The organism is Blastococcus sp. URHD0036 (assembly GCF_000701365.1).
Lineage (GTDB): Bacteria > Actinomycetota > Actinomycetes > Mycobacteriales > Geodermatophilaceae > Trujillonella.
The window spans coordinates 1-56,216 of record NZ_JNIK01000003.1; the positions used below are offsets into that span (position 1 = coordinate 1).

57 protein-coding genes (1 of these 57 running past the window's edge) are annotated in these 56,216 nt (G+C 73.6%); 25 read left to right on the forward strand and 32 right to left on the reverse strand.

The genetic code is table 11. The annotated features are described in order from the left end of the window. The 4 genes from N555_RS25520 to N555_RS0102535 all read right to left on the reverse strand — a co-directional run. The coding region (locus tag N555_RS25520; RefSeq protein ID WP_034508519.1) for an SDR family NAD(P)-dependent oxidoreductase at positions 1-326 on the reverse strand (326 nt) is incomplete at its 3' end. 83 nt (positions 327-409) lie between these two features. Then, complete coding sequence (locus N555_RS0102525; RefSeq protein ID WP_029429925.1) at positions 410-1,252, reverse strand: acyl-CoA thioesterase; 843 nt, start codon at positions 1,250-1,252, stop codon at positions 410-412. A 157-nt stretch (positions 1,253-1,409) separates the two neighbouring features. Beyond that, the gene (locus N555_RS0102530) at positions 1,410-3,023 is read right to left on the reverse strand and encodes a class I adenylate-forming enzyme family protein (protein WP_029429926.1); all 1,614 of its coding nucleotides are present in this window, start codon (positions 3,021-3,023) and stop codon (positions 1,410-1,412) included. 214 nt (positions 3,024-3,237) lie between these two features. Further along, the gene (locus N555_RS0102535) at positions 3,238-4,392 is read right to left on the reverse strand and encodes an amidohydrolase family protein (protein WP_029429927.1); all 1,155 of its coding nucleotides are present in this window, start codon (positions 4,390-4,392) and stop codon (positions 3,238-3,240) included. A gap of 392 nt (positions 4,393-4,784) precedes the next feature. Between N555_RS0102535 and N555_RS0102540 the strand changes: the two genes are divergently transcribed. Next, the gene (locus N555_RS0102540; RefSeq protein ID WP_081865934.1) at positions 4,785-5,540 is read left to right on the forward strand and encodes a FadR/GntR family transcriptional regulator; all 756 of its coding nucleotides are present in this window, start codon (positions 4,785-4,787) and stop codon (positions 5,538-5,540) included. 29 nt (positions 5,541-5,569) lie between these two features. On the opposite strand, the gene N555_RS0102545 is transcribed toward N555_RS0102540, so the two are convergent. The 8 genes from N555_RS0102545 to N555_RS0102580 form a co-directional block, all read right to left on the reverse strand. Then, entirely contained in the window at positions 5,570-6,814 is a 1,245-nt protein-coding gene (locus N555_RS0102545) for an acyl-CoA dehydrogenase family protein (RefSeq protein WP_029429929.1), read from the reverse strand. Continuing rightward, a complete protein-coding gene (locus tag N555_RS0102550; RefSeq protein ID WP_029429930.1) occupies positions 6,811-7,950 on the reverse strand; it encodes an acyl-CoA dehydrogenase family protein in 1,140 nt (379 codons plus the stop codon). The genes N555_RS0102545 and N555_RS0102550 overlap by 4 nt, the downstream gene beginning before the upstream one ends. Positions 7,951-7,971: 21 nt before the next feature. Beyond that, positions 7,972-8,787: an enoyl-CoA hydratase/isomerase family protein gene (locus tag N555_RS0102555; RefSeq protein ID WP_051683643.1), complete on the reverse strand. Its 816-nt coding sequence runs from the start codon at positions 8,785-8,787 to the stop codon at positions 7,972-7,974. Continuing rightward, a complete protein-coding gene (locus N555_RS0102560) occupies positions 8,784-9,791 on the reverse strand; it encodes an alpha-ketoacid dehydrogenase subunit beta (RefSeq protein ID WP_029429932.1) in 1,008 nt (335 codons plus the stop codon). Before N555_RS0102560 ends, N555_RS0102555 begins: the two co-directional genes overlap by 4 nt. Further along, a complete protein-coding gene (locus N555_RS25525; RefSeq protein WP_081865937.1) occupies positions 9,779-10,804 on the reverse strand; it encodes a thiamine pyrophosphate-dependent dehydrogenase E1 component subunit alpha in 1,026 nt (341 codons plus the stop codon). The genes N555_RS0102560 and N555_RS25525 overlap by 13 nt, the downstream gene beginning before the upstream one ends. Before the next feature lie 166 nt (positions 10,805-10,970). Continuing rightward, complete coding sequence (locus tag N555_RS0102570; RefSeq protein ID WP_197028885.1) at positions 10,971-12,236, reverse strand: amidohydrolase family protein; 1,266 nt, start codon at positions 12,234-12,236, stop codon at positions 10,971-10,973. A gap of 155 nt (positions 12,237-12,391) precedes the next feature. Then, a complete protein-coding gene (locus N555_RS0102575) occupies positions 12,392-13,138 on the reverse strand; it encodes a cyclase family protein (protein WP_029429935.1) in 747 nt (248 codons plus the stop codon). Further along, on the reverse strand, positions 13,135-14,049 hold the full coding sequence (locus N555_RS0102580; protein ID WP_034508622.1) for an enoyl-CoA hydratase: 915 nt from the start codon (positions 14,047-14,049) through the stop codon (positions 13,135-13,137). Before N555_RS0102580 ends, N555_RS0102575 begins: the two co-directional genes overlap by 4 nt. A gap of 275 nt (positions 14,050-14,324) precedes the next feature. Between N555_RS0102580 and N555_RS0102585 the strand changes: the two genes are divergently transcribed. From N555_RS0102585 to N555_RS0102600, 4 genes are all read left to right on the forward strand, one after another. After that, entirely contained in the window at positions 14,325-15,812 is a 1,488-nt protein-coding gene (locus N555_RS0102585; protein WP_029429937.1) for an NAD-dependent succinate-semialdehyde dehydrogenase, read from the forward strand. A gap of 391 nt (positions 15,813-16,203) precedes the next feature. Next, on the forward strand, positions 16,204-17,400 hold the full coding sequence (locus N555_RS0102590) for an ABC transporter substrate-binding protein (RefSeq protein ID WP_197028886.1): 1,197 nt from the start codon (positions 16,204-16,206) through the stop codon (positions 17,398-17,400). An 89-nt stretch (positions 17,401-17,489) separates the two neighbouring features. Next, positions 17,490-17,807, forward strand: coding sequence for an ArsR/SmtB family transcription factor (locus tag N555_RS29220; protein WP_034508529.1), 318 nt, complete (start codon positions 17,490-17,492; stop codon positions 17,805-17,807). Positions 17,808-17,927: 120 nt separating this feature from the next. Next, positions 17,928-18,575 (forward strand): dihydrofolate reductase family protein, encoded by a 648-nt coding sequence (locus N555_RS0102600; RefSeq protein ID WP_034508532.1) that lies wholly within the window; start codon positions 17,928-17,930, stop codon positions 18,573-18,575. Here the strand turns inward: N555_RS0102600 and N555_RS0102605 are convergent. Both N555_RS0102605 and N555_RS0102610 read right to left on the reverse strand, forming a co-directional pair. Further along, entirely contained in the window at positions 18,548-19,204 is a 657-nt protein-coding gene (locus tag N555_RS0102605; RefSeq protein ID WP_029429941.1) for a response regulator, read from the reverse strand. The two genes, N555_RS0102600 and N555_RS0102605, sit on opposite strands and share 28 nt — an antisense overlap. Beyond that, entirely contained in the window at positions 19,201-20,328 is a 1,128-nt protein-coding gene (locus tag N555_RS0102610; protein ID WP_029429942.1) for a sensor histidine kinase, read from the reverse strand. The genes N555_RS0102605 and N555_RS0102610 overlap by 4 nt, the downstream gene beginning before the upstream one ends. 187 nt (positions 20,329-20,515) lie before the next feature. Between N555_RS0102610 and N555_RS0102615 the strand changes: the two genes are divergently transcribed. Then, a complete protein-coding gene (locus tag N555_RS0102615; protein WP_029429943.1) occupies positions 20,516-20,995 on the forward strand; it encodes a DUF6326 family protein in 480 nt (159 codons plus the stop codon). Between the two features lie 481 nt (positions 20,996-21,476). On the opposite strand, the gene N555_RS0102620 is transcribed toward N555_RS0102615, so the two are convergent. Next, positions 21,477-21,968, reverse strand: coding sequence for a hypothetical protein (locus tag N555_RS0102620; RefSeq protein ID WP_156036114.1), 492 nt, complete (start codon positions 21,966-21,968; stop codon positions 21,477-21,479). A 258-nt stretch (positions 21,969-22,226) separates the two neighbouring features. On the opposite strand from N555_RS0102620, the gene N555_RS0102625 reads away from it, so the two are divergent. The 4 genes from N555_RS0102625 (at position 22,227) to N555_RS0102645 (ending at position 27,329) form a co-directional block, all read left to right on the forward strand. Next, on the forward strand, positions 22,227-23,093 hold the full coding sequence (locus N555_RS0102625) for an acyl-CoA thioesterase (protein WP_051683648.1): 867 nt from the start codon (positions 22,227-22,229) through the stop codon (positions 23,091-23,093). A gap of 104 nt (positions 23,094-23,197) precedes the next feature. Then, a complete protein-coding gene (locus N555_RS0102630; protein WP_197028887.1) occupies positions 23,198-24,040 on the forward strand; it encodes an SCO6745 family protein in 843 nt (280 codons plus the stop codon). A gap of 252 nt (positions 24,041-24,292) precedes the next feature. Next, positions 24,293-25,219 carry an SDR family NAD(P)-dependent oxidoreductase gene (locus tag N555_RS0102635; RefSeq protein WP_034508534.1) on the forward strand — a complete coding sequence of 309 codons (927 nt, stop codon included), beginning with the start codon at positions 24,293-24,295 and terminating at the stop codon, positions 25,217-25,219. Between the two features lie 271 nt (positions 25,220-25,490). Continuing rightward, positions 25,491-27,329, forward strand: a complete 1,839-nt coding sequence (locus tag N555_RS0102645; RefSeq protein ID WP_051683649.1) for a SpoIIE family protein phosphatase — start codon at positions 25,491-25,493, stop codon at positions 27,327-27,329. 10 nt (positions 27,330-27,339) lie between these two features. Here N555_RS0102645 and N555_RS0102650 read toward each other — a convergent pair whose 3' ends face one another. Both N555_RS0102650 and N555_RS0102655 read right to left on the reverse strand, forming a co-directional pair. After that, positions 27,340-27,690, reverse strand: coding sequence for a hypothetical protein (locus N555_RS0102650; protein ID WP_029429949.1), 351 nt, complete (start codon positions 27,688-27,690; stop codon positions 27,340-27,342). Between the two features lie 12 nt (positions 27,691-27,702). Beyond that, the gene (locus N555_RS0102655; protein WP_029429950.1) at positions 27,703-29,244 is read right to left on the reverse strand and encodes an alpha/beta hydrolase domain-containing protein; all 1,542 of its coding nucleotides are present in this window, start codon (positions 29,242-29,244) and stop codon (positions 27,703-27,705) included. A gap of 156 nt (positions 29,245-29,400) precedes the next feature. On the opposite strand from N555_RS0102655, the gene N555_RS0102660 reads away from it, so the two are divergent. After that, entirely contained in the window at positions 29,401-30,048 is a 648-nt protein-coding gene (locus tag N555_RS0102660; protein ID WP_029429951.1) for a trimeric intracellular cation channel family protein, read from the forward strand. Here the strand turns inward: N555_RS0102660 and N555_RS0102665 are convergent, their stop codons facing one another. From N555_RS0102665 to N555_RS0102680, 4 genes are all read right to left on the reverse strand, one after another. Next, on the reverse strand, positions 30,049-30,960 hold the full coding sequence (locus N555_RS0102665) for a hypothetical protein (protein ID WP_029429952.1): 912 nt from the start codon (positions 30,958-30,960) through the stop codon (positions 30,049-30,051). Positions 30,961-30,986: 26 nt separating this feature from the next. Further along, on the reverse strand, positions 30,987-31,958 hold the full coding sequence (locus N555_RS0102670) for an NADPH:quinone oxidoreductase family protein (protein ID WP_029429953.1): 972 nt from the start codon (positions 31,956-31,958) through the stop codon (positions 30,987-30,989). Positions 31,959-32,071: 113 nt separating this feature from the next. Next, the gene (locus N555_RS0102675; protein ID WP_029429954.1) at positions 32,072-33,139 is read right to left on the reverse strand and encodes an NADH:flavin oxidoreductase; all 1,068 of its coding nucleotides are present in this window, start codon (positions 33,137-33,139) and stop codon (positions 32,072-32,074) included. Positions 33,140-33,196: 57 nt separating this feature from the next. Further along, entirely contained in the window at positions 33,197-33,463 is a 267-nt protein-coding gene (locus N555_RS0102680) for a hypothetical protein (RefSeq protein ID WP_029429955.1), read from the reverse strand. A gap of 217 nt (positions 33,464-33,680) precedes the next feature. Between N555_RS0102680 and N555_RS0102685 the strand changes: the two genes are divergently transcribed. After that, on the forward strand, positions 33,681-33,884 hold the full coding sequence (locus tag N555_RS0102685; protein WP_014377016.1) for a cold-shock protein: 204 nt from the start codon (positions 33,681-33,683) through the stop codon (positions 33,882-33,884). Positions 33,885-33,974: 90 nt separating this feature from the next. On the opposite strand, the gene N555_RS0102690 is transcribed toward N555_RS0102685, so the two are convergent. Then, entirely contained in the window at positions 33,975-34,439 is a 465-nt protein-coding gene (locus N555_RS0102690; RefSeq protein ID WP_029429956.1) for a hypothetical protein, read from the reverse strand. Positions 34,440-34,465: 26 nt separating this feature from the next. Continuing rightward, positions 34,466-35,110, reverse strand: a complete 645-nt coding sequence (locus N555_RS0102695) for a hypothetical protein (RefSeq protein WP_029429957.1) — start codon at positions 35,108-35,110, stop codon at positions 34,466-34,468. A gap of 176 nt (positions 35,111-35,286) precedes the next feature. On the opposite strand from N555_RS0102695, the gene N555_RS0102700 reads away from it, so the two are divergent. The 4 genes from N555_RS0102700 to msrB (N555_RS0102715) are packed head-to-tail and all read left to right on the forward strand — an operon-like array spanning position 35,287 to position 39,001. After that, positions 35,287-37,407 carry a histidine kinase gene (locus tag N555_RS0102700; RefSeq protein WP_051683650.1) on the forward strand — a complete coding sequence of 707 codons (2,121 nt, stop codon included), beginning with the start codon at positions 35,287-35,289 and terminating at the stop codon, positions 37,405-37,407. Beyond that, positions 37,404-38,060: a response regulator gene (locus N555_RS0102705; RefSeq protein WP_029429959.1), complete on the forward strand. Its 657-nt coding sequence runs from the start codon at positions 37,404-37,406 to the stop codon at positions 38,058-38,060. The genes N555_RS0102700 and N555_RS0102705 overlap by 4 nt, the downstream gene beginning before the upstream one ends. Positions 38,061-38,103: 43 nt before the next feature. Next, positions 38,104-38,526 carry a peptide-methionine (R)-S-oxide reductase MsrB gene (gene msrB / locus N555_RS0102710; RefSeq protein ID WP_029429960.1) on the forward strand — a complete coding sequence of 141 codons (423 nt, stop codon included), beginning with the start codon at positions 38,104-38,106 and terminating at the stop codon, positions 38,524-38,526. Between the two features lie 58 nt (positions 38,527-38,584). Beyond that, positions 38,585-39,001, forward strand: a complete 417-nt coding sequence (msrB, locus tag N555_RS0102715) for a peptide-methionine (R)-S-oxide reductase MsrB (protein WP_029429961.1) — start codon at positions 38,585-38,587, stop codon at positions 38,999-39,001. A gap of 43 nt (positions 39,002-39,044) precedes the next feature. Here msrB (N555_RS0102715) and hemQ read toward each other — a convergent pair whose 3' ends face one another. The 4 genes from hemQ to N555_RS28165 all read right to left on the reverse strand — a co-directional run bounded on the left by hemQ (position 39,045) and on the right by N555_RS28165 (position 42,095). Then, positions 39,045-39,761, reverse strand: a complete 717-nt coding sequence (gene hemQ, locus N555_RS0102720) for a hydrogen peroxide-dependent heme synthase (protein ID WP_029429962.1) — start codon at positions 39,759-39,761, stop codon at positions 39,045-39,047. Positions 39,762-40,012: 251 nt separating this feature from the next. Then, a complete protein-coding gene (locus tag N555_RS0102725) occupies positions 40,013-40,984 on the reverse strand; it encodes a hypothetical protein (RefSeq protein ID WP_029429963.1) in 972 nt (323 codons plus the stop codon). A 41-nt stretch (positions 40,985-41,025) separates the two neighbouring features. Further along, positions 41,026-41,556 (reverse strand): YceI family protein, encoded by a 531-nt coding sequence (locus N555_RS28160; RefSeq protein ID WP_029429964.1) that lies wholly within the window; start codon positions 41,554-41,556, stop codon positions 41,026-41,028. Continuing rightward, positions 41,553-42,095 carry a hypothetical protein gene (locus N555_RS28165; protein WP_051683651.1) on the reverse strand — a complete coding sequence of 181 codons (543 nt, stop codon included), beginning with the start codon at positions 42,093-42,095 and terminating at the stop codon, positions 41,553-41,555. The genes N555_RS28160 and N555_RS28165 overlap by 4 nt, the downstream gene beginning before the upstream one ends. A 172-nt stretch (positions 42,096-42,267) precedes the next feature. Between N555_RS28165 and N555_RS0102740 the strand changes: the two genes are divergently transcribed. Together N555_RS0102740 and N555_RS0102745 are read left to right on the forward strand one after the other, a co-directional pair. Beyond that, positions 42,268-45,126, forward strand: coding sequence for an ATP-binding protein (locus N555_RS0102740; protein ID WP_081865940.1), 2,859 nt, complete (start codon positions 42,268-42,270; stop codon positions 45,124-45,126). A 129-nt stretch (positions 45,127-45,255) separates the two neighbouring features. Then, entirely contained in the window at positions 45,256-46,473 is a 1,218-nt protein-coding gene (locus N555_RS0102745) for an HNH endonuclease signature motif containing protein (RefSeq protein WP_029429967.1), read from the forward strand. Between the two features lie 169 nt (positions 46,474-46,642). Here N555_RS0102745 and N555_RS0102750 read toward each other — a convergent pair whose 3' ends face one another. Both N555_RS0102750 and N555_RS0102755 read right to left on the reverse strand, forming a co-directional pair. Next, complete coding sequence (locus N555_RS0102750; RefSeq protein WP_156036120.1) at positions 46,643-46,996, reverse strand: hypothetical protein; 354 nt, start codon at positions 46,994-46,996, stop codon at positions 46,643-46,645. Between the two features lie 135 nt (positions 46,997-47,131). Further along, positions 47,132-47,425 (reverse strand): hypothetical protein, encoded by a 294-nt coding sequence (locus N555_RS0102755; RefSeq protein WP_029429969.1) that lies wholly within the window; start codon positions 47,423-47,425, stop codon positions 47,132-47,134. Positions 47,426-47,768: 343 nt separating this feature from the next. On the opposite strand from N555_RS0102755, the gene N555_RS0102760 reads away from it, so the two are divergent. The 3 genes from N555_RS0102760 to N555_RS0102770 all read left to right on the forward strand — a co-directional run bounded on the left by N555_RS0102760 (position 47,769) and on the right by N555_RS0102770 (position 49,796). Continuing rightward, complete coding sequence (locus N555_RS0102760; protein WP_156036122.1) at positions 47,769-48,206, forward strand: hypothetical protein; 438 nt, start codon at positions 47,769-47,771, stop codon at positions 48,204-48,206. Positions 48,207-48,332: 126 nt separating this feature from the next. Continuing rightward, positions 48,333-48,764, forward strand: a complete 432-nt coding sequence (locus tag N555_RS0102765; protein ID WP_156036125.1) for a hypothetical protein — start codon at positions 48,333-48,335, stop codon at positions 48,762-48,764. Between the two features lie 324 nt (positions 48,765-49,088). Continuing rightward, positions 49,089-49,796, forward strand: coding sequence for a hypothetical protein (locus N555_RS0102770; protein WP_156036127.1), 708 nt, complete (start codon positions 49,089-49,091; stop codon positions 49,794-49,796). Between the two features lie 17 nt (positions 49,797-49,813). Here N555_RS0102770 and hemG read toward each other — a convergent pair whose 3' ends face one another. Together hemG and hemE are read right to left on the reverse strand one after the other, a co-directional pair. After that, positions 49,814-51,193 carry a protoporphyrinogen oxidase gene (gene hemG / locus N555_RS0102775; RefSeq protein ID WP_029429973.1) on the reverse strand — a complete coding sequence of 460 codons (1,380 nt, stop codon included), beginning with the start codon at positions 51,191-51,193 and terminating at the stop codon, positions 49,814-49,816. Then, complete coding sequence (gene hemE / locus N555_RS0102780; RefSeq protein WP_029429974.1) at positions 51,190-52,260, reverse strand: uroporphyrinogen decarboxylase; 1,071 nt, start codon at positions 52,258-52,260, stop codon at positions 51,190-51,192. Before hemE ends, hemG begins: the two co-directional genes overlap by 4 nt. Positions 52,261-52,332: 72 nt before the next feature. On the opposite strand from hemE, the gene N555_RS0102785 reads away from it, so the two are divergent. Both N555_RS0102785 and N555_RS0102790 read left to right on the forward strand, forming a co-directional pair. After that, a complete protein-coding gene (locus tag N555_RS0102785; RefSeq protein WP_029429975.1) occupies positions 52,333-52,971 on the forward strand; it encodes a DUF3000 domain-containing protein in 639 nt (212 codons plus the stop codon). 48 nt (positions 52,972-53,019) lie between these two features. Continuing rightward, positions 53,020-54,303, forward strand: coding sequence for a ribonuclease D (locus N555_RS0102790; protein ID WP_029429976.1), 1,284 nt, complete (start codon positions 53,020-53,022; stop codon positions 54,301-54,303). Here N555_RS0102790 and N555_RS0102795 read toward each other — a convergent pair. Then, positions 54,300-54,671 (reverse strand): cupin domain-containing protein, encoded by a 372-nt coding sequence (locus N555_RS0102795; RefSeq protein ID WP_029429977.1) that lies wholly within the window; start codon positions 54,669-54,671, stop codon positions 54,300-54,302. The two genes, N555_RS0102790 and N555_RS0102795, sit on opposite strands and share 4 nt — an antisense overlap. Before the next feature lie 72 nt (positions 54,672-54,743). On the opposite strand from N555_RS0102795, the gene N555_RS0102800 reads away from it, so the two are divergent. Together N555_RS0102800 and N555_RS0102805 are read left to right on the forward strand one after the other, a co-directional pair. Continuing rightward, positions 54,744-55,187, forward strand: a complete 444-nt coding sequence (locus N555_RS0102800) for a MarR family winged helix-turn-helix transcriptional regulator (RefSeq protein ID WP_029429978.1) — start codon at positions 54,744-54,746, stop codon at positions 55,185-55,187. Between the two features lie 98 nt (positions 55,188-55,285). Continuing rightward, a protein-coding gene (locus N555_RS0102805; protein ID WP_029429979.1) for a thiolase family protein crosses the window boundary here: on the forward strand, positions 55,286-56,216 show its 5' portion. The gene runs 272 nt beyond the window's last position; the window shows 931 of its 1,203 coding nt (coding positions 1-931); it begins with the start codon at positions 55,286-55,288; the stop codon falls past the right edge of the window.

Consider the following 56,216-nt stretch of genomic DNA (forward strand, 5'->3'; position numbering starts at 1 on the left):
CCCAGCGGCATGATGCCGGCGTTGGCGACGACGACGTCGACCTTGCCGAGCTCGGCGATGCCCTGCTCCAGCGCCGCGGCCAGCTGGCTGCGCTCACGGACGTCGGCCTCGACGGTGACGATCCGGCGGTCGTGCGCCTCGACGAGCCGGGCGGTCTCCTTCAGGTCGTCCGGCGAGGACAGCGCGTACTCGTTGGTCGCGATGTCCTTGCAGATGTCGACGGCGATGATGTCGGCACCCTCCTCGGCCAGCCGCACCGCATGGCTGCGGCCCTGGCCGCGAGCGGCACCGGTGACGAAAGCGACCTTGCCCTCAACACGTCCCACGGGATGTCCTCTCCGTTCCGTTGATCGTCATCATGTTCTCGGCACGCGCGCACGGCGCTGCCCGGACCCGCCCGTCGGCGGCATCAGAAGGCCGTCGCCTCCCGTCCGACCGGGCTCTGCCCCTCGGGCCAGCCGCGGATCAGGGCGTCCTGCGAGAACGAGGCCACCAGCCGTCCGTCCTCGGTGAAGACGTCGGCGCGACCGAACGCGCGACCGTTGCCCGCGTGCACCGCCTCGTGGTCGATCAGCAACCACTCGTCGGCCCGGAACGCGTCCTCGAAGCTCAGCGAGTGGCTGACCACCCCGGTCGAGATCTCGACGTGCGCCATCGCCTGACCGAAGCCGGCGTGCGGGCGCAGTGCGGTGGCGATCAACCAGCCGTCGGTCGCGTAGGCCAGGAGCGCCCGCGAGATCCCCGGCTCGTCCGGGGCGCCGGGGAAGCGGACCCACATCTGCAGGCTCGGCGGCCCCGTCAACGTCGGGTCGGTGATGTCGACGCCCCCGACCAGGATCGTCTCGGGGGCCGCGAGTGAGTTCGAGTGGGCGCGGGTCGGGTCGGGCCCCGGCACCACCGGCATCGGTCGCGCGTGGCGGATGAGATCGGGCTCCTCGACGTCCATGAGGACGAGGGCGCGGGCACACAGCCGGTCGTCCTGCACGAAGCTCACGGTCAGGCTCCCGAGGTTCCGGCCGCCGTGCATCGACTCGACGCGGATGTCGGCCGGCCGGTCGGTGCGCACACCCCGGGCGAACACCGAGTGGATGGTCCGCACGCGCTTGTCCGGCTGGGTGCGCTGAGCCGCCACGATCGCCTGGCCCAGCATCTCTCCCCCGAAGACCACGCCCCGGCCCGCCTCGACGTGCTGGGCGCGATAGACGTCCGGCCCGACCGACTCGATCTCGAGCGCGTCCAACGTCTGCTGCATCTGGTCCAACGTGGGTCCTCCGGCGACTTCGACGGTGTGCGTTGCGCTGAATAGCATCAGATTCAAACGGGGTCCGCAAGGACCCGGGAACCCGTCCGTCGGACCGATCGGGTGGGCTGGCACCCCGCACCGACGACGGTCGTGCCCGACGGGCCACTCAGCGCGGCGCGGACGCCGTCCGGGCGCTGATCATGTCGGTGAGCTCGGGCCGGCGGACCTTGAACGTCGGCGTCCAGGGGATCTCCTGCGAGGAGAAGATCCCGATGGCGCCCGGGATCTTGAACGGGGACAGGTTCCCGCGCAGCGCCGCCTGCAGGTCGTGGGCGTCGAGGTCGCTGTCCGCGTCCAGGACGACGGCCGCCGCCACCACCTCTCCCCGCAGCGGGTCCTCCAGGGGGACGACGTAGGCCTCGGCCACCCCGTCGACGGCGAGCAACGCCTCGACGACCTCGGCGGGTGCGACGTTGGCACCGGACGTCTTGATCATCTCGACCATGCGACCGAGGAAGTGGATCGCGGCGCCGTCCCGCCGGCCCCGGTCGCCGGTGTGGAACCACCCGTCGGCGTCGAACCCGGAGTCGCGTGGCCGACGGTGGTAGCCGGGCGTCACGCAGCGCCCGCGGAGGCAGATCTCGCCGGTCCCGCCGTCGGCGACGGGCTCGAGATCGGGATCGACCACCCGCACCTCGAGGCCGGGCTGGACCGACTCGATCGGCGCGATCGGCCCCGATCCTCCCGAGCCCCACGAGTACGGCCCGAAGGTCTCGGTCATGCCCAGCGCCATCCGGTCGCCGTCCGGCGTCAGCAGCGCCGAGGACGCACCGTCGGGAGCCAGCCGCGGATCGGCGATCCGCAGGGACGTCCGGTCCGTCGAGGCGAATTCGGGGTGGGCCAGCAGCTGCTCCACCTGGTGCGGGTAGATGGCCAGCCTGCTGATGCGCTCGCGCTCGATCAACCGGAGCACCTCCCCCGCGTCGAACCGCTCGTGCCAGATCGACGTGCCCCCGGCGGCGAGACTGGTCACGAAGCTCATGGTGAGCCCGCCGATCCAGAACAGGACCTGGCTGGTGTAGGTGCGGTCCCCGGCCGCGAACTGCATCCGCTCCGCGAGATCACGGGCCCGGAAGGTCACGGTGTCGTGCAGGTGGGGAACGCCCTTCGGGTCGGCCGTGGTCCCCGACGTGTGGATCATCAGGCACACGTCGTAGGGCGTGACCTCGGCCTCGACGGCTGCGAGGAGTTCCTCGTCGACCAGGCCGAGGACGCCGTGGTCGCCCGGTGAGGACACCCAGGCCGTCGCCACGTCGCCGGTCGTGAACTCGATCCACCGCAGCATCGGCGCGGCCGGCAGGGCCAGCTGCGGCCGCTCGCTCCCGGCGAGTCCCGGGACGGCCTGCTCCAGGCGGCGGACCTGGTCCACGCCGACGACGTGGGAGGCGGTCAGGACTCCGGCCATGTCCCCGTGCCGGATGAGCCGGTGGAGCTCACGGCCGGGAGCGAAGGTCGAGATCGGGACCGCGATCGCCCCGATCCGGCACACGGCGGTCAGGGCGACGATGAAGTCCGGCCCGTTCCCGAACGACACGCCGATGCGGTCGCCCTTCCCGACCCCCCGTCCGAGCAGGTGGCGCGCCGTCACCCGGGACCGCTCGTCGAGCGCATCGAAGGTCAGTCGCGTGCCGTTTCCGACGACGGCCTCGGCGCTCCCGAACCTGGCTGCCGCCTCGCGCAGCAACTGCCCCATCGTGCCCGCTTCGATCGCGCCGGCCATGGGCCCGCCTCCCTGCTCTGGCCGTCCGGACGACTCCTCGGGGGCGAGGCCGTCCGGACCGGTGGACTGGTGTGCTGGACGTGCACGCGTCGGGTCACCGTCCGGACCCCCTGGACCCCTCTCGCAGCCGCACCATCTCGCCGCGGAGGGCCGTCGCCCGTCACCGGAGCCCGATCGACCAGATGCGCCGGCCCCTCGAGGCGGCCGCGCGAGGTCAGAACGGCTGGTCGATGACCGCCGGGTCGAACTTGAAGATCTCGAGCGCGTTCTCGCGGAAGATCCGGCGGGCCTCGTCCGCCGAGACGAACGCCGCCTGCTCGTCGACGAGGCGGCGCGAGTGGGGGAACGTGCCCTCCTCGTGCGGGTAGTCGTGCCCCCACATGAGCGACCGGTGGCCGGAGAGCGGGACACTGCGCATGCCCTGGAAGTCCACCTGGAACGTGGAGTGGATCTGGTTCCGGACGTACCAGCTCGGCGCGTGCTCGAGGTCCGGGTACACCGTGGGCTTGGACCGCTGCGCCTTGTGGATGTCGTCGTACTCGCGGAAGACCTTGTCGTAGTAGTCCATCAGCTCCATCACCCAGGCCAGCCACCCGGTGTTGAACTCGACGAAGACGACGTGCAGGTCCGGGTGCTTGGCCAGGACCCCGGACGTGGAGAGCAGCGCGGCCGTACGCGGGCCGATCGTCTCCGTGGAGACCAGGTTGGCGACCGTCGCGCCGGGACCGCGGTACCAGATGGTGTCGAACCCGGTCCCCTGGTGCATCACGACCGGCAGCCCGGCAGCGTCGATGGCATCCCACATCGGGTCCCAGGCCCGGTGGTTCCACGACGGCCCGTGGGCCAGGTGCGACGGGAGCATGACCGACCGCAGCCCCATCTCGGCGATCCGCTCCACCTCACGCGTCGCCTGCTCCGGTTCCCACGTCGGGATGAGACCGGCGCAGGAGAACCGCTGCGACTTGCTCTGCAGGGTGTCGTAGACCCAGTCGTTGTAGACCCGGCAGCTCGCCTCGCCGCCCTTGGCGTCCTCGAGCATCCAGACGTACAGGCCGATGGTCGGGAAGATGGCCTCGGCCACGATGCCCTCGGACTGCATCACCGCGAAGCGCTTCTCCGGGTCCAGGACGGAGAGCCGCTCGGCCTCGGACGCCATGTCCCGCTTGTAGACGTGCTGGCCCTCGAACACGACCTTCCAGCTGCCGTCCTCGCCGGACTGGATGCCCTCCATGGCCTGCGACCGCAGCGACGGCGGCAGGTTGCTCGCCCAGAGGTCGCGTGGCTCGTTGACGTGGGAGTCGGCCGAGATCAGACCGATGTCCGAGACCTTGCCAACCTGGGCGGCCTCGACCGATTCGACACTCGTCACTGCTCGTCCCCTCTCGGGTGGAGCCCCCGCCGCGCGCGGGTCCACCCGTGACCGTGACCGGACGGCCATCCGGTCGTCTTGAACCTTATCATGTTGCTTCTCCGTTGACGGCGCCGATCAATACCGGGCTGGGCCGTTCCGAACGATCCGCACCCGTGACCGAGCGTGATGGCCGCCGGCGACCGCACGGCGCCCGCAACCGACGCCGCCGTCGTCAACATGGTCATGTTGACGACGGCGGCCCGCTCTCCCAGGGGCTCCGGCACCGGGCCGGTCAGTGCTCCGGGCCCCGGACGGAGGGCACGCTCCACCTGCCCCGATGGGGGGAACCGTGCGCGCCGGCGCCGCTCAGCGGAGCCGGGAACCCGCGTCCGCGCATGTAGGGTTCCGCCGTGAGGACGTCGCGCAACGGTTACGCGCCGCGATTGGCAGAGCGCGTGGCCCGGGACATCGAACTCGACATCATCGCGAAGAACCTCGTCGCCGGGGACTCCCTCGGGCACGAGGCGGAGCTGATGGAGCGGTACGGCGTCAGTCGCGGCGTCATCCGTGAAGCGGTCACGCTGGTGGAACACCACATGCAGGCCGAGACCCGGCGGGGCGCCGGAGGCGGCCTCATCGTGGTCGAGCCGAGCGTCGGGGCCATCAGCGAGATGGCGTCGCTCTACCTCGCGCGCAAGCGGGTGTCCGTGGCGGACGTCTTCCAGACCCGGCTCCTGCTGGAAGCCGAGGCGATCGAGGAGATCGTCGCCTCGATGGACGAGTCGAAGGCAGCCGCTCTCCGCGAGGAGGCACGCCGGCCGCGCCCCGCTCCCGAGGACCTGGCGATGGAGTCGGAGCAGTTCCACCTGCTCCTGGCCACGCTGAGCGGGAACGGCGTGCTCGAGATGCTCGTGCCCATCCTCTCCGGTCTCGTGAACGACGTCTGGAGCGCCCGCCACCGGCGCCCCTCCGCACGCGAGCACACGGCGGCCTGGAACCGGGCGACCACGGAGCACGGCGCCATCGCGGAAGCGATCATCGCCGGCGACGCGGAGGCCGCCCGGCGCCACCTCGCCGAGCACCTGGAGCAGATCAGCGAGGCCCTGGCCGCCGACGAGCGGATCATCACCGCGCGCAGCATGACCGCCGACGGCGCGCGGCTGTAGGGACGCACGCCGGCCCGACCGCTGCGAGCTCACCCGCGGCGGCGGGCGTTCCGCAGGACCTCCTCGAACGGCACGTCGCGGTCGAACGAGGGTTCCCTCGGGAGCCCCAGCAGCCGCTCGCTGATGATGTTCCGCTGGATCTCGCTCGTGCCACCGCCGATGGTGGCGATCCGCGCGGTCAGCCACGCCGTGCCGGCGTTGTCGGGCTGCACGTCGTCGCCGTCCCAGGTGACGCCGTCCGCGCCGAGCACCGCGAGCCGGGTGCGGGCGACCCGGTGCCCGTCCTCCGACCCCCGCAGCTTGCCGAGCGAGCCCCACGGGCCCTGGTGCGTCCCGAGGGCCAGTCCCCGGATGATGCGGTCCCCGGTGAGCCGGGTGACCACGGAGTCGATGTAGGCGTCGGCCACGGCCTGGTTGTGCAGGTCCAGGGCCGCGCGCTCGCGGGCGACCGCCGCCAACTGCGTCGCCTCGGCGGTGCGGTCGACCACCATCGTGGTGCTGCGTCCGCCGGCCCCGAGCCGGCCGTAACCGATGTCGGCGGTCTGGTTCCGTTCGTGGACCATGAGCGACTGCACGACGGCCCATCCGTCGTCCTCGTCGCCGATGAGGTTCTCCCGTGGCAGGACCACGTCGTCGAAGAACTCCTCGCAGACGTCGCCCAGCTCGCCGTCGGCCATCCGCGTCCGGTGGACGCTGACGCCTGGGTCGTCCTTCAGCGGGACGATGACCAGCGAGAGACCCCGGTGCTTGGGCACGCTCCAGTTGGAGCGCGCCAGGCAGATGCCGTAGTCGGCGATGTAGGCATTGGTGCTCCACATCTTGGAACCGCTCAGCACGTAGTGGTCGCCGGTCCGGGTCAGCCGGGTCGTCGCCCCGGCGAGGTCCGATCCGCCGCGGGGCTCGGACAGCAACTGGATCATGATGATGTCGCCGCGGAGCAGCTGCGGCAGGAACTCGCGCTTCTGGGCCTCGGAGCCCCGCTCGAGCAGCAGCGGCGCCACCATGCCGATCGACACCCAGTACTGCCGCGGCACCTGCCGGCCGAGTTCGTCCGTGCAGTCGTAGAAGGCCCGCTGGTGGGCGAGCGTGAGCCCGGCGCCCCCGTGGTCGACCGGGAACGCGATGCCGCCGAACCCGGCGTCGTAGATGCGGTTCTGCAGCGTGCGGTCGTCGACGGGCTCGTCGTCCCACGTCGGCAGGTTGTCCTCGATCCACGTGCGCGCCCGAGCAGCGAAGTGCCCGACCGACTCCGTGGTGCCGGCCGTCGACGTCACAGCCGTCCTCCGTCCGCGAGCAGGTCCAGGAGCCGGCGGCGGTGGAGTTCCGGGGTCCCCCACATGGCGCGGTCGACCGCGGCCCGCCGGTTGTACAGGTGCAGGTCGTGCTCCCAGGTCACGCCCATCCCCCCGGTGATCTGCACGCAGTCGTCCACGATCTCCAGGCAGTGCCGGCCGACGTAGGCCTTGGCGATGCTGGCGAGCCGGGACGTCTCGGCGCTCTTCCCGTCGATGCTCGCGGCGAGCTCCTCGGTGACGGCCTTCATGCCCTCGAGATGGACCGCCATGTCGGCGAGCCGGTGCTTGAGCACCTGGAAGGAGACGATCGGGCGCCCGAAGGCGATCCGGTCCCGCCCGTACTCCACCGTCGTCTCCATCGCCCGCTCGGCGAGGCCGACCATCTCCGCGCACTGGAGGGCCAGCGCGAGCGCCAGCTGCCGCTCGACGACGTCGGCTGCCCGGCCCGGCTGCCCGACGACCGCCTCCACCGGCAGGCGGACCCCGGTGAGACGCACCCGGCCGTACCGCCGGGTCATGTCGACGCTGCGCCCCCGGAGGACGGTGACACCAGGCGCGTCCGCGGGCACGAGGACCTGGGTGAGACCACCGTCCCCACGGGCGGTCACCAGGAGGTGATCGGCGACGCCGGCGGCCTCGACGTAGGCCTTCTCCCCCTCGACGGTCACGCCGCCGTCGTCGATGACGGCGACCGTCTCGAGGGCGTCGGGGGTCCACCGGTCGCCCGGCTCGGCGAAGGCCCAGCCGGCGATCGCCTCACCGGCGGCGAGCGCGGGCAGCAGTGCTGTCCCCCGGTCCCCACCACCGGACCACGCGAGGGCCGCCGCGACGACGTTCACCGGCAGGACGGGTCCCGGTGAGACGAGCCGGCCGATCTCCTCGGCGAGGACGACCGCGTCGGTCACCGCGCGCCCCGACAGCGTGCCGCCGCCGTGGGTCTCCGGGACGAACAACGACGTCCATCCCAGCCGAGCCGCCTCGCGCCACCATCCGCGATCGAAGCCGTCGGGCTCGTCGTAGAGGTCCCGGACGGTGGTCAGGGGGGTCCGTGACTCGATGAACCTCCGAGCCGTGTCCCGGAAGGACCGCTGCTCGTCGGTCAGCTCCAGGTGCATGTCGATCCCTCCGCCGCTGCCCTAGCCGGCCGCGTGGGTCTGGTGGAACAGGGCGTGGAACTCGGCTCCGCGGGAGACGGCGTCCGCGACGCCGGCGACGTCGGCCCACCGGTCCACGGCCTGCTTGACGACGGCGAGGCGGTCCGCGGGCGTCTCCGCGATCCGGGCGGCGGACCCGGCGACCTGCTCCCGGAGGGCCTCGTCGCTCTGTACGACGACGTCGGCCAACCCGATCCGCGCGGCCTCCCGTCCCTCGACGAGGCGTCCCGTGAAGAGCAGCTCCTTGGTGCGGGCGACGCCGATGCGCAGCGGCCAGAAGCCGAGCGTCGGCGGGAGGCCGATCCCCTGCCGGACCTCCGGCATGCCGAAGCGCGCCGACTCCGAGCAGTACACGAGGTCGCAGCAGCCGACGATCTCGTTGGCGACCCCGAGGCAGTAGCCGTGCACCTGGGCGATCAGGGGCTTCGGCGAGTTCCGGAGGAGGAGCCAGTCGTGCGCCCGTTCGCGGTTGTTCACGAAGTCGCCGGCCGCCTCGGTGAGCGCCGCACTGCCCCCGAGCCCGGAGCCGATGGGCCTCTCCGCCGCCTCGTCCGGCGCGGCGGCCAGCGCCGTGACGTCGAAGCCGGCCGAGAACGCCCGTCCCTCCCCCGCCAGGACGACGACCCGGGTGCCGGGGTCGAGCATCGCCGCACGGACGGCTGCGCGGAACCGGGCCATCATCGGACCGTCGAAGGCGTTCAGCTTCTCGGGCCGGTTCAGCGTGATGGTGGTGACGGAGCCCTCGGTGGTCACGACCACCCGCTCGGTGCCCGCCTCGTCCCGCCGCGGCCCGGTCACGCCGGGACCGGCTGGAGGACGCGCCGGATGGACTCGGCCAGGTCTCGAGGTCCGGGCAGGACCCGGAGGGCATCGTCTCCGGCGGGGATGGGCACGTCGAGCGCAGCGCACCGCACCACGGGCGCCCGCAGCGAGGAGAAGGCCTTCTCGGCCAGGACCGCCGCGATCTCCGCGCCGAAGCCACCGGTCCGGTGTGCCTCGTGGGTGATCACGGCCCGGCCGGTCTTCCGCACGGAGGTGAGGAGCGTGGGTTCGTCCAGGGGCACCAGGGTCCGGGGATCGACCACCTCCACCGAGATGCCCTCGGCGGCCAGCTGCTCGGCGACGGTCACCGCGACGGGCACCATGGCCCCGAGCGCCACGACGGTCACGTCGTCCCCCCGCCGGACCACCGAGGCCTCGCCGATCGGGACCAGGTGGTCCCCGTCCGGGACCTCACCCGACACCGTCGAGTACATGCCCTTCTGCTCCATGAAGACGACCGGGTCGTCGCACCGCACCGCCGCCTTGAGCAGTCCCAGCGCGTCGGCCGGCGACGACGGCATCACCACGACGAGCCCGGGCGAGTGGCAGAACCAGGCCTCGTGGCTCTGCGAGTGCGCCGGTCCCGCTCCACCCATGTAGCCCTCGCCGCTGAGGTTGGTGCCGAACGGCAGGCGGACCACGATCGGCAGGCGGTTGCCTCCGCCGGTGACCGCGTACTCCTTGGACATCGTCGTCATGACCTGGTCGAGGGCGACCGTCACGAAGTCGGCCATCTGCATCTCGATGATCGGCCGGAATCCCTCGATGGCCATCCCGATCCCGGTACCGGTGTAGCCGGTCTCCGAGATGGGGAACTCGATGACCCGTTCCGGACCGAAGCGCTCGTGCAGGCCGCGCGTGGTGCCGAAGAGGCCACCCAGGGGACCCACGTCGATGCCCAGCAGGACGACCGACTCGTCGCGCGCCATCTCCTGGGCGTGCGCTTCGCCGATCGCCTCGCCGTACGTCATGGTGACCATGGCCCTCGACCTCTCATCCAGGCGGGGACGTCGGAGGCGTGGCCCAGGGCCCACGCCTCCGCGTCGCTGTACCGAGCTGTGTGTCCCGGGCGCCGGGCGCGGTCGGCACGCAGGGCCCGCGCCTCGGTCACCGCCCGGTCCACGATCGCGCTGAGTTCGCGCTCGATGCGCGCCTCCGCCTCCAGGGTGAGCTCTCCGGCGGAGATCAGCCGGTCGCGCTCGAAGGCGACGCAGTCGGCCGCGCGGGCTGCCGCGAGCTCCTCGGGCGTGCGCACGTCGTCGAGCGAGGAGACGTGCGGGCCCGGCCGCGAGACCTTGACCTCGAGGATGGTGGGCAGCCGATCGGCACGAGCCCGCTCGACCGCGGCGGCGGCCGCGGAGCGGACCGCGGTGACGTCCCGGCCGTCCACGATCCGCGCGTCGATCCCGTATCCCGCGCCGCGCAGCGCCAGGTCCGTCGCCTTCGTCGACTCGGCGAAACGGGTGCTCAGGCCCAGGCCGTTGTTCTCGATGACGAACACGACGGGCAGGTCCTTGACGCCCGCGATGTTCATCGACTCGTGCACGGCCCCTTCGTTGGTGGCCCCGTCGCCGATGCAGGCCACGACGACGTTCGGCTGCCGGCGCAGCCTGAAGGCCATCGCGAGCCCGACCGCCATGGGCAGCTGGCTGCCGACCAGCCCCGTGCTCCGGATCGTCCGGCCCTGACCGGGGTGCTGCGCCCGCGGGCCCGGGATGAGGCCGAAGCCCTGGAGGACGAGTTCCCGGACGGTCAGCCCCCGCGCGTGCTGGACGGCGGCCCCGGACCGGTAGTGGGTCTGCACCGCGTCGTCGACACGCACGACCGAGCCGACGCCGACGCCGATCGCCTCGTGGTTGAGGGCGGAGTGGTGGCTCTGCAACTCGCCGGTGAGCGCGATCGCGGTGAGGCGGCTCTCGGCGAGGCGACAGCCGAGCATCGCCCGGTAGAGCGTCACCGCCGAGGTCTCCGGCAGTGCTGGCGCAACGGTCATGTGTTGTCTCCACGGGCTCGGACAGCCGATGCCGCCTAGCGGTCGACGGCTGATCTCATGGGGTCGGACGACGCGAACCGCACGTCGCGCAGCGCCTGCGACCGACACGCGAGCGGGGTGCCGGCCACGGGGACCGGCACCCCACCTCGTGCGGTGGACGCGCAGGTCAGGCGGCGACGAGCTTCTCCGTCGGGTCGCACTTCATGAGCTTCGCGAGGGTGCTGCCCATGATCTGGGCCTTGTCCGCCTCCGGCAGCGGCTCGATCTCGTCGACGAACGACAGCGGGTCGCCGAGTCCCTCGGGATGCGGGTAGTCCGATCCGAACACGACCCGGTCCGCGCCGATGAGGTCGACGATCGTGAGCACGTCCTCCTCGAAGAAGGGGTGGACGACGAACGACCGCCGGAAGGCCACCACCGGGTCCTCGTCGAAGGAGCCCGGGTCCCGCTCGTACACCTTCTGGAACTGCTTGAGCGCGGTGTGCACCCACTGGCTGCCGTTCTCGATCGGCATGAAGCGGATGCCGGGGAACCGCGTGGCCAGTCCGTGTCCGACGATCGAGTAGATGCAGTCCCGGATCGACCGGTACTCGCTGCCGACGAGCGCGGCGAACGGGCTGGCCTTCGCGAAGGGCTGGAACTCGTCGGTGATGCCGTCCCACTCGTTGACGTAGCGGCGCGAGCCGTCGTCCGACGAGTGCATGCCGACGAGCACGCCGGCCTCCTGCACCCGGGACCAGAAGGGGTCGAACTCCGGCAACGCCATGGATCGGCGGCGCACACCGAAGTCCGGCACGGGTGCCGGCCGGACCAGGATCGCCCGGGCACCGCGCTCGACGACGTAGTCCAGCTCGCGGAGGGCCTCGTCGGGGATCGACAGGTTGATCACCGGCGTGGGGAAGATGCGGTTCTCGAAGTCGAACGTCCAGTGCTCGTGCATCCACTCGTTGAGCGCGTGCACCACGACCGCCGTCGCCTTGAGGTCGTCGGCCATGCGCTCCTCGAGCAGGCTGGCCAGCGTCGGCCACATCATCGCGCGGTCGATCCCCTGCTCGTCCAGCAGCTGGAGCCGGTCGGCGGGGTTGAAGAACGCCGGAGGCGACTCGATGTAGCGGGGCATCGCATCGGCCGGCCGCACCTCGTCCTTGGTGCTCCCGATGCCCACGATGTTCGTGCCGACGGTGTGCTTGGACGACGGGTTCTTGCGGCGGAACTCCGCCTCCTGGAAGCCGGGCGGGGCCACCTTGTTGAACGTCGGGTTCGGGATGTACTCGCTGATCTTGTTCTTGAGTGCGATCTTCGTCCGACCGTTGACCTGGACGTACTTGACCAGCCCGGCGTACTCCGGCGGGAGGTACTTCGTGAAGGCGTCGGTCGTCTCGTACATGTGGTTGTCCGCGTCGAACACCGGATAGCTCAGCGACTTCGGCAAGGGGATGGCCTCCTGTGGCTCGGGCCCGCAGCTCGGGGTCGGGACCGCGTCGCGCGGACCACGACTGGCTGGGCTCGTCGAATCTTACAAGGTTCGCGCTGTTTGGGAAGTCTCGACCGTCCCGTGGTCGGCGGAGGTCCCGGGCGGACGTCGCGTCACTGCGTGAGCGCGACGGCCCGGATCGGGCTGCCGCTGCCGCCCTCGAACGGGAGGGGCATCCCGACGAAGGTGAACCTCGGCGAGGGGATCCGGTCGATGTGCACGAGGTTCTCGATGATCGCGATGAAGTCCCCGGCGTGGAGACCGAGCGACCGGGGCCGGAGGAAGTTCATGTGCACCGGCGCCTGCAGGTCCCCGGCCACCGTCTCGACCGTCGCGTTGTCGATGCCGACCGTCGTCACGCCCCGGCCGCGCAGCCACTCCCCCGCTGCGCGGGTCAGCCCCATGTGCCGGGTCAGGTAGGCGTCCGGATCGCTGTCGACGTTCTCCGACCAGCCCGTGTGGACGAGGACGATGTCGCCGGGCTCGACGACCGTCCCCGCACGATGTTCGGCCTCCTCCAGGACGTCCGGCGTGACCTCCGCGCCGGGCCCCTTCACCGCCGAGCAGTCGAGCCAGATCGCCGGCCCGTACCCGCGCTCCACCGGCATGCGGTCGGCCGTGAACTCCGACGTCGGGTCGGCGTGCCACACGGAGTCCATGTGGGTCCCCGTGTTGCCGTTGAGCACCCACTGCTCGTTGGCGAACGACAGCCGCTCACCGTCGTAGGGGTTCCGCCGGTCCATGTGCCGGTACATCGCGTGGTCCAGCGTCCCGGCGAGTCGGACCGGCGTCCGGCCGTGCGCCGGATGCCCGATCATGCCCTCGCGCAGCACCAGCGTGAGATCGGTGAAGACGGTCACTGTCCGGCCGGCTCCCGCACGGCGAGGTGCTTGACGGCGGGGCGGACCGGCGGGGCCTCGTTCCACGCCGTGACGCCGTCCTCCGGCCTGGCCGCGGCCCAGCCGTCGTCATGGAGCTCGGCCCAGTGCGAGTGGTTGAGCTGGTGGATGGTGAAGCAGGCCTGCAGCGCGTTGTGGAAGCCCATGTTGTCGACGCTCTGGTTCACCGACTCCTTGATGAGCAGGGCCGACATCGTCGGGATCGCGGCGAGCCGTCGGGCGAAGTCCAGCGTGCGCGCGCCGAGGTCCTCCTCCGGGAAGACCTTGGACACCATGCCGAGCGCGTGGGCCTCGTCGGCGCCGATCGAGTCGCCCGTCATGAGCAGCTCCTTGGCCTTCCGTGGGCCGAACTCCCACGGGTGGCCGAAGTACTCGAGGCCGCACATGCCGAGCCGGGTACCGACCACGTCGGCGAAGGTCGCGTCCTCCGCCGCGGTGATGAAGTCACAGGCCCAGGACAGCATCAGACCGGCGGCGAAGACCTGGCCGTGGACCTGCGCGACGGTGACCTTGCGGAGGTTCCGCCACCGGAGCGTGTTCTGGAAGAAGTAGTGCCACTCCTGCAGCATCCGGTTCTCGGCTCCCACCCGGGTACCGCCGTTGATGCCGTAGCTGGGGTGGAGGCCGGGGCCCGGCGTCTGCTCCGCGATCGCCTCCCTCGACCCCAGGTCGTGTCCCGAGGAGAACATCGGGCCGGCGCCGCAGAGGATGACGACCCGGACACCGTCATCGGCCTCGGCGCGCTCGAAGGCCTCGCCGAGCTCGACGAGGAGACCCCGGCTCTGCGCGTTGCGCGTCCGGACCCGGTCGAGGGTGATGCGCACGATCGCGCCGTCGTCGAGGGGCTCGTACTGGATGTGCTTCCACGTCATCGTCGACTCCTCCATTGCCAGGGACGCAGCTCCTCGGCGGGTCGCCCGGGCTCGGGCCGACACGGCTGACAGGTCGAGGGACCAGGGCGAGAGCGCCGCCACTCATCCCGTCCCTGGTCCACGAGGAGTCGGATAGAATCTAATCAGGTTCTCAGTGATTCGCCATCCCCGGTCGTCGATCTCCCCGTCACCGACTGCGGCCGCGAGCGCGGTCCGCACCGACGCGGTGCCCGACCGGACACCCATCGGCCACCCCCGGAGACGAGGTCCCCTCCATGTCGATCGACGCCACGCTGTCGACCGCACTGACCGACCCCACCCTGCTGCGCTCCGGTGCCGCCCTCGCGGGCGACACCGGGCGATCGAGCGGAGCTGCCGGGGCCCTGTCGGTCGACGACCCCGGCACCGGCGAGCGGTTGGCCGTGCTCCCCTCGCTCGACCGAGCACAGGTGGCCGATGCCGTCGAGTCCGCACATCGGGCGCTCGGCGCCTGGCGGGGACGGTCGGGACACGAGCGGGCCGGCATCCTGCGCCGCTGGTCCGGCCTCGTGGTCGACAACGCGGGGGACCTCGCGACGATCATCGTCCGCGAGGAGGGCAAGCCGCTGCCCGAGGCCCGCGCCGAGGTCGCCTACGCGGCCTCGTTCATCGACTGGTTCGCCGAGGAGGCGAAGCGGATCCGAGGCGATGTGTTCGACGGTCCGGAACCGTCGCGCAGGATCGTCGTCCTCAAGGAGCCCGTGGGCGTCGTCGCCGCCATCACGCCCTGGAACTTCCCCGCGGCCATGATCACGCGGAAGGTGGCCCCGGCCCTGGCCGCCGGGTGCACGGTCGTGCTCAAGCCCGCCGAGCAGACGCCGTTGACCGCGCTCGCCCTGGCCGAGCTGGCCCGCCGCGCGGGCGTTCCCGACGGCGTGCTCACCGTGGTCCTGGGCGATCCGAGGGAGATCGGCCCCGAACTGACCGGCAACCCGCTGGTGCGGAAGGTGACCTTCACCGGTTCCACGGAGGTGGGGCGGCTGCTGCTGGTCCAGTCGGCTGCGTCGGTCAAGCGGACCTCGATGGAGCTGGGCGGAAACGCCCCGGTCCTCGTCTTCGACGACGCCGACCTGGACGTGGCCGTCGACGGGATCCTGGCGGCCAAGTACCGGAACACCGGCCAGTCCTGCATCGGTGCCAACCGCGTCTACGTCCAGTCGGGCGTGTACGCGGAGGTGGTCGCAGAGCTCGCCCGGCGGGTGTCCCGGTTGACCGTCGGCAGCGGCTTCGAGCCGGAGGTGCAGATCGGACCGCTCATCGACGAGTCCGCGGTCGAGAAGGTCGAGCAGCACGTCGCCGAGGCCGCCGGCCGGGGAGCGCGGATCGTCTGTGGCGGCTCCCGGCACGAACGCGGTGGGCGGTTCTTCCAGCCCACCGTGCTGGCCGACGTCTCCCCCGGCATGCTCATCACCCGCGAGGAGACCTTCGGCCCCGTTCTCGCGCTCATCCCGTTCGGCGACGAGTCCGAGGCCGTGCGGCTGGCGAACGACTCGGACTCCGGTCTCGCCAGCTACCTGTTCACCCGGGACGCCGAGCGGTCGTGGCGGGTGGCCGCGGCCCTCGAGGCGGGCATGGTCGGGATCAACACCGGATCCATCTCGAACGAGGTCGGCCCGTTCGGAGGCGTCAAGCAGTCCGGGCTCGGACGCGAGGGCTCGGTGTACGGCATCGACGAGTACCTGGAGCTCAAGTACCTGTCCTGGGCGGGCGCCGGCGCGCGCTGATCCGGCCGCTCGCCCGTTGCCGCAGGCCCTGCACGCCGATGAATCTCACCATGTTCTGTCGGCCGCGGTGCGGGGCGCCCCCGCGGTGCGACGAAAAGCCACATCGAGGCGTCCCCATCCCCACCAGCAAGCCGCTCACCAGCTCTTTCTCGGTTGGAGCAGCGGTCCTGGCACGTGCCGACGGCGATCTCGCGGCAGGGTCCGCCACATCGCAACCCGGTAACGATGTCGGCGAATCTCCACCGATTCGCGCGCAAGCTAGTGACAGCGACCACAGCGGCGGTGCAGGGTCCGCGGAGCGGTCGCCCGATCGCGACGCGATCCCGGATCTGATGGGAGCACCCCGAACATGCGCAAACGAGGTCTGGCAGCGATGGGCGCCCTGTGCGCGATGAGTCTCGTGCTCGCCGCCTGCGGCAGTGACGACGAGTCCGACGGCGGCGGTGGGGGCGGTGGCGGGGGCGGCGGAGGCGGCACGCTCGACATCGGGTTCCTGACCTCGTCGAGCGGACCCAACGCAACCGCCGCCCAGGCGTCGGTCCGCGGGGCGCAGGCCCGCTTGGATGCCTACGAGGAGGCCGGCGAGGGGTGCGCCGGCGACGTCGACTTCACCCTCGTCCAGGGGGACGACGCCTCCAGTGCCCAGGGGGCGCTGGCCGGCGCGCAGAAGCTGATCCAGCAGGACGAGGTGTTCGCCCTCATCGAGGTCTCCCCGTTCTTCCCGGGCGCCGCTCCGTACCTGACGTCGCAGGGCAGCAGCACCCCGGTGTTCGGCGGCGCGTTCGACGGTGCCGAGGAGTGGAGCAACACCGACGACAACATGTTCGCCAACGGCTACGTCCCCAACTACGAGGCGGTGTACAGCACCGCCGGCGACTTCCTGAAGTCCCAGGGCGCCACCAAGGTCGCCGGGATCGCGTACGTGAGCCCGAGTTCGCAGGCCGCCCTGACCGGCGGCTTCGCCTCCATCGAGGCAGCCGGCCTGCAGACCGGCTACTCCAACAACAGCGTCCAGTTCGGCAGCACGGACGTCGGGCCCCTGGTCCTGGGCATCCTCGACTCCGGTGACGACGCGGTGTACACCACGATCAACTTCGACACGTCGCTGGCGCTGGTCGCCGGCCTGCGCCAGGCCGGCTGGGACGGCACGTTCATCTCGCCGACCGGCTACGGCGCCGACCTGCTCGGCTCCGAGCCGGCGGTGCAGGTGGCCCAGGGCGTGATCTTCTCCAACTCCTGGACCCCGGTCGAGGAGAGCACCGAGGGCGGCGACGCCATGAAGGCCGCCCTGCAGGCGGCCGGCAACGAGTCGGGCATCCCGGGCTACTACGAGAGCCAGGGCTACTTCGGCGCCGACATGATGCTGTACGCGCTCGAGAAGGCCGGCTGCGACGCCTCGCAGGCGGACGTCATCTCGACGATGCAGCAGGACGAGGGATGGGACGCCGACGGCCTGTTCCCGACGCCCGTCTCGCAGACCACCACGGAGTACGACGAGAACTGCCTGTTCTTCGTGGAGTTGCAGGGCAACGAGTTCGTCCCGGTCGAGGGCGGCGACCCGGTCTGCGGGACGCGGATCGACGGCTGATCCGCACCTCACGGGCGCCGGTGCCCGCTCCGTCCGGAGCGGGCACCGGTGCGATCCACGGCGACCCAGCGCAGACGAAGGGACTCGATGTGGGCAGCGCGCCTCACCCGGACGTCTTCCGGGCTCTGGCCGACCCCGTCCGCTGGGCGCTCCTGGAGCGCCTGTCCCGCGAGCCCGAAGTGGCGCGGAAGGACCTGTACGAAGCGCTGGCCCTGCCCCAGACCGCCCTCTCCTACCACCTCCACGTCCTCCTGGACGCCGGGCTCGTCGAGATCCGCAAGGACGGTCGCAAGCTGTACTGCAGGCTCTCCCATCGGACCCTGTCTGCACTGCAGGACGCACTCGGGGGTCTGACGCCGTGTGACGAGGCAGCGCGGGGTGACTCACTCGATGCTGCTCGCCCTTGATGGCCGAACGCCGTCGCGTGGGGGACAGGCGCCGACAGCTGTGGTTCCGAAGGGCCGATGACCCCGTGACGGGAGCGGAGTCTGAGGGATGACCGACACGTCGAGCCCAGGAGACCTCCGATGTCCGCGACCGTCTCGTACATGTCCATGTCCCTGGACGGCTTCATCGCCGGACCGGACGCGGGCCCGGGCAACGGGCTCGGCGACGGCGGGGAGCGCCTGCACGAGTGGGTGCTGACCGGCGCCGCGAACGATGACGGGACCGGGACTCCCGCCCTCGTGCAGGGCGGGGTCAACGGCCGGATCGTCGACGAGTTCATGTCCACCGGAGCAGTCGTCGCGGGTCGGGGGACGTTCGAGCCGGCCGGCGGCTGGGGCGGGGACCACCACGACGGCGTCCCGATCTTCATCCTGAGTCGCCGGGACCCCGGCATCGACATCACGGCGTGGCCGCTGGTGACCTACCTGGACGACGTCGGCACCGCCATGGCGCAGGCCAAGGAGGCCGCCGGTGACAGGAACGTCCTCGTGCACGGGGCGGCGGTCACCCAGCTGGCGCTGGCGGCAGGTGTCCTCGACGAGCTGGAGATCCACCTCGTCCCGGTCCTGCTGGGCGGGGGGCGTCGGCTGTTCGGCGACCAGGGCCCCCACGATGTCGAACTCGACCGGACGCGGGTGCTGCACGGAGAGGACGGCGTCACGCACCTGCACTTCCGCGTGAGACACGGCGTGGAAGCCGATCAGAGTTCGACGCGGCGCGTCTCGTAGGCCCACATGACGATCTCGACCCGGTTGCGGGCGTGCAGCTTGCGCATCAGGGCAGCGATGTGTGTCTTGACGGTGCTGAGGCTGATGGCCAGCTCGTCGCCGATCTCGCTGTTGGTCCTCCCGCGCGCGGCAGCGAGCAGCACCTGTTCCTCCCGAGCCGTCAGCGGCTCGACGGGCTCGGGTGGCACCGGGCGTGCGCGGCTGGTGGCGAAGGAGGACAGGAGCCGCGCGGTGATGTTCGGGGCGATCAGCGCGTCGCCACGGGCGGCGGCGTGCACGGCCTGGGCGAGCAGGTCGGCGCCGGCGTCCTTGAGCAGGAACCCGCGGGCGCCTGCCTTCAGCGCGCCGTAGACGTACTCGTCGAGGTCGAAGGTGGTGATCACGACGACGGCCATCGGGTCCACGACATCGGGTCCGGCGAGCTGCCGGGTGGCCTCGATCCCGTCGACGTCCGGCATGCGGATGTCCAGCAGGCACACATCGGGTCGCAGCGCACGCGCCAGGGCGATCGCCTGTCGGCCGTCAGCGGCCTCGCCGACGACGGTGATGCCCGGCTGGGCGTCCAGGATCATGCACAGCCCCGCCCGGACGATGTCCTGGTCGTCCGCGACGAGCACGCGGACGGTCATGACGCACGCACCGTGGACGGCAGCGCGGCGTCGACGCTCCAGCCGCCGGCCGGGTCGGGTCCCGCCCGGAGGCTGCCTCCGATCAGGCTCGCGCGTTCCGCCATGCCGCGCAGCCCGAAGCCAGCAGTTGCGGCCGCGGGTTGCGCGCCGTCGTCGTGCACGCGCAGGCGCACCCGGCCGTGGGACGCGGTGACGTCGACGGTGACCTCGGTGGCCCCGGATGCGTGCCGCGTCGCGTTGGTGACCGCCTCGGCGGCGATCAGGTAGAGGGCGGTGCTGACCGCCGGGTCCACGGCGTCGACGTTCCCGGAGACCTGCACGCGGACGCCCAGCACCTCACCGCCCGGCCGGGCGAGCCGCTCGATGTCCGCCACGCCCCGGCGGGGGGCGAGATCGGCGTCGGTCCCGTCGCGCAGCACGCCCACGAGCGCCCGCATCTCATGGAGGGTCCTGGACGCCTCCTCCTCGATGGTGACCAGCGTGGCCAGCGCGCGTGCGGGATCTGCGGCCGACAGCGCGCGACCTGCCTGCGCCTGGACCGCGATCGCCGAGACGCGGTGCCCGACGGTGTCGTGCAGCTCGCGGGCCAGCTCGTTGCGCTGACGCAACCGCACCTGCTCGATCTCGCGGACGCGGCTCGTGGTGCGGTAGCGCACTGCCGCGCCGAGGGCGGCCGAGAACAGGAAGAAGGCGTAGCCGGCGACCTTCTCCGCGGGTGAGGTCGGGTCCACCACCAGGGTGACGGGCAGCCAGACGAGGACGATGCCGAGTCCGAGGGCAGCCTCGCGGCCCGCCCCCCAGCGCAGGAGGGCGTAGGGCAGCACGAGCACCCCGGCGATGCTCTGCAGGCCGGTGACGTCGACGGTCACGATCCTCGCGACGTCGAAGGCGAGGAGGGTCCCGAACGCGACGGCGACCGCGGCCAGCGGGTGCGTGCGCCGCCACATCAGGCACGCCGCGACGACCAGGCTCACGCCGAGGACCAGGGGCGCCCACGCCTTGTCCTCGCGCAGCAGCACCTCGGCGAACGAGCCCGTGACGAGGACCGCCACGAGCGCCCAGTCCCGCCAGACCCGCACAGGCGGGCGATCCGGTCGCGGCTCGGCCCACAACGCAGCCAGCATGTTCCCCCCTCGCCGCCAACCTAGAGGGGTCGCCGCGGGGGCGGATCAGCCGAAAGTACGGCGGATGTCCCGTCCCGACGGCCAGGGCAGCTGGAGCCCGCAGGCGGATGTGTCGCCGGTCGACGCCGGCCACGGTGAGGACGTCGACCGAGCCGCCCTGGCCGGCCGCCAGCATCGAGGAGAACCGATGACCAGAAGCAGCACGACCGCCGGCGCGTTCGAGCAGGCGCGGCTCCCGGTACAGGCCAGGCTCGCCGCGGCCTGGACCAGCTTCATGTTCCTCTACATCTACGTCGACTACCTCCACCTGTACAAGCCCGGGAGCATCGACGAGATCCGGAGCGGCGTCGTCCACGAGTTCGACACCGGCCCGACCTTCGTCGGCCTCGCGCTCACGCTCGTGGCCGTCCCGATCCTCATGATCGTGCTCTCCACGACGCTGCCCGCCCGGGTCAACCGCGGCACCAACCTCGTCGTGGCAGCGCTCTACATCCCGGTCTCGATGTACAACGTGGCCGGCGAGGAGTCGTGGGACTACGCCTACTTCTACGGCTTCTCCATCGGACTCGAGGTGCTGCTCCTGGCCTACGTCCTGCGCGCCGCGTGGACCTGGCCCCGGACCACCGGAGCCACCGCCGACCGCGACCTCGCCCAGGCCCGGGGGTGACGATCGAGGCAGGCCCGGTCGCAGGACGAGTGGTCCTCCTCAGCTGGAGATCCCGTTCCCACCTAACCTTCGTGGAACTGCACTCACACGGGGGTCGGCATGGGAAAGCGCTTCAATCCACCGCCCAACTGGCCGGCTCCACCGGAGGGCTGGTCGCCGCCCGAGGGCTGGCAGCCGGACCCGGCGTGGGGCCCGCCACCGCCGGGATGGCAGCTGTGGGTGGCGGACGAGCCGCGCGGACTGTTCGCGCGACTCGTCGGCCGCAGCCCCTCGTCGCGGCCGCCCCGCGCCATCGATCCGTCAGCACCCGCGGCCCCCGCGGCACTGGCCGTGGAGCCGCCGACCACGTTCGCCCGCAACCTCCCGCCGGTCCCCCCGTCGCCTCGTCCAGCGCCGACACCGCCGGACCGCGGGACGGCCCCGTCACAGGACGCCCAGAGTTGAGTTCGAGCGCTCCGCCGGTCTCGAGGGACGTGCGGTGCTACGGGCCGGCCTGCGTGACCGGGCGGCCGGCGAGGGCCGTCATGACCTCGACGGCGGCGTCCCAGTACCGCTCGTAGTGGTACGGGTCGGCGTTGCGCTGGGTGCGGTGCGCGGCGATGGTGGGCGGGAGGGCCTGCCAGTCCGGCACCTGCCGCAGCGCCCGGAAGAAGTTGGTCGCGCTGGTGGTGGGGTCCATCCGATCCGCGTACGTCCCCCAGGCCCCGTTGGCCCGTTGCTGGAACAACCCGCGCGAGTCGGGACCGACGGCGTCCCCGCGGTCCAGGACCCGGAGCGAGGACTCCCCCATCGCGGTCATGACGCCGATCGTCTGCGCGCAGGTGTCCAGGCCCAGCGCCTGACCCGCGTTCACGATCGCGGCCGCATGGGCCAGTTGCTCGGCGCCGTAGCCGGCGACCGGACCCTCCGGCACCGCTGCGACGTCCACCCGGATCCCGGCCTCGGCCACGGCGCACTGCGGTGACGAGGGCATCTCCCCTCCCGTCCGGCGAGGAACCACCACGAGCAGCGCGACCGCCAGTAGGCCCGCGACCAGGACGACGACGAGCGGTCCCTGCGGCCACCACGGAGGTCGCCCGACCCGACGGGACTCGGACGGCATCCTGCTCCCTCGTTCGCCTGCTGGGACACCTCCCCAACGAACGAGCCGACGCCGGGGTCCCCGACGGAGCTGACGCCGGACTTGCGAGGATCCCGCGGTGCACAGCGCTGAGCGGGCCGGCTCCACGGCATGACCGGGTTCGAGGAGCTGCTGGAGCTGGAGCGGACCGGCGAGGCGACGTTCCGGGCGGCCGGGCACGGGCGGACCGGCACGAACCTCGCCTTCGGCGGCGCCGCGGTCGCGCAGTCCCTCATGGCGGCGGCCCGGACGGCGGACCCGGGCCGGGGAGTCCACTCCCTGCACGCCTACTTCCTGCGGTCGGCCGAAGCGACGGCGCCGACGACGTTCCGGGTCGAGCCGATCCGGGACGGCGGCAGCTACACGACGCGCACCGTCACCGCCGAGCAGGACCACGGCGTCGTCCTCCGGTTGACCGCGTCGTTCTCCGTGCCCGAGGAGGGGATGGAGCACCAGGTGCCCGTGCTGGACGCCCCGGGCCCGGAGGACTCACCAGGCACGGCGGAGGCGGGCGCGGCAGCCACCGGGACGGTCCGCGAGTGGTTCGAGACCGTCTCCCGGCGCCACCCGTTCGAGCTGCGCTTCGCGACCGAGTTGCCACGGCTGGCCGCCGGCCGCGGGGAGAGCGCGCCGCCACGGCAGCGCCTGTGGCTGCGTGCGCGCGACCCGCTGCCCGACGACGACCTCCTGCACGCCTGCGCGCTGGCGTACGCGTCGGACATCCTGCTGCTGTCGACCACCCTGGCCCCGCACGCGACGATGATCGGCGCCCCCGGGATCTCCGCCGCGAGCCTCGACCACGCGGTGTGGTTCCACCGCCCCGTCCGGGCCGACCAGTGGCTCTTCTACGACCAGGAGAGCCCCTGGGCCGGCGGCGGTCGCGCCCTCGGGCAGGGGCGGCTCTTCGACCGGAGCGGCCGGCTGGCCGCCACCGTCGTCCAGGAGGGCATGATCCGGCGCCGCCCGGCGGCCGAGTAGGCAGCGTGGTCGACACGAGCGGGCGGTCACCACCACGCCCGAGCGCTGAGTTCGGCAGGGCCCGGCCGTCCCAGTGAGAGGAAGCCCGCACGAGGCGGCTCTCCGTGGACGAGGAGTGGGCGATGAACCCGATGGCGCGCCGGATGTTCGAGCTCACCGAGCCGATCGGTGCCCTCCCCTACTCGGCCGACGACCCGAACGAGACGATGTTCGCCCTCGGGTTCACGAACTTCTGGGACACCTACTTCGCCGGGCGGGCCGCACCCCTGGGCATCGTCCCGGCGGAGGTGGTCGACGCGCTCTTCTACAACTTCGCTCCTGGCGAGGTGGCCCGCCACATCCCGTCGGTGTGGAGCACGACCACCCCGGAAGCCGCCCTCGCCGCCCGGTGGGAGGGCTGCACCAACGCCCTCCGGCGGATCCTCGGCCACCACGTCGACTCCCCCGCGTTCGCCCGGGCCACCGACCTGCTGACGAGGGCCGCGACCAGCGCTCCGGTCGAGGGCCGCCCCATGTACGCCGCGCTGCGCGCGCTGCCGTTCCCCGAGGAGGGGGCGACCCGCCTCTTCCACGCGGCGTCGCTGCTCCGCGAGCACCGCGGCGACGGGCACATCGCGGCGCTGATGACCGAGGGCATCGGCGGGCTGGAGGCCCACGTGCTCTTCGCCCTCGGCATGGAGATGCCGGCGGAGCGGTTCGGGCGCATCCACCACCTCCCGGCGGCGCAGATCGCTGCCGTCGTCGACGGCATGCGCGACCGCGGCCTCATCGGGGACGACGGGTGGCTGAGCGAGCAGGGGCGGGCGGTCCGGCAGCGGGTCGAGGACCGCACCGACGACCTGGCGGCGGCGCCGTACCGGTGTCTCGAGCCCGCGGAACTCGACGAGCTCCAGGCCGTCCTGGAACCGTTGGCGGCGCTGCTGGTCGCCGACCAGGACTTCGGCTGACGACTGCCGGCCGCGGCGACGGACCGCGCGGGTCCGCGGGCCCGGCGGTGGCTGCTGGTGAACAGCCCGGCCACGGCCCCCGCTCCTGGCGGCGTCCGCGCTGCCGGCAGGCGAGCCGCGGGCCGTCGTCCGGCCCGGAACCCCGTAGCCGGTGACCTAGGCTCCCGCCGGGCCGGCTCGGCAGGAGTCGCGGGGGCACGGACACCCCCGTCCCGCCGGAGCGCAGGCCGTACATCTCAGCGAGGGAGCGACGTGACGACCAACGACTTCGAGGGCCGGGTGGCCATCATCACCGGCGCCGGACGCGGGCTGGGGCGCAGCTACGCGCTGGCCCTGGCGGCGCGCGGCGCCAAGGTCGTGGTGAACGACCCGGGCTCCTCGGTGGACGGCGGCGCGAGCACGGAGGACGCGGCCGGCAGCGTGGTGGCCGAGATCCGTGCGGCCGGCGGCGAGGCGATCGCCGACCACGGCAGCGTCACCGACCCGGCCGCGGTGCGGTCGATGGTCGACGCCACCCTCGACGCGTTCGGCCGGGTCGACGTCCTGATCAACAACGCCGGCATCCTGCGCGACCGGTCGTTTCACAAGGTGGACCTGGACGACGTCCTCACGGTGCTCGACGTGCACCTCACCGGCACGCTGCGCTGCACGCACGCCGTCTGGCCGCTGATGCGCGACCAGGGCTACGGCCGGGTCCTGATGACGTCCTCGCAGAACGGGACCTACGGCAACTTCGGCCAGGCCGGCTACGCGACCGCCAAGGCCGCGGTGCTGGGACTCATGAAGGTCCTGGCGATCGAGGGCGCCTCGAAGGGCGTGCACACCAACACGATCGTCCCGGTCGCCCGGTCCCGGATGACCGAGGGGACGATCATCGGCGACCAGACCGACGCCGAGAGCCTGCCCCCGGAGTCCGTGACCTCCGGCGTCGTCTACCTCGTCGGCGAGGACGCACCCAACGGCGTGATCCTCAACGCCGGCGGCGGGGCGTTCTCGGTCACCGAGCTCCCCGAGACCCGGGGCGTCTTCCTCGGCCGGGACGCGCGGCCCGAGGACGTCCGCGACCACTGGGACGAGATCCGCGCCGGCGGCTACGTCGACGTCCTGGAGAACGGTCCGGCCCAGTTCACCAAGTTCCTGGGCATGGCCCGCGACGCGTCGGGCCGCGACGGGACCTGAGCGGCCCGGCGGCGGGAGCCGGGCACGTCCACCGGGTCGTCGGGACGCCTAGACTCCCCGGCGACGCACCGTCCGACCCAGCCGATCGCCGGACGGCGATCTCCTCGGGCCGAGGTGCTGGGAGACGAGGACGCACCGATGGACGACGCGGGTACCGCATGACGGCGCCGTCCCGGATCGGGCAGCGGACACCGGAGCTGCCGGTCGTCGTCCTGCGGAGCGCCGTCTCCGCCGGGCGCAGGCACCTGTCGGCCCACGTACGGGCCGTGTCATGAGCGAGATCCGCGCCGCCCTGGACCCGGCCCGGCTCGCCGCCGTCACCGCCACCGGGCTCCTCGACACGACGGACGAGGAGGGCTTCGACCGGATCAGCAGCCTGGCCCGTCGGCTCCTCCACGCCCCGTTCGCGTTCCTGACCGTCGTCGACGACCGGCGTTCGTTCTGGAAGTCCCGGCAGGGGCTGGCCGAGGACGCCCCCCGGCAGAACACCCTGCAGGAGTCGTTCTGCCAGTACGTCGTCGACAGTGGCGAGCCCCTGGTGCTGGACGACGTGCGGCTCGACGAGCGGACGAGGGACAACCCCTCGATCCAGTCGATGGGCGTGGTGGCCTGGGCCGGTTTCCCGGTGCTCACCCCCGACGGGCACGTCCTCGGCACCTTGTGCGCCGTGGACACCGTCGCGCGGGAGTGGACGCCGGAGCAGGTGGCCTCGCTGGCCGACCTCGCCGCCATCGCCAGTCGCGAGGTCGCCCTGCGCGTGGCGGCAGCCGAGGCCGAGGCGGCGCGCGCCCACGCAGCCCTGCTCGGCCGCATCGGCGAGCTCCTGGTCGCCGGCCTGGACCTGCCCGCCGTGTGGTCGGCCGTCGCCCGGCTCGCCGTCCCGGCGCTCGGCGACCACGCGCTCGTCTACTCCGTGGAACGTGGGGGCACGCTGCTCCCCCGCGCCGTCGTGCACCGCGATCCGGGGCGTCAGGCCGAGCTCTCGGCCGCCACGGCGAGCACCGCACGCCACGTGCGGGACACCCACGGCCCCGGCGCCGTGGCGGCGAGCGGCAAGACACAGGTCCAGGTCGACCTGTCCGGACTGGCCGATCTGACCCCGGAACAGGAGTACCTGCGCGACACCTTCGGCGCCGTGCGTTCGGTGACCGTGCCCCTGCGCGCCAAGGGCGAGCTGATCGGGGTCCTGAACGTCGTCCGCACCGCCGACTCGGCGGCCTACACCGACGACGACGTCGCGCTCGTCGAGAGCATCGCCTCGCGCGCTGCGCTCGCCCTGGACAACGCGCTGTCGTTCGACCTGGAGCGCAACCTCTCCCTGCACCTGCAGCGGGCGCTCCTCCCGCCACTGCTCCCCCAGCCCGACCACCTGCACATCGTCACCCGCTACCAGCCCGCCGGCCGGGGACAGCTCGTGGGTGGCGACTGGTACGACGCCTTCCTGGACCGCTGCGGACTCACGAACCTGGTGATCGGCGACGTCGCGGGGCACGACATCGCCGCGGCGACCACCATGGGGCAGCTGCGGACCATGTTCCGCACGTTCGCGCACGACGGGCAGCGCGATCCGGCCGAGGTCCTCACCGCGATCGACGCCAGCCTCGGGGCCCTCGGGGACCCGGTGTTCGCCACGGCGCTCCTGGCGCGCATCGACCGCTTCGACCACGCCGAGCCCGCCCGCCGCCGAGAGGTCACCTGGTCCTCGGCGGGACACCTCCCCGCGCTGCTGCTGACCGTCGACGGCTCGGTACGGCTGCTGGAGGTGCACACCGACCCACCGCTCGGCCTCGGACCCGAGCTCACCGACGCACTGCCCGGCCGCCGGTCCCACACCGCCGTCCTGCCGCCGGCGGCGACGCTGGTGCTGTACACGGACGGGCTCGTCGAGCGACGCGGCGAGGACCTGGACGACGGGCTGCGGCGGCTGCTGGCCGCCGCGCAGGAGTACAGCGACCTGCCGCTCGACGAGTTCTGCGACTCGCTCATCGAGGCAGTCGACGGGGACGGCGACGACGACGTCGCGCTCATCGCGGTCCGGGCCTTCCCCGAGGACGAACCGCGACCTGCCGAGGCCGGACCCACGGACACCCTCGGCGCGGCCGGCGACTGATCGGCTGCGCTCAGCGGGCGCGCGCGTCCAGGAGCTGGAGCAGGTCGTGCGCCGCGAGCTCGATCTCCTTGTGCCCCCACTCCGCCGCGCGGTAGTGGCAGGCGATGATCCCCATGCGGTGGACGCGGCGGAAGTCGCCGTAGACGAAGCCGTACCGGGCCTTCGTGCCGTCCGTGGCGCCCTCGGTGAGCCCGAGGTGCCAGGCCGCGTAGTCTTCCCAGGAGTGCCGCTCCAGGTAGCCGTTCTCGTCCGCCGCCGAGGGCTGGACGCGACCCCACTCGCTGCGCAGGACGTACTGGCGCGCCTCGATCAGCCGCCGCGCGTGGGCGACCCCGGCCTCGTTCACCACGTACTCCGCCATCGCCGGAGCCTCTCAGCCGGCGGCGGTGTACGCGGTGCGGGCGGCGGTGAGCAGGCCCGCGCGCTCGGTCTCGTCGAGGTAGCCGTCCTCGACCGCGGCGTCGAGCGCGGCCGTGTACTCCGTCAGGTAGCCGTCCACGTCGCCATAGCGGTCCGCGAGCTCCGCGGCGGAGAAGGGCTGCCAGCCGCCGAAGTTGCCGCAGATGCTAGTCAGCCCGTCGATCTCCACCGGCGGCAGGGAGACCGGCGTCGGCCGGCCCAGCGGCGCCTCGGCGTCCGGGAACCGCACGCCGCCGACCGGCTGGCCGCTGTCCTCGTCGACCGCGGGGACCTGCAGCTCGACGCCGGGCAGCCCGTTGAACGACTCGGGCGAGCCGGCCGGCGCGTCCTCCAGGGTGAACAGCGCGGGATCCGGCAGACCGCCGTCGCCGGCCACGACCCCGGCCAGCCGGACGACGAGCGTGCGCAGGAACGGGCCGTAGTCGACCGGGTTGAGCGGCACCTGCACCCCGCCGTTGCAGCCGAAGCCGCCACCGCCGTCGGGGTTCGTCGCGCCGAAGACGAGCGCGGGGCCGGCGACGGTCGAGGCGTGCGGTGCGGGCCAGTCGTAGCGGACGACGCCCTCGGGGAGGTCGTCGCCGGCGGCGACGCTCGCCCGGAGCCGGTAGTAGTCGGTGTAGTTGGCGACGTCGACGAACAGCGGGTCGCTGTCGGGCCGGGTGAGCAGCTCGTCGTAGGTCAGCGGCTCGCCGTCCTGCAGCGCGTAGGGCGTCTGCACGGCGCCGTCGGCGAGCTGGTTGATCGCCAGCCAGTTGCCGGTGCCGTCGAGGGCGACGGCGGCGTCGTAGACCCCGCCCTCGGGGCCGGCGTTGAAGCCCTCGGCGACGAAGGTGTCGACGAACCACCCGGCCTGGCTCACGCCGGCGAGGATCGAACCGCCGAACTCGGGGATGTCCGACGTGCCGACGGGGCGGGTCGCGCCCTCGAGCATGCGGCCGAAGTCCCGCACGATGACCTCGCCGACCCCCTGCGCGTCCTCCGGCACGCCCGCGGCGATGCCGGTCTGCCACTGCACGCGGGCGTAGGACAGCCCCCCGGTGGCCAGCGCGCCGTCCCCCAGGTCGGCGGGGCCGGGCTGGGCCGGCTGCAGGGAGCGGAGGAACAGGGCGAGCCCGCGGTTCTCCGCCTCGACGAGGACGACGCCGCCGTTGGTCGCCGCTTCGGGGGTGACCACCTCGAATCCCGCGGTGTAGGCGTAGCGGCCGTCGGCGTCCTTCGGCAGGTCCTCGAGCCCGGCCACCTCCTCCGCCGGGTCGACGACGCCGGACAGGGTGCCGGTGATCCGCAGCCACGGCTCCCCGCCGACCAGGACCGGGGTGGTCGTCGCCTCGACGCCGGTGATCGCCGAGCTGAGCTCGGGCGCCGCGCTCGGGCTGCTGCTCCCGGCGGCCGGCCCGTCGTCGGGGTCCGAGGTGCACGCCGCGGTGGCGAGCAGCGCGACGCACACCGTCCCGGCGGCGGTGCGGCGGGAGAGCCCGGAGGGCAGCGGGGACATGGAGGGTGTTCCTCTCGTCGTCGGGAGGAGACCGGGCGGGCTCGGATCGATCTAGCCACAGCACGGGTCCGGACGCGCGCACCGCGACACAGCTGTGACCAACCGTTCCCGGGATCGCCCGGATCCCGCGCCGGCACCGGCTGGTAGAACCGCGGCATGACCACCGGGGCGCCCGTGCTCCTCGTCCTGGACCTCGTGGGCGTGTTCGCCTTCGCCCTCAACGGGGCGCTGACCGCGCTGCGCGGAGCCCGGCTCGACGTCGTCGGTGTCGTCACGCTCGGCATGATCACCGCGCTCGGCGGCGGGATCATCCGCGACGTCCTCCTGGGCGACCTGCCACCGGCCACCTTCCAGGACTGGCGCTACCTCGCCGTCGCGGCCGGCGGCGGGCTCCTCGTGGCCGTCGCCGCGCGCCACGTCGAGCGGCTCGCCACCCCGATCACCGTGCTCGACGCGGCGGGGCTGGGCCTGTTCGCCGTCACCGGCACCGGCAAGGCCCTCGACCTGGGGCTGGGCCCCGCGCAGGCAGTCATCCTCGGCGCGGTCACCGGGGTGGGCGGGGGCACGCTGCGCGACGTCCTCGTCCGCCGGGTCCCCTCGGTGCTGAGCAGCGGGCTCTACGCCGTCCCCGCCCTCATCGCCGCCACGGCCACCGCGATCGTGGTCGAGCTGGGCGTCGAGAGCGTGGGGACGGCGATCGGCGCGGCCGTCCTCTGCTTCCTCGTCCGGATGGCCGGGGTGCGCTTCGACCTGCACGTCCCGGGACCGCGCGCGGCGCCCGGCTGGACCCCCGACGACGGGTAGTCATCCAGCGGAGTCGGGGTGCCCCGCGTAGGAGTCCTTGAAGACGCCGACGTGCAGCAGCGTCGTCGCGGTGAGCTCGCCGGTCGCGGCGTCGACGATGCGGGTCGAGGTCCAGTAGGACTCCGTGCGCCGGCTCTGCCCGAGCCCCTCCAGGCGGTGCTCCAGGAGGTAGTCGTGCTCGGCGAACACCGGGCCGGCGACCAGCTGCACCTCGAGGTCCAGGAACAGGGCGGTCGACGGCGAGCGCACCGGCCAGGCGACCGGCCGCTGGTGGGCGAGCACGCTGACCATCTCCAGGGGCACGATGGCCCGGCCCCACGGCGAGCCGGCGGCGCCCTCGTCGGTGTACCAGGGGTGCGGCTCGGTGATCCGCGCCAGCTTCTCGTCGAGGGAGAAGGGGTACAGCGGGCCGGAGCTCTCGCCGCGGCGGATCCGGACGGGTTCGGGATCGGCGGAGGTGGCGCCCACCTCCAGCTGGTCGAGGACGTACAGCCGGCCGGGATCGGAGACCCGCGCCAGGCGACGGCGCACCTCGGTGTCCTCGCCGGCCGGGCCGACGGTCGCCGTCCCGGTGAGGACCGGGGTCCCGTCGTCGCGGGTCGCGGTGACCGTGCCGGTGCGCCCGTCCGTGGTCAGCGAGGCCTGCACCTGCTGGCCCTCCACGACCATGGTCCGGAAGTGCGCGCTCAGGCAGCCCGAGGTGAACCAGCGCTCGCCCCAGACCGCGGTGGCCAGCGGGTCCACCTGGCTGAAGTGGGTCGGCCCCTCGATCGGCGCACCGGTCAGGCCGAGCGCGCCGGCGGTCGCGGGGTCGTGGACGCTCCGCTCCCCCGCCCGCACCTCCTGCTCGACCAGCATCTGGGCCGGCGAGCGCCACGGCCCCGTGATCGTCACCTCGGTCTCGAACAGCACGTCGTCGTCCCTCCCGGGATGCGGAGTCAGCGGACGGTGAGCAGGACCTTGCCCTGGGCGCGGCGCTCGTCGAGCTCGAGGAGGGCCTGCGTCGCCTCCTCGAGCGGGAACTGCGCGCCGAGGACCGGGTCGAGCTTCCCGGCCTCCAGCAGCGGCAGCAGGTCGGCCCACTGCTCCTGCAGGTAGTCCAGGCCCCGGCTCATCCAGAACGCGCCCCACCCGACGCCGACCACCGAGATGTTGTTCAGCAGCAGCCGGTTCACCTTGACGGTGGGGATGTCCCCGCCGGTGAAGCCGATGACCAGCAGTCGCCCCTCGACGGCGAGGCTGCGCAGCGAGTCGGTGAACCGGTCACCGCCCACCGGGTCGACGACGACGTCGACACCACGGCCGTCGGTGAGCTCCTTCACCTGCTCGCGGAAGCCCTCGGCGAGGACGACGTCGGTGGCGCCGGCGGCCCGGGCGGTCTCGATCTTCGCCTCGGACGACGTCACCGCGATGACCCGGTTGCCCAGGGCGGAGGCGAGCTGCACGGCCGCCGTCCCGATGCCGCCGGCGGCGCCGTGCACGAGCACCGTCTCGCCCTCGCTCAGCCGGCCGCGGTGGACCAGGCCGAAGTGCACGGTCAGGTAGTTCATGGGCAGCGCGGCCCCCTGCGCGAAGCTGAGCCGGTCCGGCAGCGGGAACACCATGCGCGGGTCGGCCGCCACCACCTCGGCGTAGCCGGCGCTGCCGTTGAACGCGGCCACCCGGTCGCCCGCGCGGACGGCGGCGCCCTCCGGCGCGTACCGGACCACCCCGGCGACCTCGGACCCGGGCACGAACGGCAGCGGCGGCTGGATCTGGTACTTCCCGCGGCTCTGCAGCACCTCGGGGAACGTGACGCCGGCCGAGTGCACGTCGATCACGACCTGGTCGCCGCCGGCGGCCGGCTCCTCGATCTCCACGACGCGCAGCGCGCCGGGGCCGTCGAGGGTCTGGATCTGGACTGCGCGCACGTCGGTTCCTCCGGCTCGATGAGGGGCTGGTGCCCTGTGTCTACCCGAGAGCCCTCCCCGCGTCGTCCGCACCTGCTCTCGCGCCGGGCCCCGGATCGGGGACGGGTCCGCACCTACGGCGTGACGACCCCGCGGAAGTTGCTGCGCAGGTAGTCGACGAACGGCGGCGAGACGTCCTGGGCGGCCAGGTACCCGGCGTCCACGGGTCCCGCCTCCGGCTCCCAAGCGGGATCCCGGGCCAGGTCGGCGAACTCGGCGTTCAGGATCGCCGCCCGGCCGACGAACGCGAGGTCGGCTCCCCGCTCGAGGACGGCGGCCGCGTCGGCCGGCGTGCGGACCTTGCCGGCCACCCCGAGCCGGACGTCGCCGCGCGGCAGCTCGGCGAACAGCTCCAGCAGCGGCAGCCGCTGGGCGTCCTCGTCGACCGAGTGCTTGGTGACGTCCCACAGCGACAGGTCCAGGTAGTCCAGCTCCGCGCGCCGGTAGAGCTCCTCGACGAGCTCGCGGACCTCGAGCGTGCGCAGGCCGAACCGCTCCACGGACAGCCGCAGGCCCAGCTGGAGGTCCGGGCCGCACGCCGCGCGGATCCCGGCCAGCACCTCCAGGAGCAGCCGTGCGCGGTTCTCCGGCGACCCGCCGTAGGCGTCGGTCCGGCGGTTGGTCTCCGCGGAGAGGAACTGGGTCAGCACGTAGCCGTGCGCCCCGTGCACCTCGACGCCGTCGAACCCGGCCCGCTCCGCGCGCACCGCGGCGGCGACGAAGTCGGCCCCGAGCTGCTGGACCTCCTCGGTGGTCAGCGCCCTGGCCCCGTCCAGCTCGGAGGCCGACACCGGGTCGGCCACCTCCGCGCGGTCGGCGCGGGCACCCGCGTGGTGCAGCTGCACGGCACTGCGGGTGCCGGTCTCCCGCAGGTCGGTCGCCAGGCTCGTGAGGCCGTCGAGGAAGACGTCGGAGTGGATCGCCAACTGGCCGCCGAACCCCTGGCCATTGGGCTGCACGTGCGAGGCGCAGGTCATGGTGAGCCCGAACCCGCCGCGCGCCCGGCGCAGCAGCCAGGTCCGCTCCGCCTCCGACAGCGTGCCGTCGGCGTGGCTCTGCCGGTTCGTCAGCGGCGCCAGCGCCAGCCGGTTGGGCAGCGGCCGGCCGTGCGCGAGCGGCAGCGGTGCGAAGAGATCGGGCACCCCGGCAACCTAGCCGCGGTCGGTCCCCGTGCCGGGGCCGGTGCCCGGATCGGGAGGTCAGGCCACCAGTGCGGCGGCGGAGGCGCCCAGCCGGTGCGCGTCGACGGCGTCGCGGGACCCCTGGACGACGGCCCAGGCGGCGATGATCGCGTCGACCCCGGCCTGGATGTCGGCGGCCGGGACGAAGCGGACCGGCGCCGGCGCGGCCGCGGCGGGCATGCCGATCTCGGCGAGACGGGCGACCAGGTCGCCGTCCTCCAGGTCCTCGACGTCGACGAGCGCGACGGGCTGCGGTGCGGCGGTGGCGGCGGTGATGAGGTCCATGACGGTGCTCCCTGCGTGTCCGTGGCCGGTTCCTCCGGCACGGACGACTCTCGGGCGCGCGCCGCAGCGCAACCGCCGGGATTCCGCAGGATCAGCACAAGAAGCAGACGGCGGCCGACGCTCCCCTGGACCGGGCGGAACGGCTATGGTCTGCGTCGTCGGGAAGGCCCTGCGATATGGCAGGACCCCGATGCACCACCGCAGCAAGGAGCGAGCAATGCCCGAAGGAACAGTGAAGTGGTTCAACGCTGAGAAGGGGTTCGGCTTCGCCACCCCCGACGGTGGCGGACCGGACGTGTTCGTCCACTACTCGGCCATCCAGTCCAGCGGTTACCGCTCGCTCGACGAGGGCCAGCGGATCGCGTTCGACATCGAGCAGGGCCAGAAGGGCCCGCAGGCGGCGAACGTCACCCCCCTCTGATCCTCCCCGATCAGTTCGCAGCGCCCCCGTCCGGCACCGCCGGGCGGGGGCGCTGTGCTGTGCGGGGAGCCCTCAGCGGATGGGCACCGCTCAGCGGCCGCGGGGGACGTAGCCCCCGACCAGCGCCTGCATCAGCAGCGCGCCGCCATCCTCGCCCACCGCCTCGGCCGCCTCGGCGAACGCCTGCCAGCGACTCCGCTCCACGTCGGTCGGCGCGTTCGCCGCGCGCACCCTCAGCTGCTCGAGCAGCCGCTCCCACTCCCCCTGCGGGGTCGGCCACAGCCCGGCCAGCCGCCGTGCCTCGGCCGAGATGGCGGTGATCCGCACGATGTCACCGGCGTGGTTGGTCAGCGGCTCGATGTATCCCGCCGAGGCCAGCGCCTTCGCGGCCGCGACGACGTCGGCCTTCGGCAGCCCACTGGCCGGCACCACCGCGCCGAGCAGGTAGGGCGAGGCCCCGTGCTCGGGCCCGTCCACGAGCCGGGCGATCGCCCGCAGCACCGGCAGGTCCCGGGTGAACCAGACGTCGGGCAGCGGGGCATCGGGGGCGGTCATGTGCCGAAGTCTCCCCCGGCCGCCGGTCAGTCGCGTGCGCCGGTCAGCTCCGGACGAGCAGCCAGCACCACGCCGAGCGCCGTGTAGCCCAGGAGCAGGTGGCCGGCGGAGACGTAGGTGCCGGTCTCCTCGCTGACCACCGCCATCGTCGGGAACATGACCAGGGCCCAGGTCTCGGCGATCGCGGGCCAGACCCGGGCCGCGCCGCGCCAGCGACCGGCGATCGCGATCCGGATGCCGATCGCCGCCATGCCGAGCATGGACAGCGGCCAGAAGAGGTCCAGGGTCAGGAAGAAGGCGTTCTCGGAGAGGTCCGGGGCGACGATCCACTGCACGGACGACGCGATCGCCAGCCCCAGCATCACGTGTTCGGCGTGCAGGAAGCCCCGGGCCAGCCGGCCGGTGCCGGTGGCCCCGGTCCGCAGCTGGACGGCGACGAGCGCCACCAGCCCCAGCTGGAAGAGCAGGGACGTGACCTTGTAGGGCACCGGGAAGTCGTCGGTGACCGGGTCGAGCTCGAAGAGGACGGTGCCCACCGCCCACGCGGCCGCGCCGGCGGCCACTGCCAGTCCGGCCAGGCGGACCAGCCGCGCCGGGACGGGCGCCGAGCGGGGAACGCGCGTCGGCGGCACGTCGGTGCGGGCGGGGATCTGCGTGGTCTCCAGCGACATGGGTTCCTCCAGGGGGCGCGACGCGGTGCCTCCTGGCACCGCCGGCGTCCACCGTCGGGCGCCCGCGTCCCGGGTGGGCAGGGCCCGCGCGGCCGTCGTCGCACCGCCGGCGTCCCGGTGCCGACGGGACATCGGACCCCTGTCGGGCGGGACGCGGCTCCCGGCATGATCCCGGCGTGGAGGTGCAGGAGAGGGCCGCGGGAGCGCCTCCCGAGGAGGACGTGCCGGCCGTTCCCCGGCGCCGGGTCGCCCCGGTGCTGGGCTGGCTGTCGATGGCCGCCACCCTGCTGGCGGTCGCGGTCACCACCGCCCTCGACGTGGTCACCCCCGACGCCGCCCGGGTCGCGGCAGAGTCCGGCCCCGGCTGGGAGATCGGGCTGCCCGGCCTGCTGCTCGCCGTGCCCGGAGCGCTCCTGCTGCACCGCGCGCCGGGGAACGCCGTCTCCTGGGTGGTCGCCGGGACCGGCCTCTTCTGGGCGGTGGACGGGCTGGCGTCGTCCTACCTGACCTACGCCGTGCAGGGCGACGTCCCGCTGCCCGGTGCCTCCGCCGCCTTCTGGTTCGTGTCCCGGTTCGGCGCCTGGCTGCTGCTCGGCCTGCCGCTGCTCCTGCTGCTCTACCCCGACGGCCGGCTCCCCCGGGGCCGCTGGCGCACCGTCTCCCTCCTCAGCCTCGGCTGCGCGGCCTTCCTGCCCACGCTGCTGCTGGTGACGCCGTCCGCGATCGCCGACCGCCGGACGGACGAGCCGGTCGCCGCCGTCTACGCCTCCCTCGACCTGGATCCGACGAGCCTGCCGCTGCCCGAGGGGCTGCTGCTGCCGCTGCTCCAGCTGGCCTTCCCGCTCGGTGCCGTCGGCGTGCTGCTGCCCCTGGCGGTCGTCGTCCACCGGTTGCGCCGCGTGTCCGGAGACGACCGCCGCCGGATGCGCTGGCTGCTGTGGGCCGGCGTCGTCGACGCGCTGGTGATGATCGGCGCCCTGCTGTTCCCCAGCTCCACCGTCAGCTACGACCTCTCCCTCGCCGTCGGCCTGACCGGCCTCGCCGTGACCCTCGGCATCCTGCGCCCCCGGATCGTCGACATCGACCGGCTCCTCGGCGGGACGCTCGTGTACGGCGGGCTCGCCCTCGGCGTCCTCCTGCTGGACCTCGCCGTGCTCGCCGGCGCCGGGGCGCTGCTCGGCGACCGGATGGGCACCCGCGACGCGACGCTGCTGTCACTGCTGCTGGTCGCGGGCGCGTACGTGCCGCTGCGGGCGGCGCTGTGGCGCGCCGTCCGGCGGTGGGTGCTGGGTCAGCGCGAGGACCCCTACCTCGTGGTCGCCGGTCTCGCCGAGCGGCTGGAACGGTCCGACGGGGCCGCCGAGCAGCTGCAGGCGGTCGCCGCGGCCGTGGCCGAGGCCTTCCGCTCGCCCTACGTAGGCGTGGAGGTCGACGTCGTGCGCGGGCGGCAGCTGCTGGCCGAGCACGGCCGCCCGCCGTCGGCCGTGCAGTCGCTCCCGATCACCTACCGGTCCGAGGAGGTCGGCCGGCTGCTCCTCCCGCGCGACGGCATCCGGGCCCAGCTGGTCACCCGCGACGAGCGCCTGCTCGGCGACGTCGTCCGGCAGGCCGCCGCCGCGGCACGGGCCAGCTCGCTGACCGCCCAGCTCCAGGAGAGTCGCGAGCAGCTGGTCGCCGCCCGCGAGGAGGAGCGCCGCCGGCTGCGCCGCGACCTCCACGACGGGCTGGGCCCCAGCCTGGGGGCCGTCGTGCTGCGGATCGACACCGCACGCAACCTGACCTCGGCCGGCCGCCCCGCCGACGCCGACGCGGTATTGCGCCAGGCACGCGACGACATCGCGGCCGCGCTGGCCGACGTCCGCCGGCTGGTGCACGACCTGCGCCCACCCGCCCTGGACGACCTCGGTCTCGTCGGGGCGGTGCGGCAGCAGGCGGACCGCGTGCTCGGGCCGGGGACCACCGCGACCGTCGCGGCGGGCCCGGGCGTCGACGGCCTGCCGGCCGCCGTGGAGGTCGCCGCCTACCGGATCGCCTCCGAGGCCCTGGCCAACGTGGCGCGGCACGCGGCGGCCACGACCGTCTCCGTGGAGCTGAGCCGGGACCCCGACGGCGCGCTCGTCGTCACGGTGACCGACGACGGCACCGGCATCCCCAGCAGCGCGCCCGCGGGGGTGGGGCTGGTGTCCCTCCGGGAGCGGGCCGCCGAGCTCGGCGGGAGCTCGTCGGTGGTCTGCCCGCCCGACGGCGGCACGGTGGTGCGGGCGGTCCTGCCCGTCGAGGGAGGAACGCGGAGATGAGCGAGGTCGAGGAACCGCTGCGGGTGCTGGTCGTCGACGACCACCCCGTCTACCGGGACGGGCTGGCCGTGCTGCTGGGCTCGGTCCCCGGGCTCGCCGTCATCGGCACCGCCGCCGACGGGGTGACCGCGGTGTCGCTGGCGCTCGAGGAGCAGCCCGACGTCGTGGTCATGGACGTGCAGATGCCGCTGCTGGACGGCATCGAGGCCACCCGGCGGATCACCACCGAGAGCCCGTCCGTCGGCGTCGTCGTCCTGACGATGAGCGAGGACGACGGCACGGTCTTCGCCGCCGTCCGGGCCGGCGCCCGCGGCTACCTCCTCAAGGGCGCCGACCAGGAGGAGGTCGTGCGGGCGATCACCACGGTCGCCGCGGGGGGCGCGGTCTTCGGGGCGTCGCTGGCGCGGCGGATCGCCGAGTTCTTCGCCGCCCGCCCGAGCGGCCCGGACGCCGCCTTCCCGCAGCTGACCGCCCGCGAGCGGGAGGTGCTCGACCTGGTCGCCGCCGGCCGCTCCAACGCGCAGATCGCCGCGACGCTGTACCTGTCGCCGAAGACGGTCCGCAACAACGTCTCCAACGTGCTCACGAAACTGCAGGTCACCGACCGCGCCCAGGCCATCGTCCGGGCCCGCGAGGCCGGTCTCGGTCGCTGACCGGCACGCCCCACCGGTGGCGCGCCCGCCGTACCGTGGAGCCATGACGACGTCCGCCGGACAGCAGCCGAAGGTCACCAAGAGCGACGCCGAGTGGCGCGAGCAGCTCTCCCCGGAGGAGTACGCGGTGCTCCGCCAGGCCGGCACCGAGCGCGCCTGGACCGGCGAGTACGTCGACACCAAGACCGAGGGCGTCTACACCTGCCGCGCCTGCGGGGCCGACCTGTTCACCTCGCAGACGAAGTTCGACAGTCACTGCGGGTGGCCGTCGTTCTACGAGCCGACCGCCGCCGACAACGTCGTCCTCCGGGAGGACCGCAGCCACGGGATGCGGCGCACCGAGGTCCTCTGCGGCACCTGCCACAGCCACCTCGGGCACCTGTTCGACGACGCACCGCAGACCCCCACGGGCGACCGCTACTGCATCAACAGCGTCTCGATCCGGCTGCGGCCCGCCGGGAGCTGACGCCGGGGCGCGCCCGCGCCTCTCCCCGTCCCGGCTGCGGGGCCCCTACGGTGTCGCCGTGCAGCCCGACGAGGACGACGAGCCCACCATCGTCAAGAGCGACGACGAGTGGCAGGCGCAGCTGAGCACCCGCGAGTTCGCGGTGTTGCGCCGCGGCGGGACCGAACGCCCCTGGTCCGGCGAGTACGTCGACACCAAGGTCGGCGGCGTCTACCACTGCCGCGGCTGCGGTCAGGAGGTCTTCCGCTCGCGCACCCGCTTCGAGTCGACCTCGGGCTGGGCCGACTTCTACGCGCCGACCAGCGCCGACAACGTGCAGCTGCGGACCGACCTGACCGGCAAGCACCCGCGCATCGCCGTCCGCTGCTCGGCCTGCCACGGGCACCTCGGGCACGTCTTCAACGACGCGCCGCAGACCCCCACGGGCGACCGTTACAGCATCAACAGCGCCGCCGTCCGCTTCCTCCCGGGCTGAGGTGGAGTGCAGGAGCGCAGGATTCCTGCGCTCCTACACTCCACTACGCCAGGTCGGCGATCAGCTCGGCGACGGGCTTGCGGACGCCGGTGTAGAACGGCACCTCCTCGCGCACGTGCCGGCGGGCCCGGCTGGCGCGCAGGTCGCGCATCAGGTCGACGATGCGGTGCAGCTCGTCGGCCTCGAAGGCGAGCATCCACTCGTAGTCGCCGAGCGCGAACGAGGCGACGGTGTTCGCCCGGACGTCCGGGTACGGGCGGGCCTGCATGCCGTGCTCCTTGAGCATGTCCCGCCGCTCCTCGTCGGGCAGCAGGTACCACTCGTAGGAGCGCACGAACGGGTACACGCAGACGAACCGGCGGGGCTCCTCGTCGGCGAGGAACGCGGGGATGTGGCTGCGGTTGAACTCCGCGGGGCGGTGCAGCGCGAACTGCGACCACACCGGCTCCAGCTGCCGCCCGAGCGCGGTGCGGCGCAGCCGGGTGTAGGCCTCCTGCAGCGCCTCCGCGGACGAGGCGTGCCACCACACCATGAGGTCGGCGTCGGCCCGGAAGCCGGCGACGTCGTAGGTGCCGCGGACGACGACGTCCTTGCCGGCGAGCTCGTCGAACAGGCCCTGGAGCTCGTCGGCCAGCGCGGGGCGCTGCTCGTCGGCCACCGGGCGGGTCAGCCGGAAGACCGACCACATCGTGTAGCGGATCTGGGCGTTGAGCTCGTTGGCCCGCTTGCCGATGCTCTTCTGCTCGGTCTGCTCGCTCATGTGCCCATTCTCTCCCCGCCCGGGGCGGCCGCCGTCCCCGGGGGACGGTTCAGGCGGCCGGGCCCGACGGACGGGCCGGCTGCTCGCGATGGGCCTCGCGGCAGTCGCCGCAGGCGGCCATCCAGACCCGGTGCCGCAGGCAGCGGGCGGAGAGGGAGGCGGGTGGACGGATCGGGGTGTGCTGGGTGTGCTGACTGTGCGTGGTGCTCACCCCGTACCGAACACCGGCGAGGCCCCCGGCATGCCCCGGCTCAGCCCGGGACGACGGCCAGCGGACGACGGTTGCGCCCCGGCACGCACGCGAGGGCGGCCAACGCGAGCGCGACGCCGTCCTCGAGCACCGCGGCCTGCCAGGCGGGCAGCCGGTCGGTCGCCCACCGGCGCCAGGCGAGCCCACCGAACGCGCCGGCCAGCGCCCCGGCGGTCGCCGCGACGGTCGGCAGCGCGGCGTTGGCCCGCTCGCGCTCGGCCAGGCGGGTCGCGCCGGCGGCGGCTCCGGCCAGGCGCGGCGCCAGGCCCGGGCCGCTGGTGCGGTCCGGCGTGTCCGGCGACTTGTCGGCCACGAGTTCACCGACCAGCGCGGCCGCGCCCAGCACGCGGGCGGGGACCGAGCTGCTCCCCAGCCGGCCGGGCTTCGTCGGCGCGGTCAGGGCCGGAGCGGCGAACCCGAGCGCGCTGCGACTGCCGGCCGCGACACCGAGCAGGGCCGACCGGGCCGTCAGACCGGCGCTCGCCGCCCCGCGCGGGACCGCACGCTCCCGGTCGGTGCGGACCCCCTGCACGACCGCGTGCACCGTCGCGCCGTAGGCCAGGTGCGGCACGACGTCGGCGGCCCAGTCCGCACCGCTCCAGGTCCGTGGGTCCCCGACGCCCAGCAGGGTCGCCGGGACGTCGCTGGCCGCCATCGCGGCGGCACCGGTCGCCACCGCGCCGACCGGGCCGGGGAGCCGGATCCCCGCCGAGCAGGCGGCGCTGGCGAGCACCCCGGTCCCCAGCCCCGTGCCGATGCCGGCCAGTGCCCCGAGGGCGGTGCGGCGGCTCTCCCGGACGGAGCCGCGCCCCGGCACCTCGACCCCGGTGGCCGCGGCGATCGCGTCGACCGTCCGTTCCGGCGTGGTGCTGGCCGGCCGGCCGCGCAGGGCCATGTCGAGGTAGGTGACGACGTTCAGGACGGTGGTGCCGGCCGCGCCCGCGACCAGCCCCCGCGCGAGGGTCCCTGGCATGCCCCGACCCTGGTGCGCGGGGACTCCCCCGGCAACTCCGCTCAGGAGCCCGCGCCCGGGACCAGCCAGGCGTCGACCTCGATCGCGACCCGCCGGCCGACGAGCACCGCGGGCGCCCGGATCCCGACCGCGGTCCGGTCGATCTCCGCCGACGCCCGGACCCGCAGCCACCCGCTGTCGGGGTGCATCTCCTCGACCCGGCCGGTGAGCGGCAGGGGCGCCGTCGTCCCGCGGACCGACAGCGTGCCCTCGGCGACCCATCCCCCGCCCGCGGCCGGCGTGAACCGGTCGGCCGACCACGACAGGATCGGCTGGCGGTCGACGTCGAGGAAGCGGGGCCGGCGCAGGTCGGCGTCCCGCTTCGCGATGCCGGTGTCGAGCCCCGTGAGATCCACCTCGGCCCGGACGCGCACCGGCTCGCCGGCCGCGTCGACGACGAGCTCGCCCCAGCTGCACGGGACCGAACCGTGCACGGTCCCGCCCAGGCCTCCGACGGAGAACCCGACCGTCGTCCGGCTGTCGGAGACCGACCAGGTGCCCGCGGCGACCCGGACGGCGGCCGCGGCGGTCACGACCCGACCGCCGTCGGCAGGTCGGCGGCGAGCACGCGGACGAGGTCGACCCGGTCCGGGCCGGGCAGCTGGGCCTGGTCCTCGTCGGCCAGCAGCGGCGTCGCCATGATCGCGCGCTGGACCCGGTCGTGGGTCTCGCGGTCGGTGGTGAGTCCGACGACGACGATCCGGTGGTCGTCGCTGCGCATCGCCAGCACCTCGACGATGCCGTCGATCTCCCGGACGGCGGGCCAGATGCGGTCCCGGCCGCCGTGCTCGGCGGCGTCGGCGCGGGCCCGGTCGCCGTCGCCGTTGATCCAGGTCACCTGCGCGAACATGGGCCGGCGCCCGGTGGCGCGGCCGCGCATCTCGTCCGACACCCGGTAGACGCGGGCCGCGCCGCTGCGCGCGGCGGAGTCCGGGTCCGGCCAGAGGGCGAGCAGGGTGCCGCCGTCCCCGTCGGGGGACGCGAGGACGACGGTGCCGACCGGATCGGGGCCGCCCGCGAGCGCGGAGCGGGCGTCGGTCGGAGCGGTGAACGGGTGGATGGTGGCGTACACGGGATCCCCTCCCCACGGGGGACCGGCGGCTCCGGTCCCTCTGCCGACGACGATCCGGCGGCCGGGCGGCCCGGACATCCGTGGAACCACGGCACCGCGGTACGGACAACGCGCCGCACGAGGGGGGCCAACCCCCTATCCGCGGTCCCGCCGCGCGCGAACACTCGCCGGCGTGGGCACCCCGACTCCTCCTGCGGCTCCGACGCCGGCTCCCACGCCGGCTCCCACGCCGGCGACCGGTGGGCCCTTCGTCGGCCGCCGGGCCGAGCTCGGGGAGCTCGCCGCGCGGATCGCGGAGGCCGACGACGGCGCCGGTGGCCTCGTCCTGGTCGCCGGCCCCGCGGGCATCGGCAAGACCCGCACGGTGGAGGAGGCGGTCGCGGGCGCGCCCGGCCCGGTGGTCTGGGGGCGCTGCGTCGACGACCCGGGCGCGCCGCCGCTGTGGCCGTGGCGGCGGGTGCTGCGAGAGCTGCCCGCCGTCCGCGCCGCGGCGGCGGCCGCGCTGGCCGAGGTGGACCGGGTCCTGGAGAGCGGCGGCGACCCCGACGCCGCGCGCTTCCGGCTGGCCGCGGCCACCACCGACGCGCTGGTCGACTGCGCGGACGCCGGCGGGCTGGTCGTCGTCCTGGAGGACCTGCACTGGGCCGACGAGAGCTCGCTGCGGCTGCTGCGGCACCTCGCCGGCGACCTGCCCCGGTCGCGGCTGCTGGTCGTGGGCACCCACCGGGACGCGGCGGGCCCCGACTCCCCGCTCGACGCGGCGCTGCCGGACCTGCTCCGGGGCCCGGCGACCCGGACGCTGCGGCTGGCGCCGCTGACCGAGGACGACGTCCGGGCGTACCTGCCGGTGGGGGACGCGGACGCCGTCCGGGCGGTCCACCGGCGCAGCGGGGGCATCCCGCTCTACCTCCGGGCCGTCGCGCGGGCACCCGCGGCTCCGGGCTCCGCGGACGGTCACGGCGAGCTGCGGGCGCTCGTCCGGACCACCCTGACCGCGCTGCCGCCCGCGGCGCTGGACCTGCTGGACGCCGCCGCCGTGCTGGGTGAGGAGATCGACGCGGAGCTGCTGACCGCCGTCACCGGCCACCCGGCACCGGACGTGGCCTCCGGGCTGGACGCCGCCGTCGATGCCGGGGTCCTCTCCGCCGTCCCGGACGGTCCCGGCCGCCGGCGGTTCGCGCACGCCGTCGTCCGCGACGCCGTCTACGACGACCTCGCACCCAGCGTGCGGGAGGAGCTGCACCGGCGGGCCGCCGAGGCGCTGGAGCAGCGCGCCGCGACGGACGACGCGGCGGCCGGGCTGGTCGCCGGGCACTGGCTCCGGGCCTCCTCCGGCCGGGACGCGCTGCGCCGCGCGGCCATGTGGGCCCGGCGGGCCGCCGTCACCGCCACCCGCCTGCTGGCCTTCGACGACGCCGCCCGGTTCCTCGCCACGGCGCTGGCCGCCGCGCAGCGGGCCGGCGCGGACGACGAGGAGCGGGCCGGCCTGCTCGTCGACCTGGCCACCGCGGAGTACCGGGCCGGCCGGCTCGGGGAGGCCCTCGAGCACGCCGTCGCCGCCTCCGACGCCGCGGCGGCCGCCGGTCGCGCCGACCTCCTGGCCGCGGCCGCCCTGGCCGTGCACGACGTCAACGCCCCGGCCTTCCCCCCGGCGCTGCTGCGGATGTCCGAGCGGGCGCTGGCCGCGCTCGACGGGTCCGCCTCCCCCGAGCTCCGCTCGCGGCTGCTCTCCCAGACGGCGTCGGCGCTGGCCGACTCCGGACGCCTGGGGGTGGCCGCCGGGCACGCGACCGAGGCGCTGGCCCTCGCCCGGCGCAGCGGGAGCCCCGACGCGGTGATCGATGCGGTCCGCGCGCGGATGAAGGCCGCCCCCACCGCGCTGGAGGTCGACGAGCGCCTGGACCTGGGGCGGCTGGCGATCGAGCACGCCGCGGCGAGCGGCCAGCCGCTGGCCGAGCTGTGGGGCGCCAAGTGGCGCATCGACGCCGGGCTCGAGGTCGGGGACATGGACGTCGTCCGCGACGAGCTGGACCGGGTGTCGGCCCTCGCCGCGAGCACCCGGCTGCCGCTCGTCCGCTGGCACGACAGGCGGCTGCGGGCGTCGATCGCGGCGCTGCTCGGGCGCTTCCCGGAGGCGATCGACCTCAACGAGGAGGCACGCGTCATCGGCCTCACCGAGCTGGCCGGCGACCTCTCGCTGGTCGGGCTGTCGGGTGCGTTCGGGATGCAGCACGCACTCGTCACCGGCTCCCTCACCGGCTGGGACGGCCGTGCGGTGGAGACGCTGGAGCGCGCCGGCGACATCCCGATCGTCGTCGTCACGCGAGCCCTCGTGGACCTGGTCGAGGGGCGCCGCGAGGAGGCCGCCGTCCGCTACGGAGAGCTCCGCCGGCTGATGACCGACCCCGACTTCGTCGCCTCCTCCGGGGTGGCGCTCAACCTGGTCCCCTTGGTGGAGGCCTTCGGGGACGCCGAGGCCGCCGGGCTGCTGCACGAGCAGCTGGCGCCCCGGCCGCTGGTCGCCAGCGGGGCGGGGGTCTACGGCCAGGGCTCGTGGCAGTCGCTGGTGGGCCGGCTGGCGGTGGTCCGCGGCCGGCTCGACGAGGCGGTCGACCGCTTCACCGAGGCGCTGGCCGTCGACTCCGGTATCGGCGCCCGGCCGGCGACGGTGCTGGACCGGGTGGGGCTGGCGGAGGCGCTGCTCGACCGCGGGAACCCGCACGACCTGCCCCGCGCCGGAGAGCTGGCACGCTCGGCCGCCGCGGAGGCCCGGCGGCTGGGCATGCCGGCACCGGAGCGGCGGGCGGCGGCGCTGGCCGAGCGCGCCGGCCGGGCCGCCCGGGCGGCGGATCCGCTGACGGCGCGCGAGCGGGAGATCGCCACGCTCGTGGCCCGGGCCTGGACCAACCGCCGGATCGCCGAGGAGCTCGTCCTCTCCGAGCGCACCGTGGAGAGCCACGTGCGCAACGTGCTCGCCAAGCTGGGGGCGGCCAACCGCACGGAGCTGGCGACTCTGATCGCCCGCGCCTAGGCCTGTTGCCGAGTCGGCGCAAGGGCGTGCGCCCATCTGTGGACAGGCGCCTGACCTGGGGAAACGTCCCGTTCCTCATGCCCTGATCCGCTAGAATCGAACACACATTCGAAGTGGTCAGGAGGGGTCATGGGTGAGTTGCAGTCGGCACTGGACGCCCTCGCGGCGGTCGATCTCGACGAGCTCTCCGACGGGCCGCTGCTGGACCACGTGCGGGAGCTGGCCGTGGCGCAGAACCGTCTTGGTGCGGCGCTGACCCGGGCGGTCCGTCGTGCCGATGTCCGGGCCGCGTGCGAGCACGACGGCGCGAAGACGATGCAGTCGTGGCTGCGCGGGCACCTGCGGGTCTCCGGCGGGCTGGCCAAGGACCTCGTCGGCCACGGCCGGGCGCTGGAGTCCCTTCCGGCGACGGAGGCTGCGTTCGCCGCCGGGGACCTGGGGGCCGATCAGGTCGGGGTGATCACCGAGATCGTCAAGCCGGCCAACCTCGACCTCGCCGCCGAGCAGGGCATCGACATCGCCGAGGTGGAGGCGGCACTGGTCACCGTCGCACTGCACGGCAGCCACCGTGACCTACAGCTGGCCTGTGGCGACTATCTGGCGAAGCTCGACCCCGACGGCCCGGAACCGGACCCCACCGAGGAGCGGGCGTTCACGATGGTGCAGCACGCCGACGGCACCTGGACCGTGCACGGCACCCTCGACCCCGTCGGCGGGCAGAAGCTGGCCACCGCCCTCGAGTCCACCTCCGCCGCCAGCCGCTGCGCCGGCGACACCCGCAGCCGCGCCCAGCGCGACGGGGACGCCCTCGTCCAGCTCGCCGACAACGCCCTCGCCTCCGGTCAGCTGCCGGTACTGCGCACCGTCAAGCCGCACGTCATCGTCACCATCGGCATCGACGACCTCGTCGACCCCGCCACCGGCCACGGCGCCGCCACCACCGGTCTCGGCGCCACCATCTCCGCCGCCCGCGCCCGCTGGGCCGCGTGCGACTCCACGATCACCCGCATCGTGCTCGACCCCGACGGGCTGCCCATCGACGTCGGCCGCGACCACCGCGTCGTCCCCGCCCACATCCGCAAAGCCGTCGAACTCCGCGACAAGAAATGCGTGTTCGCCGGCTGCGAAGCACCCCGCTGGTACTGCGACGTCCACCACATCATCGAGTGGATGAACGGCGGCCGAACCTCGGTCGGCAACTCCGCACTGCTGTGCGAACGCCACCACGGCAAGGTCCACCACGGCTACCGCATCGAACGCGACGACACCGCACCACCCGGCCAACGATGGCGCACCTACCGCCCCGACGGCACCGAGATCATCGTGGGAAGACCGCTCCTGACCTGAGCGCCCCATCCGTCTCTACCCCGCGGCCGCACCCGGCCGCGGGGCACAGGCGCGCACCCCATGGACGTTTGGCAGGACTCCGCTACCGGCGCCCCTGAAGGCGGCCTATGAGACACCTGTCGCCTTACTCGGGGCCCGCGTCGATGTAGGCCCTGGCGGCGCCGCCAGCTCACCCAGGCCAGTCCTCCACGGGAACCGGGTCAGGATCGCCAGGCAAGTAGATCCGGTAGCCGGGCAGCTCTGCTTGCAGTTGTCTGGCCAGCCGCACGCCCATCGGAACTCCCGCTACGAGTTCATCGGGTCTGTACCAGGTCTTGAAGGGAGGGTGCTCCCTCTCAAACCGTTGTTGCCAAGCTCGGAGCCGATCAATCAGGCCTGCGGAGACGCCGAGTGCCGCCAACTCCTCGGCGTCCAGACAGTTGAAGCGGTGACCTTCCGGGCCATGCCAGACCGGCAGGTCCACCGTGTACTCCGGCATCACCGTCAGACTGGGCCGCGACTTGAAGGACTCGTCCGCCTGCACCCTCACAGTGTGCCGCTAAGGGACGTGCCCTCGGCGGCAGGTAGGCGCCTGCGGACCGACGGAGGCCCCTTCGTTCTCCAGCCCCGACCAGCCGTAGGGTCCATGAGCGGCTTCAGGCGCACATGGTGAAGCCGGCTACCGCCAGGGAGTGCCCTCCTCCGAGAGCCACCTCCGGACGGTCTCGGTCGCCTCCCGGAGCCCTAGTCCTGTTCGATCCCGCAGCACCTTGACCGCCCTGATGGGGTTTCCCTCGGCGGCGACCGCGAGAACCTCAGGCCGAGCTGTTTCGACCGCCAGGCCAGCGTTGCCCTTCGACGTCTGGCGGGCGTCGTTGTACATGCCGGTGATCTGGGCTGCGACGAGACAGGCCATGCCGGCCGGTCCCAGCCAGGACCCTGCGAACGCACCAGAGATGCCGACGACGACCATGGCAGCGATCAGCGCCCAGCGGATTGGGCTACGCCACGGCGATCGCTGCACAGGACGAGGTTAGGGGTGCTGACGCACTGGACGACCTGCCGCGGCCCCTGTCACTCAGCCGGGGTCGACAGCGCGCCAAGAACGACGACGTTGTCGATGTAGGTGTTGCCGGAGTGACAGATGCCCTTTCGTTCTCCCAACCCCAACCCCAACCCCGACCAACCGCCGGCGCAATGAAGGCGGCCTATGGGACAGCGGAGATGCGGCGGTTACGCGGGCGGCACGTCGTCTCTTCGAGTGACGCAGAGGTGGGTGGTATCCGCGCGGCGGCCCTCTGAGCGAAGGTGGCTGGATGAGCAAGCAGGTGCCTGCACCAGTCGGCGTGAAGACACTTCGGGCGTGGCGTTTCACCGGTCTTCTTCTGTGCACGTCGGCGCTGGTCTGCTGCACAGCCTTCGTCGGGTTGGGTCTGGCCACGGAGCTGAATACCATCACGGCCATTCTCGCAATCGCTACGTTCGTGTTCGCCCTGATCGGCCTCGGGTTTCTGCAAAGGGCATGGTCGGATCCCGATGTCAAAGACCAGCCCTCCGTGGTCCGCGCGAGACGGCTGGCCGAAGTGGCAATCATCACGTGGGGCGTGGCCCTCATCCCGAACGCCGTGTTCGCCTGGCGTCCTGAGTGGGAGGAAGCATTGAACTGGCTGTCGATCGCGTCGTTCGCGCTTGGGTGCGTCGCAGTGACGGTCTTCATCGGCATGCTGGCCATCGCCATGCGGTGGCGCCCCTGAGCCTGATCAGCTCGCTACCGGGTGTCCCATAGTGGGCCGCTCAGGGTGACACGCCAGCGCCGCACGGAGCGGCTTCAGGGGCACTAGGTAAACCCGCCTCCCGCTGCAAATGGCTAACCTGCGTCGGTGGGGACGTACGCGCCGGGCGAGGAAGAGGATCGCTGGCTGCGCCTTGTGAAGGTCTCAGGCTTCGAAGTACCACTCGAGCTGTGCCTCCCGATCTTCCAGGAAATGATGAGGATCGAGCCGCTGTTCAATCGGAGCTCCGACTGGCGTGCGTGGTGGTCGGCCACCAGCAAGGCTCCGGCACTGGACCTCGAAATCATGGTCGTCTGGCCGAACAACACCCCGCCGGACGACTACTTCCACCCCGAACGCGTTTCCAGGGGCCGCAAGCAGCACTGGGTGCGGCTACACGTCGACGCCGGTCGAGCGGAAGCCCTCGTGCCGGAAGAGCGACGCGGTCTGACACTTCCTGCTGTGTTCGAGGCGTTGGATCGTCTCGTTACCAAGTTGAGACTGGACCCTCCGCCCGAGCAGCTACCGGAGGGCGTGTAGTCACGGGGTCGGAATTAGCCTCGGGGCGGCCTGTCCCATAGTGGGCCGCTCAGGGCGGCTTATCGCGGTGATTCGGCGCCGCACGCTTCGCATCGGTCCCCGGCATCCAACGGAGCGCGGCAGTGGGGACGCCTGAACCGCGGAGGGCCCTCAGGCGGAGCAGTGGAGGCCGGTCCGAGACCTCTGCCTGCGCCAGGTCCGGAGACGCTCCCGCGGCGAGGGAATGATCGCCGCATGCATCCACAGGGGCCGACGTTGTCGAGCAACCGGGACAGCGCCGTGTGGATCCGGCCGCGCATCGACTCTGCCTCGAGCGTGGGCTGGGTGGTCCCGACCGGGTTCGACGCCTATGCCCGCGTCCTGCACCCGGTCGAGGAGGCGTACACCGGCGAGCTGATCACCTGGGCGCATGTCGCGGCCGAGACCGGGCGCACCGTGCACCCCCTCGTGCAGTGGCACAGGCTGGTCGGCAGCGACGACTACGTCGATCGCCGCGATGCCGACTGGGACCGCGGCGCGCCACGAACCGGCCATCTGCACCCCACAGCCCTCGGCGCGCTGCTCCGCCCCCTGGTCGAGCACACCACAACCCCGGACGACTGCTGGTTCTGCCTGTGGGAGGGCTATGGCGTGATCAACCCCCCACCGGGGTCACGCGCCGTCACCACGTCGTGGACCGGCTCCAGTCCGCTGCCGGAGACCGCCGTTGCGCCCTCGGTCGTGCCCGAGGACGTGGTCAGAGGGGCGCGCATCGGATTCCTCCAGCGTGACTACCTCCTCCTCCACGGCCCGGCAGCCTCCGCGCGCTTCCTCGGCGAGCAGGTCACGCCCGACTGGTTCCTGCCGCAGTCGCCGAACCTCTTCTGGCCCGACGACCACGCTTGGTGCGTGGGCAGCGACATCGACCTCGACTCCACCCTGATCGGGGGCAGCGCGGCCCTCATCGACCAGCTGATCGACAGCGACGAGCTCGAGGTCTGGCGGGTCCACCCAGAGGACGTGGTGCACTCCGAAGGCGATCGCATCAACTGACCGCCCGCCGGGACGAGCTAGGACAGCAGCTGCTCCACGGCGCGCTCGGCGTCCCGGATGCAGGCCGGCACGCCGACGCCCTCGTAGGCGGCGCCGGCCACGGCGAGCCCCGGCACCTCCGCCACCGCGGCGCGGACGGCGGCGACCCGGCCCCGGTGCCCGACGAGGTACTGCGGCAGCCCGCCGCCCCAGCGGACGACGCGGGTGTCGACCGGCTCCGGGCGGGAGAGCTGCAGGAGGTCCGCGACGTCGGCGACGACCGCCGCGGCCAGGTCGTCGTCGTCACGCTGCAGCTCGGCCTCGGCGCGGTACCGGCCCACCGACGAACGGACCAGCAGCAGCTCGCCGGCGAGGTGCGGCCACTTCGCCGACGACACCGTGACGCCCTTGACCAGCCGCCCGGTCACCGGCGGGACGAGCAGCCCGGAGCCCGCGGCCACCTCCTGCGCCGGAAACGCCATCGCCACGACCGCCATCGACGCGTACGGGATGCCCTCCAGCGGCGCCACCGCACCGGGCGCCACCACACCCAGCAGCCGGGCCGCCTTGGGCGCGGGGGCGGTGACGATCACGGCGTCCGCGGTCAACGTCTCCCGTACGGCCGCCGGGCCGACGGAGAGCTCGAAGCCGCTCGCGGTGCGGGTCAGCCGGTGCGCCGGGGTGTGCAGCCGGATCGCGGCGCGGGCGGCGGCGACCAGCGCCGCCGGCAGCGAGCCGATGCCGTCGCGGAGGGTCACGAAGACGGGGGCGTCGGCGTCGAACCGGCTGCGCGCGCCGGCGTCGCGGGAGGCCGCGGCGGCGCCCAGCACCGAGCCCGCGGCCGGCAGGTGCGCGGCCAGCTGCGGCATGGTGGCGGCCAGCGACAGCTCGTCGGCCCGCCCCGCGTAGACGCCACCGAGCAGCGGTTCGACCAGGCGGTCGACGACCTCGTCACCGAGCCGCTCGCGCAGCAGGGCGCCGACCGCGACATCGCCGTCCGGGCGCAGCGGCGGCAGCGAGACCTCGGCCGCGACCCGGGCCACTCCGGCCGGGGAGAGCACGCCGTCGAGACCCTCCGCCGACGCCGGGACCCCGAGCACGGTGCCCGCCGGCAGCGGGAAGCGGCCGTCGGGCAGGACGACGGACGCCTGGGTCGTCGCGGGCCGGACCAGCTCGTGCGCCAGCCCGAGGCGCTCCACCAGGCGCACCGCCTCCGGCACCCGGGCGAGCATCGCCTCGGGACCGGTGTCGTACCAGCGCCCGCCGAGCTCGACCCGGTCCAGCTTGCCGCCGATCCGGCCGCCGGCCTCGAGGACGACGATCTCGTCGTCCGGCCGCCGGCGCCGCCACTCGAACGCGGCCGTGAGCCCGGCGATGCCGGCGCCCACGACCACGAGCCGCCGCGGCCGCCCGCTCATCGCGACGTCAGCTCGTGGACGAGCTCCACCACCCGGGTCAGCACGTCGGGATCGGTCTCCGGCAGCACGCCGTGGCCCAGGTTGAAGATGTGCCCGCGGGCGGCCCGGCCCTGGTCGACGACCCGGCGGACCTCGCGCTCGACGGTGTCGCGGTCCGCCAGCAGCACGGCGGGATCGAGGTTGCCCTGCACCGACCGGGACGGGCCGATCCGGCGCACCGCCTCGTCCAGCGGCACCCGCCAGTCGACGCCCACGACGTCGGCACCGGCGTCCCCGATCAGCGGCAGCAGCTCGCCGGTGGCGACACCGAAGTGGATCCGCGGCACGTCGCGCACGCCCTGCTCGCGGTTGCCCAGTCCGTCGAACACCGCCCGGGAGTGCGGCAGCACCCGCTCGGCGTAGTCGACCGCGGAGAGGACGCCGGCCCAGGAGTCGAACAGCTGCACCGCCGAGGCGCCGGCGTCGACCTGGGTGCGGAGGAAGGTCGCCGCCGAGACCGCGAGCTTGCCCAGCAGCCGGCTCCACGCCTCGGGTTCGGCGTACATGAAGGCCTTGGTGCGGGCGTGCTCCTTGGAGGGTCCGCCCTCGATCAGATAGGTGGCGAGGGTGAACGGCGCCCCGGCGAAGCCGATCAGCGGCGTGGCACCCAGCTCGCCGACCAGCCGGCCGACCGCCGTCGCCAGGAAGTCCAGCTGCCCGGGCTCGAGGTCCGGCAGCGCGTCGACGTCGGCCACCGACCGCACCGGCGAGGCGATGACCGGCCCGATCCCGGGCTTGATCTCGATGTCGACGCCTGCGACCACCAGCGGCAGCACGATGTCGGAGAAGAGGATCGCCGCGTCCACGCCGTGCCGCCGCACCGGCTGGAGGGTGATCTCGGTGACCAGGTCGGGGTCCTGGCAGGAGTCGAGCATCTTCGTGCCGGCCCGCAGCTCGCGGTACTCCGGGAGCGACCGGCCGGCCTGCCGCATGAACCACACCGGCGTCCGGCTGACCGGCAGGCCGCGGGCTGCGCGCACCAGATCGGAGTCGGCTGGGGTGGTGGCGGAGCCGGCAACAGGGGTCACGACCAGCCATCCTCCCAGACCGCCTGCGGCGCGTCGGCGACGCAACACCGGGTACGGACCTACCCTGCGGACGTGGAGCCACGCAGCCTGGCCGCGCGTCCCGGAGACGCCGCGGGTCCCGGGGACGAGCCGCCGGCGGAGTTCCGTGCCGCCGTCGACGCCCTGACCGGCCTGCAGGTCCGCCCGGAGATCATCGTCGAGCGCATCCCCGCGCCGCAGCGGCTGGCCCCCTGGGCGCACGCGCTGGGCGCCCGGATCGACGACCCGGAGTCCGAGGACGCCGACGATCCGGACGAGATCGCCAGCGGGCGGTTCATCGTCCTCTACGACCCCGCCGGTCACGAGGCGTGGGCCGGCACCACCCGCTGCGTCGGGTTCCTCTCCGCCGAGACCGACGAGCACCTGGTCGACGACGCGATGTTCTCCGAGGTCGCGTGGAGCTGGCTGACCGACGCGCTCGCCGACACCGGAGCGGCCTGGCACGCCCTCGGCGGCACCGTCACCCGCACCGCCTCGACCCGCTTCGGCGACCTGGCCGGCCCCGAGCACACCGTCGACGTGGAGATGCGCGCCTCCTGGACCGCCGAGGACACCGCGCTCGACCAGCACCTCGCCGCATGGCTCGAGGTCCTGGGCAACGCCGCCGGCCTCCCGCCGCCCGGGGTGCACCTGCTGGGTCCCACCGGACCCACCGGGGGCAGGAGTCTCTAACATCGTGGGTCGGACAGACGACGACGAGGTCGAGAAGGTGGACCAGCCCTGAGCACCGACCCGCTCGACCCGGCCCCGCTCGACCCGGCCGTCGTCGACGGCGCGACCCCGCCTCCCGCCGAGGAGGAGACGGCGCCGCCCGCGACGCCGCTGCTGGCGCCCCGCGACGGGCTGACCCCGGTCATCGACACCTCGACCGCGCTGGTGGAGTACGCCGAGGCCCTGCGCGGCGGCAGCGGTCCGGTCGCCGTCGACGCCGAGCGCGCGTCCGGCTACCGCTACGGCCAGCGCGCCTACCTGGTCCAGCTGCGCCGCGCCGGCGCCGGGACCGGCCTGCTGGACCCGGTGCCGCTGCCCGACCTGTCGGTGGTCCAGGAGGCGATCGCCGACGCCGAATGGGTGCTGCACGCCGCCAACCAGGACCTCCCCTGCCTGGCCGAGATCGGCCTCGTCCCCCGCCGGCTGTTCGACACCGAGCTGGCCGCCCGCCTGGCCGGGCTGCCGCGGGTCGGGCTGGGCGCCGTCGTCGAGTCGCTGCTGGGCTACTCCCTGGTGAAGGGCCACTCCGCCGCCGACTGGAGCACCCGGCCGCTGCCCGACGAGTGGCTGGTCTACGCCGCGCTCGACGTCGAGGTGCTCGTCGACCTGCGCGACGCGCTGGCGGCCATCCTCGAGGAGCAGGGCAAGACCGAGTGGGCCCGGCAGGAGTTCGAGGCGATCCTGGCCGCCGGCCCCCCGACTCCCAAGCCTGATCCCTGGCGCCGCACGTCCGGGGTCCAGGGGCTGCGCAGCCGCCGCCAGCTGGGGATGCTCCGCTCGCTGTGGCAGGCCCGGGACGACCAGGCCCGCAAGCGCGACGTCGCCCCCGGCCGCGTGCTGCCGGACTCCGCGATGGTCTCCGCCGTCCAGGCCGATCCGCAGTCCGAGGGCGCGCTGCTCGAGCTCCCGGTGTTCCGCGGCCGGGCCAATCGCCGGCTGGTCAGCACGTGGTTCGGCGCCCTGGCCCGCGGCCGGGCGCTCGCCGAGGACGACCTCCCGCCGCACAGCCGTCCGGGCGACGGGCCGCCGCCGGTCAACCGCTGGGCCGACCGCGACCCGGCGGCCGCGACCCGGCTGCAGGTCGCCCGGGCCGGGCTGGCGGAGCTGTCGACGAAGCACGAGGTGCCGGTGGAGAACCTGCTCTCCCCCGACCTCGTGCGCCGGCTGATGTGGAGCCCGCCGGAGCCGCGCGACGTCGAGGGTGTGGCCGCCGCCCTGCGCGCCGGTGGCGCCCGTGAGTGGCAGGTCGAGCTGACCCGCGACCTGCTGACCGACGCCGCCACCCGCGCCTAGCTCGCCCAGGGCGGCCGGAGGCGCGACCCGTCGGGGAGCACCGCCTCCAGGCCGGGCGTCGTGGTGACCCAGGCGGTGCACCCCTCCGGTCCGCCGTCGACGGCGAACTCCGCTCCGGGCGGTACGACGAGCACGTCCCCGGGACCCAGCGCGGAACGTGTGCCGTCCACCGACGCGGACAGCTCTCCGGTGAGGACGAGCACGACCTCCTCCCGGGTCGGCCGGTGCGGCACGCCATGCAGGCCCGGCGAGACCTCGAGGCGCCAGGCGCACAGTTGCGCGCTTCCCCGGGACGGCGACACGTAGGCGTGGAACCGGCTGCCGTGAGCCTCGAACAGCTGGGCGTCGGCGGCGCAGACGACGGTCATGGGTCCTCCAAAGTGGTCAGGCTTCCTGTCTGGATGGTCAGGGTTCCTGTCCTCCTGTGTCAAGATGTCCGGGTGTCGCCCGCCGAGTGGTCCACTGCTGCCGCCGTCCTCCGCCTCGCCACGGAACTCGTCGACGCCATCCAGGACGGGGTCGCCGCCCGCGGCTTCCCCGACGTCCGCCCGGCCCACGGCTTCGCCTTCGTCCGGATCGCTGCCGGAGACGCCACGACCGCCGATGTCGCGACCCACCTCGGCGTGACCAAGCAGTCCGCCAGCGAGCTCGTCGCCGCACTGGTGGAGCGGGGCTACGTGACCCGCGGCCCCGACCCGCGGGACGCGCGCGCCCGCCTGCTGACGCTCACGTCCCGCGGCCGGGCCTGCACCGAGGCCGCTGAGGCCGTGGCCGCCGACGCGGTCGCCGGCTGGCGCGAGCGACTGGGCGACGACCGCTTCGCGCTGCTGCGGGATGCACTGGCCGACCTGGCCCTGCCGGGAGCACTCCGCCCATCGTGGTGAGACACCGGCGGTGCGCTTGGCTCCTGTGGTTACCGACGGGTAACTTGAGTGGCGCCTGCCCGGATCCCGGGCGGATTCCACATCGCTGCGGAGGTCCCATGTCCCGCTCCCTGCGCGAGGTCGTCTTCGTCGACGGCGTGCGCACCCCCTTCGGCAAGGCCGGCCCGAAGGGCATCTACGCCGAGACGCGCGCCGACGACCTCGTCGTCCGCGTCATCCGTGAGCTCCTGCGGCGCAACCCGTCGCTGCCGGCCGACCGCGTCGACGAGGTCGCCATCGCGGCGACCACGCAGACCGGCGACCAGGGCCTGACCCTCGGCCGGACCGCGGCGCTGCTCGCCGGCCTGCCGAAGTCGGTGCCCGGCTACTCGATCGACCGCATGTGCGCCGGCGCGATGACCGCCGTGACCACCACCGCCAGCGGCATCGCCTTCGGCGCCTACGACGTCGCCATCGCCGGCGGCGTCGAGCACATGGGCCGCCACCCGATGGGCGAGGGCGTCGACCCCAACCCGCGGATCGTCAGCGAGAAGCTGGTCGACCCCTCCGCGCTGGTGATGGGCTCCACCGCCGAGAACCTGCACGACCGCTTCCCGCACCTGACCAAGGAGCGCGCCGACGCGTTCGCCCTGGCCAGCCAGCAGAAGTACGCCAAGGCCGTGGCCAACGGCCAGATCGGCCCGGAGCTGGTGCCGATGGCGACCCGCAGCCAGGAGAACGGCTGGGGCCTGGCGACCGTCGACGAGCCGCCGCGGCCCGGCACCACGCTGGAGCAGCTGGGCGGCCTGAAGACGCCGTTCCGGCCGCACGGCCACGTGACCGCCGGCAACGCCGCGGGCCTCAACGACGGCGCGACCGGCTGCCTGCTGGCCGCCGAGGAGGTCGCCCAGGAGCTGGGTCTGCCCATCGGCATGCGGCTGGTCGGCTACGGCTTCGTCGGCGTCGAGCCCGAGGTCATGGGCATCGGTCCGGTGCCCTCGACCGAGCGGGCGCTGTCCCGCACCGGCCTGACCATCGACGACATCGGCC

Excerpts from the sequence above, each read along its gene's own strand:
- N555_RS0102525 (WP_029429925.1), bottom strand. The coding sequence starts at position 1,252 with ATGCAGCAGACGTTGGACGCGCTCGAGATCGAGTCGGTCGGGCCGGAC.
- N555_RS0102530 (WP_029429926.1), bottom strand. The coding sequence starts at position 3,023 with ATGGCCGGCGCGATCGAAGCGGGCACGATGGGGCAGTTGCTGCGCGAG.
- N555_RS0102550 (WP_029429930.1), bottom strand. The coding sequence starts at position 7,950 with ATGCACCTGGAGCTGACCGACGAGCAGCGGTCCTTCCGGGACACGGCT.
- N555_RS0102560 (WP_029429932.1), bottom strand. The coding sequence starts at position 9,791 with ATGGTCACCATGACGTACGGCGAGGCGATCGGCGAAGCGCACGCCCAG.
- N555_RS25525 (WP_081865937.1), bottom strand. The coding sequence starts at position 10,804 with ATGACCGTTGCGCCAGCACTGCCGGAGACCTCGGCGGTGACGCTCTAC.
- N555_RS0102580 (WP_034508622.1), bottom strand. The coding sequence starts at position 14,049 with ATGACGTGGAAGCACATCCAGTACGAGCCCCTCGACGACGGCGCGATC.
- N555_RS0102585 (WP_029429937.1), top strand. The coding sequence starts at position 14,325 with ATGTCGATCGACGCCACGCTGTCGACCGCACTGACCGACCCCACCCTG.
- N555_RS0102590 (WP_197028886.1), top strand. The coding sequence starts at position 16,204 with ATGAGTCTCGTGCTCGCCGCCTGCGGCAGTGACGACGAGTCCGACGGC.
- N555_RS0102600 (WP_034508532.1), top strand. The coding sequence starts at position 17,928 with ATGTCCGCGACCGTCTCGTACATGTCCATGTCCCTGGACGGCTTCATC.
- N555_RS0102605 (WP_029429941.1), bottom strand. The coding sequence starts at position 19,204 with ATGACCGTCCGCGTGCTCGTCGCGGACGACCAGGACATCGTCCGGGCG.
- N555_RS0102610 (WP_029429942.1), bottom strand. The coding sequence starts at position 20,328 with ATGCTGGCTGCGTTGTGGGCCGAGCCGCGACCGGATCGCCCGCCTGTG.
- N555_RS0102615 (WP_029429943.1), top strand. The coding sequence starts at position 20,516 with ATGACCAGAAGCAGCACGACCGCCGGCGCGTTCGAGCAGGCGCGGCTC.
- N555_RS0102620 (WP_156036114.1), bottom strand. The coding sequence starts at position 21,968 with ATGCCCTCGTCACCGCAGTGCGCCGTGGCCGAGGCCGGGATCCGGGTG.
- N555_RS0102625 (WP_051683648.1), top strand. The coding sequence starts at position 22,227 with ATGACCGGGTTCGAGGAGCTGCTGGAGCTGGAGCGGACCGGCGAGGCG.
- N555_RS0102645 (WP_051683649.1), top strand. The coding sequence starts at position 25,491 with ATGAGCGAGATCCGCGCCGCCCTGGACCCGGCCCGGCTCGCCGCCGTC.
- N555_RS0102650 (WP_029429949.1), bottom strand. The coding sequence starts at position 27,690 with ATGGCGGAGTACGTGGTGAACGAGGCCGGGGTCGCCCACGCGCGGCGG.
- N555_RS0102655 (WP_029429950.1), bottom strand. The coding sequence starts at position 29,244 with ATGTCCCCGCTGCCCTCCGGGCTCTCCCGCCGCACCGCCGCCGGGACG.
- N555_RS0102660 (WP_029429951.1), top strand. The coding sequence starts at position 29,401 with ATGACCACCGGGGCGCCCGTGCTCCTCGTCCTGGACCTCGTGGGCGTG.
- N555_RS0102680 (WP_029429955.1), bottom strand. The coding sequence starts at position 33,463 with ATGGACCTCATCACCGCCGCCACCGCCGCACCGCAGCCCGTCGCGCTC.
- N555_RS0102685 (WP_014377016.1), top strand. The coding sequence starts at position 33,681 with ATGCCCGAAGGAACAGTGAAGTGGTTCAACGCTGAGAAGGGGTTCGGC.
- N555_RS0102690 (WP_029429956.1), bottom strand. The coding sequence starts at position 34,439 with ATGACCGCCCCCGATGCCCCGCTGCCCGACGTCTGGTTCACCCGGGAC.
- N555_RS0102695 (WP_029429957.1), bottom strand. The coding sequence starts at position 35,110 with ATGTCGCTGGAGACCACGCAGATCCCCGCCCGCACCGACGTGCCGCCG.
- N555_RS0102705 (WP_029429959.1), top strand. The coding sequence starts at position 37,404 with ATGAGCGAGGTCGAGGAACCGCTGCGGGTGCTGGTCGTCGACGACCAC.
- msrB (WP_029429960.1), top strand. The coding sequence starts at position 38,104 with ATGACGACGTCCGCCGGACAGCAGCCGAAGGTCACCAAGAGCGACGCC.
- hemQ (WP_029429962.1), bottom strand. The coding sequence starts at position 39,761 with ATGAGCGAGCAGACCGAGCAGAAGAGCATCGGCAAGCGGGCCAACGAG.
- N555_RS0102725 (WP_029429963.1), bottom strand. The coding sequence starts at position 40,984 with ATGCCAGGGACCCTCGCGCGGGGGCTGGTCGCGGGCGCGGCCGGCACC.
- N555_RS0102745 (WP_029429967.1), top strand. The coding sequence starts at position 45,256 with ATGGGTGAGTTGCAGTCGGCACTGGACGCCCTCGCGGCGGTCGATCTC.
- N555_RS0102755 (WP_029429969.1), bottom strand. The coding sequence starts at position 47,425 with ATGGTCGTCGTCGGCATCTCTGGTGCGTTCGCAGGGTCCTGGCTGGGA.
- N555_RS0102760 (WP_156036122.1), top strand. The coding sequence starts at position 47,769 with ATGAGCAAGCAGGTGCCTGCACCAGTCGGCGTGAAGACACTTCGGGCG.
- hemG (WP_029429973.1), bottom strand. The coding sequence starts at position 51,193 with ATGAGCGGGCGGCCGCGGCGGCTCGTGGTCGTGGGCGCCGGCATCGCC.
- N555_RS0102795 (WP_029429977.1), bottom strand. The coding sequence starts at position 54,671 with ATGACCGTCGTCTGCGCCGCCGACGCCCAGCTGTTCGAGGCTCACGGC.